Source organism: Mucilaginibacter metallidurans (assembly GCF_003286435.2).
In the GTDB taxonomy this organism is placed as follows: Bacteria; Bacteroidota; Bacteroidia; order Sphingobacteriales; family Sphingobacteriaceae; genus Mucilaginibacter; species Mucilaginibacter gossypii.
The window spans coordinates 6,391,280-6,448,950 of record NZ_CP043449.1 but is presented as its reverse complement, the minus strand read 5'-3'; the positions used below and the strand labels follow the sequence as shown (position 1 = coordinate 6,448,950).

Annotated in this window: 52 protein-coding genes and 1 tRNA gene (2 of these 53 running past the window's edge); 40 read left to right on the top strand and 13 right to left on the bottom strand. The window is 43.3% G+C overall.

The features are described 5' to 3' along the window. From DIU38_RS27685 to DIU38_RS27580, 23 genes are all read left to right on the top strand, one after another. Positions 1 to 620 carry the end of an IPT/TIG domain-containing protein gene (locus tag DIU38_RS27685; protein ID WP_112652577.1) on the top strand. 688 nt of this gene lie to the left of the window's left edge, so only the last 620 of its 1,308 coding nucleotides appear in the window; the start codon falls outside the window, past its left edge; the stop codon is at positions 618 to 620. 95 nt (positions 621 to 715) lie between these two features. Then, the gene (locus tag DIU38_RS27680; RefSeq protein WP_112652578.1) at positions 716 to 1,990 is read left to right on the top strand and encodes an alginate lyase family protein; all 1,275 of its coding nucleotides are present in this window, start codon (positions 716 to 718) and stop codon (positions 1,988 to 1,990) included. Positions 1,991 to 2,310: 320 nt separating this feature from the next. After that, positions 2,311 to 3,381 (top strand): glycoside hydrolase family 88 protein, encoded by a 1,071-nt coding sequence (locus DIU38_RS27675; RefSeq protein WP_243770632.1) that lies wholly within the window; start codon positions 2,311 to 2,313, stop codon positions 3,379 to 3,381. Next, complete coding sequence (locus DIU38_RS27670; RefSeq protein WP_244311243.1) at positions 3,371 to 4,942, top strand: glycoside hydrolase family 97 N-terminal domain-containing protein; 1,572 nt, start codon at positions 3,371 to 3,373, stop codon at positions 4,940 to 4,942. The genes DIU38_RS27675 and DIU38_RS27670 overlap by 11 nt, the downstream gene beginning before the upstream one ends. 102 nt (positions 4,943 to 5,044) lie before the next feature. Beyond that, entirely contained in the window at positions 5,045 to 5,308 is a 264-nt protein-coding gene (locus tag DIU38_RS34275; RefSeq protein ID WP_244311318.1) for a glycoside hydrolase family 97 C-terminal domain-containing protein, read from the top strand. Positions 5,309 to 5,340: 32 nt separating this feature from the next. After that, positions 5,341 to 6,285 (top strand): ROK family protein, encoded by a 945-nt coding sequence (locus DIU38_RS27665; protein WP_149354188.1) that lies wholly within the window; start codon positions 5,341 to 5,343, stop codon positions 6,283 to 6,285. Next, positions 6,275 to 7,564 (top strand): L-fucose:H+ symporter permease, encoded by a 1,290-nt coding sequence (fucP, locus tag DIU38_RS27660; RefSeq protein WP_112652581.1) that lies wholly within the window; start codon positions 6,275 to 6,277, stop codon positions 7,562 to 7,564. The genes DIU38_RS27665 and fucP overlap by 11 nt, the downstream gene beginning before the upstream one ends. A 150-nt stretch (positions 7,565 to 7,714) precedes the next feature. Then, positions 7,715 to 9,667: an alpha/beta fold hydrolase gene (locus DIU38_RS27655; protein WP_208057673.1), complete on the top strand. Its 1,953-nt coding sequence runs from the start codon at positions 7,715 to 7,717 to the stop codon at positions 9,665 to 9,667. Beyond that, a complete protein-coding gene (locus DIU38_RS27650; RefSeq protein WP_112652583.1) occupies positions 9,654 to 11,594 on the top strand; it encodes a glycoside hydrolase family 127 protein in 1,941 nt (646 codons plus the stop codon). The genes DIU38_RS27655 and DIU38_RS27650 overlap by 14 nt, the downstream gene beginning before the upstream one ends. A gap of 3 nt (positions 11,595 to 11,597) precedes the next feature. Beyond that, a complete protein-coding gene (locus DIU38_RS27645) occupies positions 11,598 to 13,253 on the top strand; it encodes a glycoside hydrolase family 43 protein (protein ID WP_208057674.1) in 1,656 nt (551 codons plus the stop codon). Positions 13,254 to 13,289: 36 nt separating this feature from the next. Beyond that, entirely contained in the window at positions 13,290 to 15,056 is a 1,767-nt protein-coding gene (locus DIU38_RS27640; RefSeq protein ID WP_149354187.1) for a hypothetical protein, read from the top strand. Beyond that, positions 15,053 to 16,147 (top strand): hypothetical protein, encoded by a 1,095-nt coding sequence (locus tag DIU38_RS27635; RefSeq protein ID WP_149354186.1) that lies wholly within the window; start codon positions 15,053 to 15,055, stop codon positions 16,145 to 16,147. Before DIU38_RS27640 ends, DIU38_RS27635 begins: the two co-directional genes overlap by 4 nt. A gap of 1 nt (position 16,148) precedes the next feature. Then, entirely contained in the window at positions 16,149 to 17,711 is a 1,563-nt protein-coding gene (locus tag DIU38_RS27630) for a hypothetical protein (RefSeq protein WP_208809202.1), read from the top strand. 302 nt (positions 17,712 to 18,013) lie between these two features. Beyond that, positions 18,014 to 18,691 carry a hypothetical protein gene (locus tag DIU38_RS27625; RefSeq protein ID WP_149354185.1) on the top strand — a complete coding sequence of 226 codons (678 nt, stop codon included), beginning with the start codon at positions 18,014 to 18,016 and terminating at the stop codon, positions 18,689 to 18,691. Beyond that, the gene (locus DIU38_RS27620) at positions 18,688 to 19,278 is read left to right on the top strand and encodes a hypothetical protein (protein ID WP_149354184.1); all 591 of its coding nucleotides are present in this window, start codon (positions 18,688 to 18,690) and stop codon (positions 19,276 to 19,278) included. Before DIU38_RS27625 ends, DIU38_RS27620 begins: the two co-directional genes overlap by 4 nt. A gap of 375 nt (positions 19,279 to 19,653) precedes the next feature. Next, entirely contained in the window at positions 19,654 to 20,244 is a 591-nt protein-coding gene (locus DIU38_RS27615) for a TetR/AcrR family transcriptional regulator (protein ID WP_112652586.1), read from the top strand. 64 nt (positions 20,245 to 20,308) lie between these two features. After that, the gene (locus tag DIU38_RS27610; protein WP_112652587.1) at positions 20,309 to 21,121 is read left to right on the top strand and encodes an SDR family oxidoreductase; all 813 of its coding nucleotides are present in this window, start codon (positions 20,309 to 20,311) and stop codon (positions 21,119 to 21,121) included. A gap of 42 nt (positions 21,122 to 21,163) precedes the next feature. Then, positions 21,164 to 21,913, top strand: coding sequence for an SDR family oxidoreductase (locus DIU38_RS27605; protein WP_112652588.1), 750 nt, complete (start codon positions 21,164 to 21,166; stop codon positions 21,911 to 21,913). Between the two features lie 17 nt (positions 21,914 to 21,930). After that, positions 21,931 to 22,866, top strand: coding sequence for an alpha/beta fold hydrolase (locus DIU38_RS27600; RefSeq protein ID WP_208057676.1), 936 nt, complete (start codon positions 21,931 to 21,933; stop codon positions 22,864 to 22,866). 58 nt (positions 22,867 to 22,924) lie between these two features. Then, positions 22,925 to 23,326 (top strand): YybH family protein, encoded by a 402-nt coding sequence (locus DIU38_RS27595; protein WP_112652589.1) that lies wholly within the window; start codon positions 22,925 to 22,927, stop codon positions 23,324 to 23,326. 89 nt (positions 23,327 to 23,415) lie between these two features. Next, positions 23,416 to 24,606: an NAD(P)-dependent alcohol dehydrogenase gene (locus DIU38_RS27590; protein ID WP_112652590.1), complete on the top strand. Its 1,191-nt coding sequence runs from the start codon at positions 23,416 to 23,418 to the stop codon at positions 24,604 to 24,606. A gap of 55 nt (positions 24,607 to 24,661) precedes the next feature. Then, positions 24,662 to 24,961, top strand: a complete 300-nt coding sequence (locus DIU38_RS27585) for a putative quinol monooxygenase (RefSeq protein WP_112652591.1) — start codon at positions 24,662 to 24,664, stop codon at positions 24,959 to 24,961. A 70-nt stretch (positions 24,962 to 25,031) separates the two neighbouring features. Then, positions 25,032 to 25,667 carry an NAD(P)H-dependent oxidoreductase gene (locus tag DIU38_RS27580; RefSeq protein WP_112652592.1) on the top strand — a complete coding sequence of 212 codons (636 nt, stop codon included), beginning with the start codon at positions 25,032 to 25,034 and terminating at the stop codon, positions 25,665 to 25,667. 443 nt (positions 25,668 to 26,110) lie between these two features. Here the strand turns inward: DIU38_RS27580 and DIU38_RS27575 are convergent, their stop codons facing one another. From DIU38_RS27575 to DIU38_RS34265, 3 genes are read right to left on the bottom strand one after another with little or no spacing between them, the layout of a single operon-like run. Beyond that, positions 26,111 to 27,682 (bottom strand): Na+/H+ antiporter, encoded by a 1,572-nt coding sequence (locus DIU38_RS27575; protein WP_112652593.1) that lies wholly within the window; start codon positions 27,680 to 27,682, stop codon positions 26,111 to 26,113. A gap of 52 nt (positions 27,683 to 27,734) precedes the next feature. Further along, the gene (locus tag DIU38_RS34270) at positions 27,735 to 28,475 is read right to left on the bottom strand and encodes a metallophosphoesterase (protein ID WP_244311242.1); all 741 of its coding nucleotides are present in this window, start codon (positions 28,473 to 28,475) and stop codon (positions 27,735 to 27,737) included. 31 nt (positions 28,476 to 28,506) lie between these two features. Beyond that, positions 28,507 to 28,926 carry a hypothetical protein gene (locus DIU38_RS34265; RefSeq protein WP_244311241.1) on the bottom strand — a complete coding sequence of 140 codons (420 nt, stop codon included), beginning with the start codon at positions 28,924 to 28,926 and terminating at the stop codon, positions 28,507 to 28,509. A gap of 342 nt (positions 28,927 to 29,268) precedes the next feature. Between DIU38_RS34265 and DIU38_RS27565 the strand changes: the two genes are divergently transcribed. The 9 genes from DIU38_RS27565 to DIU38_RS27525 all read left to right on the top strand — a co-directional run bounded on the left by DIU38_RS27565 (position 29,269) and on the right by DIU38_RS27525 (position 44,370). Next, positions 29,269 to 29,862 carry an RNA polymerase sigma factor gene (locus tag DIU38_RS27565; protein WP_112652595.1) on the top strand — a complete coding sequence of 198 codons (594 nt, stop codon included), beginning with the start codon at positions 29,269 to 29,271 and terminating at the stop codon, positions 29,860 to 29,862. Positions 29,863 to 29,978: 116 nt separating this feature from the next. Further along, complete coding sequence (locus DIU38_RS27560; protein ID WP_167516294.1) at positions 29,979 to 30,995, top strand: FecR family protein; 1,017 nt, start codon at positions 29,979 to 29,981, stop codon at positions 30,993 to 30,995. Positions 30,996 to 31,025: 30 nt separating this feature from the next. After that, entirely contained in the window at positions 31,026 to 34,595 is a 3,570-nt protein-coding gene (locus DIU38_RS27555) for a SusC/RagA family TonB-linked outer membrane protein (protein WP_112652597.1), read from the top strand. A gap of 12 nt (positions 34,596 to 34,607) precedes the next feature. Next, positions 34,608 to 35,981, top strand: coding sequence for a RagB/SusD family nutrient uptake outer membrane protein (locus DIU38_RS27550; protein ID WP_112652598.1), 1,374 nt, complete (start codon positions 34,608 to 34,610; stop codon positions 35,979 to 35,981). A 12-nt stretch (positions 35,982 to 35,993) separates the two neighbouring features. Next, the gene (locus tag DIU38_RS27545) at positions 35,994 to 38,015 is read left to right on the top strand and encodes a TlpA family protein disulfide reductase (RefSeq protein WP_112652599.1); all 2,022 of its coding nucleotides are present in this window, start codon (positions 35,994 to 35,996) and stop codon (positions 38,013 to 38,015) included. Next, positions 38,015 to 39,103: an alpha/beta hydrolase gene (locus tag DIU38_RS27540; RefSeq protein WP_112652600.1), complete on the top strand. Its 1,089-nt coding sequence runs from the start codon at positions 38,015 to 38,017 to the stop codon at positions 39,101 to 39,103. The genes DIU38_RS27545 and DIU38_RS27540 overlap by 1 nt, the downstream gene beginning before the upstream one ends. 20 nt (positions 39,104 to 39,123) lie before the next feature. Then, a complete protein-coding gene (locus DIU38_RS27535; protein ID WP_112652601.1) occupies positions 39,124 to 39,573 on the top strand; it encodes a protein-disulfide reductase DsbD domain-containing protein in 450 nt (149 codons plus the stop codon). A gap of 253 nt (positions 39,574 to 39,826) precedes the next feature. Further along, positions 39,827 to 42,658 (top strand): M16 family metallopeptidase, encoded by a 2,832-nt coding sequence (locus tag DIU38_RS27530; RefSeq protein WP_112652602.1) that lies wholly within the window; start codon positions 39,827 to 39,829, stop codon positions 42,656 to 42,658. Between the two features lie 65 nt (positions 42,659 to 42,723). Beyond that, entirely contained in the window at positions 42,724 to 44,370 is a 1,647-nt protein-coding gene (locus tag DIU38_RS27525; protein WP_112652603.1) for a protein-disulfide reductase DsbD family protein, read from the top strand. Positions 44,371 to 44,810: 440 nt separating this feature from the next. Here DIU38_RS27525 and DIU38_RS27520 read toward each other — a convergent pair whose 3' ends face one another. Beyond that, on the bottom strand, positions 44,811 to 45,560 hold the full coding sequence (locus tag DIU38_RS27520) for an SDR family oxidoreductase (RefSeq protein WP_112652605.1): 750 nt from the start codon (positions 45,558 to 45,560) through the stop codon (positions 44,811 to 44,813). Between the two features lie 87 nt (positions 45,561 to 45,647). Here DIU38_RS27520 and DIU38_RS27515 point away from each other — a divergent pair, with 87 nt between their 5' ends. Continuing rightward, positions 45,648 to 46,007 (top strand): winged helix-turn-helix transcriptional regulator, encoded by a 360-nt coding sequence (locus DIU38_RS27515; RefSeq protein ID WP_208057677.1) that lies wholly within the window; start codon positions 45,648 to 45,650, stop codon positions 46,005 to 46,007. Positions 46,008 to 46,251: 244 nt separating this feature from the next. Here the strand turns inward: DIU38_RS27515 and DIU38_RS27510 are convergent, their stop codons facing one another. The 3 genes from DIU38_RS27510 to DIU38_RS27500 form a co-directional block, all read right to left on the bottom strand. Further along, a complete protein-coding gene (locus DIU38_RS27510) occupies positions 46,252 to 47,235 on the bottom strand; it encodes an ISAon1 family transposase (RefSeq protein ID WP_243770634.1) in 984 nt (327 codons plus the stop codon). Further along, complete coding sequence (locus DIU38_RS27505; RefSeq protein WP_243770635.1) at positions 47,228 to 47,584, bottom strand: ISAon1 family transposase N-terminal region protein; 357 nt, start codon at positions 47,582 to 47,584, stop codon at positions 47,228 to 47,230. The genes DIU38_RS27510 and DIU38_RS27505 overlap by 8 nt, the downstream gene beginning before the upstream one ends. Before the next feature lie 146 nt (positions 47,585 to 47,730). After that, positions 47,731 to 47,804, bottom strand: a tRNA-Ala gene (locus DIU38_RS27500). A gap of 833 nt (positions 47,805 to 48,637) precedes the next feature. Here DIU38_RS27500 and DIU38_RS27495 point away from each other — a divergent pair. From DIU38_RS27495 to DIU38_RS33250, 5 genes are all read left to right on the top strand, one after another. Continuing rightward, on the top strand, positions 48,638 to 49,789 hold the full coding sequence (locus DIU38_RS27495) for an MFS transporter (RefSeq protein ID WP_112655698.1): 1,152 nt from the start codon (positions 48,638 to 48,640) through the stop codon (positions 49,787 to 49,789). Positions 49,790 to 49,989: 200 nt separating this feature from the next. Beyond that, on the top strand, positions 49,990 to 50,166 hold the full coding sequence (locus DIU38_RS33260; protein ID WP_167516293.1) for a hypothetical protein: 177 nt from the start codon (positions 49,990 to 49,992) through the stop codon (positions 50,164 to 50,166). A gap of 41 nt (positions 50,167 to 50,207) precedes the next feature. Next, on the top strand, positions 50,208 to 50,336 hold the full coding sequence (locus DIU38_RS34535) for a hypothetical protein (RefSeq protein ID WP_255485329.1): 129 nt from the start codon (positions 50,208 to 50,210) through the stop codon (positions 50,334 to 50,336). A 38-nt stretch (positions 50,337 to 50,374) separates the two neighbouring features. Beyond that, on the top strand, positions 50,375 to 50,539 hold the full coding sequence (locus DIU38_RS33255; protein WP_158604167.1) for a hypothetical protein: 165 nt from the start codon (positions 50,375 to 50,377) through the stop codon (positions 50,537 to 50,539). A 376-nt stretch (positions 50,540 to 50,915) separates the two neighbouring features. Beyond that, positions 50,916 to 51,083 (top strand): hypothetical protein, encoded by a 168-nt coding sequence (locus DIU38_RS33250; RefSeq protein ID WP_167516292.1) that lies wholly within the window; start codon positions 50,916 to 50,918, stop codon positions 51,081 to 51,083. Between the two features lie 95 nt (positions 51,084 to 51,178). On the opposite strand, the gene lpxB is transcribed toward DIU38_RS33250, so the two are convergent. From lpxB to DIU38_RS27475, 4 genes are read right to left on the bottom strand one after another with little or no spacing between them, the layout of a single operon-like run. Continuing rightward, on the bottom strand, positions 51,179 to 52,300 hold the full coding sequence (gene lpxB / locus DIU38_RS27490; protein WP_112655547.1) for a lipid-A-disaccharide synthase: 1,122 nt from the start codon (positions 52,298 to 52,300) through the stop codon (positions 51,179 to 51,181). Continuing rightward, positions 52,300 to 52,566, bottom strand: coding sequence for a hypothetical protein (locus DIU38_RS27485; protein ID WP_090532473.1), 267 nt, complete (start codon positions 52,564 to 52,566; stop codon positions 52,300 to 52,302). Before DIU38_RS27485 ends, lpxB begins: the two co-directional genes overlap by 1 nt. A gap of 2 nt (positions 52,567 to 52,568) precedes the next feature. Then, entirely contained in the window at positions 52,569 to 53,342 is a 774-nt protein-coding gene (surE, locus tag DIU38_RS27480) for a 5'/3'-nucleotidase SurE (protein WP_112655549.1), read from the bottom strand. A gap of 42 nt (positions 53,343 to 53,384) precedes the next feature. Beyond that, on the bottom strand, positions 53,385 to 54,737 hold the full coding sequence (locus DIU38_RS27475; RefSeq protein ID WP_112655551.1) for a hypothetical protein: 1,353 nt from the start codon (positions 54,735 to 54,737) through the stop codon (positions 53,385 to 53,387). Between the two features lie 131 nt (positions 54,738 to 54,868). Here DIU38_RS27475 and DIU38_RS27470 point away from each other — a divergent pair, with 131 nt between their 5' ends. Further along, positions 54,869 to 55,420: a Uma2 family endonuclease gene (locus DIU38_RS27470; protein WP_112655553.1), complete on the top strand. Its 552-nt coding sequence runs from the start codon at positions 54,869 to 54,871 to the stop codon at positions 55,418 to 55,420. A 30-nt stretch (positions 55,421 to 55,450) separates the two neighbouring features. Here the strand turns inward: DIU38_RS27470 and DIU38_RS27465 are convergent, their stop codons facing one another. Continuing rightward, the gene (locus DIU38_RS27465; protein WP_091169309.1) at positions 55,451 to 55,636 is read right to left on the bottom strand and encodes a CsbD family protein; all 186 of its coding nucleotides are present in this window, start codon (positions 55,634 to 55,636) and stop codon (positions 55,451 to 55,453) included. A gap of 112 nt (positions 55,637 to 55,748) precedes the next feature. Beyond that, the gene (locus DIU38_RS27460) at positions 55,749 to 56,762 is read right to left on the bottom strand and encodes a dipeptide epimerase (protein WP_112655555.1); all 1,014 of its coding nucleotides are present in this window, start codon (positions 56,760 to 56,762) and stop codon (positions 55,749 to 55,751) included. Between the two features lie 54 nt (positions 56,763 to 56,816). Between DIU38_RS27460 and DIU38_RS27455 the strand changes: the two genes are divergently transcribed. Beyond that, positions 56,817 to 57,671: the 5' portion of a hypothetical protein gene (locus tag DIU38_RS27455; RefSeq protein WP_112655557.1), read on the top strand. Its footprint extends 135 nt past the window's final position; only the first 855 of its 990 coding nucleotides appear in the window; its start codon is at positions 56,817 to 56,819; its stop codon lies off the right edge, out of view.

Sequence of the window (57,671 nt, the reverse complement as noted above, 5' to 3'; positions counted from 1 at the left end):
GCGGAATGCCACTCAGTTATGGTGCAGGTATTAGCGGTAAAGCTGTTTGGATGGCCGGTTACGATTCTCAGGCCTGGGGAGATAATGGTCAGGCTATTTCGCTGCCTCAAAATGTTGCTCAATACAATGAGCTTACTATTTCCTGCTGGGCACAATTTGATCCTTCTGACCCTCATGGTAATTGGGGAACTCCTGTAATAGGATTTGGGGCAACCAGGGGCAATAATATTTCTTTAAACTGTTCTCAGGGTTACCCTGATTTCATAAATAATGTTGCTGCAAGTGTGGTTTTTGAAAATGTACCAGGGTTTAGCGGCTATAATGTTTACTCGACAAAAACCAATAAATCAATTGCCGGAACAACATGGCACCACCTCTGTATAACGTTATCTCAGAAAAATCTTTCTGAGAATATTTACTTGGATGGGGTCCAAATCGGACAATTGACGTTGCCTGCGGCCTATGATTTGACGGCTTATACCCAATCCAGATGTTATATAGGCCAGGCTGCCTGGAGCAATACTGGCGAACCGGCGTTTAAAGGCGGCATTGATAAATTTCAGATTTTCAACACTGCATTGAATGCTAACCAGGTGTACACACTTTTTTATAAAAAATAATCACGTGCAATGTTATTATATCCGGGGTTTGTAATGAGCCCCGGATATTAGGTTCTCCTCTGGAATTTTTTTAATCTCACTTAAACTTAATAGACATGAAATATTTTATATGCTACCTTATTGTATCAGGCCTGGGTGGGTTGCTGTATATGTCCTGTTCAAAGAAAACGGAAACGGGCGGCATCGTCTCAAAGGTTGATACTACCAAACATATTAAACCAATAGATACGCTGGCCGATAACGTACCCATGAAGCATTCTGGCGGGTTAGTGACAAGTGCCGATTTTACCCGTATAAGAACCATGGTTGCTGCCGGTACTGAGCCATGGAAATCTGCCTGGACTAAACTGATCGTTAATTCGCATGCGCAGTCGGAGTATACCCCGCATCCCACAGTTAAGCTGATCAGGGGAGGTAATTCCCTGGAGGAACCAGATCCCGACAATTATCCAAATGCCATGAACGATGCCGCTGCGGCTTTCCAACTGGCAATAAGATGGAAGGTTTCAGGTGATACGCAATTTGCCGACAGGGCTGTTTTTATCCTGAATTCATGGGCTGCAACCTGTACCAAGGTTAGCGGTGATCCTAACGTAGATCTGACTGCTATTTATGGGGCTCAATTTGCTATAGCTGCAGAGATGATGAGGGATTACAGCGGATGGAAAGCTGCTGATTTTACAGCATATCAGCAATGGATGCTGAACGTCTTCTATTCTAGGGAGAATAATTTCCTGCTTCATAAAAACGGCTGCGCTCAGCTTTACTGGGCCAGTTGGGATCTGTGTAACCTGGAATCAATCATGGCTATAGGGATCTTAACCGACAAGCGTGTTATATATAATCAGGCTGTAAATTATCTTCAGCATGGTATCGGAAATGGTAATCTCAGCTTAGCTATCAATAATGTATTTACCGGCGCAAATGCCGGGTTAGCGCAAATGCAGGAAAGCGGGCGCGACCAGGGCCATTGTACGCTTGATATATCGCTGCTGGGGGGCATATGTCAATTGGCCTGGAACCAGGGTGATGACTTTTTTGGGTACAATGACAATTTATTCCTTAAAGCTTGTGAATATGAAGCCAAATATAACGTAGCCAAGCTGGATGTACCCTTCAATAGCTATAACTACGATAACTGTCAGACTACAGTGACCCATACAGTGGTTAGTCCCGATGCAAGGGGTACAGTCCGCCCGATGTGGGAGATCCCCTATAATCATTATGTAAAACTGAAAGGATTAACGGCTACTTACACGACAATGGGTGCCCAGACAACCAGGCCTGAAGGAGGGGGTGGTGATTATGGACCAAACAGCGGCGGTTTCGATCAATTAGGAGAAGGAACCCTGCTCTATTCTTTGCCGTAGCCCCATTTTATTGAATCCCAAACCGGGATAAAAAAGAGAAATCAATAGGTGCAGTTGAAGAAACAGGTACTTATCGGGATGGGAACTGGCTAAAATTTTAATTCCAATTTAAAATAGTATTTCATGCTGTTGCCTTTAATTAAAAATATATGATGAGTGGATCGTACTGCATTTACCCTTTTTTAAGAAGAGCAGGGCTTTGCTTCATTCTTTGTTCATTTGCTGCATTTGTATTTGCCCAGGATCTGTTATCAGCGGACAAAGAAATTAAATATTGTGCAGCACAGTCAGGCAGGACTTTGAAGCAGATCCCTGTTAATATGACCGATAATATACCCCGCACTATAAGTGCTAATTCCAATCAATGGAAACTTGTCGGTTATTCTGATTGGTGCAGCGGTTTCTGGCCTGGTTTATTATGGTATTTGTATGAAGGAACACATGATCGGCAATGGAAAATTGAAGCTGATCGATTCACCCGGGAACTAACGCCCCTGGTCAATCACAGCGGTTTTGATCACGATCTGGGCTTCCAGGTATTTAACAGCTTTGGCAACGGTTACAGGCTGACGCATGATTCAGGGTACAAAAAAACGATACTGCAGGCAGCCGACTCCCTGGCTTCGCTATTTAACCCCAGGGTTGGGACTATTTTATCGTGGCCGCCAATGGTGAAAAAAATGGGCTGGCCACACAATACCATTATTGACAATATGATCAACCTGGAACTGCTGTTCTGGGCATCAAAAAATGGCGGGAGTCACAAACTGTATGATGTAGCTGTTAGTCATGCCGAAACGACCATGCATAATCATTTCAGGCCGGACTACAGTGCCTACCATGTCGTGGTGTATGATACTGTAACCGGAAAAAAGATTAAAGGGATAACTCATCAGGGTTATGCGGATAATTCCATGTGGGCGCGCGGCCAGTCCTGGGCAATCTACGGCTTTACGATGTGTTACCGGGAAACCCGTCGGGCAGACTTTTTAGACTTCGCCCAAAAGGTAGCAGACCGGTACTTAAAAGATCTGCCTGCCGACCTGATTCCTTACTGGGATTTTGATGCGCCGGATATTCCGGATGCGCCGCGGGATGCTTCGGCGGCAGCAATAACCGCATCGGCTTTAATGGAACTTTCAACTTTTGTGAGGGACAAAATCAAAGCAAAATCATACAGGCAGAAGGCAGAGCAAATGCTGAAATCGCTTTCGTCTTCGGCTTACCAGAGCCGGAGTACCAATAGTGCCTTTCTCCTGCATTCCACCGGACATCAACCCAATAAGACAGAAGTCAATGCCTCAATCATTTATGCGGATTATTATTACCTGGAAGCATTAATCAGGCTTGAAAAATTAAAAAAAAGGAAAAGTTTATACCATGAACTATAAATATCAAATACGTCTCAGGAACATTTTCAGAGCGGTGTATCTCAGCATGGCCTATGTATTCTTTTTTTTCAGCGTGAACGGGCAAACTATCGTCCGGGGTTCACAAGCGAGGATAACATCGCCGGATAAACATCTGGTGCTCGAATTTTATCAAAAATCAGCACCCGGCAACAAAAAAACAATGTGTTATAGCGTAAGCTATAAAGACAAATCCGTAATACGGGAGTCCGTTTTAGACCTGCAACTGGACAACCATTTATCGGAAAGTGCGATGGCCCTGAAAATAGACCAGCATGAAAAATGGTGCGAAAATTTGGCGGTAACCGGCATCGACTCCACAGCAAAAGACACCAGCTGGAAACCTGTTTACGGTGAAAAAAGCATGATCAGGGATCATTACAACGCTTTAACCATAAAAATGGTTAAAGACGATCACCCCATTTATAAAATGAATGTGGAAATCAGGGCTTATAATGAAGGTATTGCTTTTCGTTTTTTCTTTCCGGAGAATGAAAAAGGAACCTATTACCGCATCGTGACAGAAAATACCACTTTCAGTCTCCCGCCAGATACCAAAGCCTGGGTAGCCAGATGGGCACAGGCACCTTATCAAAAACTCCCCCTAAGCAATTGGCAGGGTGAAAGCGAAAGGCCGTTAACACTGGAATTACCAAACGGGCTATATGCCTGCTTAGCAGAAGCGCAGATGGTTGATTATGCCCGGACCAAATTTAAATTAAGTAATACAGGGCCAAATACTATTGTTACTTCCATGGATGGCGCAGCTGATCTGATATCTCCGGTAGGCACCCCATGGCGTGTGATCATGGTTGCCGAAAAAGCAGGTGACCTGATTCAAAATAATAACCTGATCCTGAATCTGAATGAGCCTGGTAAAATCAAAGATACAAAATGGATAAAACCCGGCAAGATCATGCGGGTAATGTCCCAAACTACTGCCGATGCCAAAGCCAATATCGATTTTGCTGCACAACATAATTTACAATACATCCTGTTCGACTGGAAATGGTACGGCCCTGCATTCAGCTTTAGCTCCGATGCAACCAAAGTAGCCATACCTAATTTTGACCTTCCTGGTATAATCCGGTATGGCGAGGAAAAAGGTATTGGCGTGTGGTTGTACGTTAATCAACAGGCGCTAGTGGCCCAAAGCGACAGCTTATTTGCCGTATACCAAAAATGGGGTGTAAAAGGCGTGAAATTCGGATTTGTGCAGGTAGGCTCGCACCGCTGGACAACCTGGATAGAAAAAGCGATTCAGCAGGCAGCAGCAGCTCATATCATGGTAAATATTCATGACGACTGGCGACCGACAGGTGAACAACGTACCTGGCCAAATCTGATGTCGGCGGAAGGTATCCGTGGCAATGAAGAAATGCCGGATGCTACGCACAATACCGTATTGCCATTTACCCGCTACATAGCCGGGGCTGCCGATTATACCATCTGTTATTTTGACAAACGTATTAAAACTACACATGCCATCAACTGGCTCTGGCAGTTATTTATTATAGCCCCTGCAAACGCTTTATTGGTATGATAAACCATCAGCCGCGCATAATGAACCCGAACTTGAATTTTGGGATAAGATTCCGGCCACTTGGGATGAAACCCGCATTATCCAGGGAAGCCCGGTGAATATATCACTACAACGCGCAGAAGTGGAAAAGATTGGTTCGTTGGCACTATTACAAATAATGATCCCCGGAGCTTAAAACTAGCGCTTGACTTCTTACCTAAAGGAAGGAAATACCTTGCTACCCTGTGTGCAGACAATGCGAAAGTATCTACTGTAACTCATGTTGGTATGGAAAAGCTGAAGGTGGATTCACGAACGGTTCTGGATGTAAGCCTTGCAGCTTCCGGAGGGCAGGCGATTTATCTAACTCCTGAAATTAACCCATAATGAGTTTATTGCCATTATTAAGATAGTATATCATGAGCCAACACAGTAAAAATAATTACGTAATCAGTGCAGACATCGGTGGTACGCATATCACAGCCGCTGTCGTTGATTTGGAAAAAAAGATCATCATTGAAGATACCCGTACCCGGATAAGTGTGGATTCTCAGGGTGCGGCAACAGAAATATTGGAAAACTGGTCATCAGCATTGATACAAGCTTGCCAAAAATTTGGTTCGCCGGCTCATCAGGTTGCTTTGGCAATGCCAGGCCCGTTTGACTATAAAAATGGTATATCATTGATCAAAGACCTTCATAAATACGAAGCGATTTATGGTTTGAATATTAAGTCATACTTATCGGAGGTTTTAAAGATCGAAGCTGAAGATGTCCTGTTTCGGAATGATGCCGAAGCATTTTTACAGGGTGAGGTTTTAGCAGGAGCAGGCACCGGATTCCGGAAGGTGCTTGGAATCACGCTGGGTACAGGGTTTGGCTCTGCTTTGAGCTTTGATGGTATTACGAAGGACTTAAACCTGGGTAGCGAACCTTACCAGGATAGTATTGCGGATGATTATTTCTCTACAAGGTGGTTCTTAAGACAATATTATGAATTAACGGGTCTGTCCGTGTCGGGGGTGAGCGGACTAACATCAATGGTTAAGCACAATCCTGTAGTCACAGACATATTTGAGGAATTTACAGCGAATCTTTCATTGTTCCTGAAGCATATTATCCGGGCCGAAAAACCGGATGTGATCGTTATTGGCGGAAATATTGCAAAGGCATCCAACCTGTTTCTCAATGGGCTTATTGACCAGTTGGCGGGGTATGTCGAAAATGTAAAAATAAGAATGGCCTTGTTAGGAGAAGATGCCGCCTTAATGGGGCGGCTGCTGGTTTTGCAACCAAAGCCGGACGTGGTTTCTCATTTGCACCAGTTAAGGATACTAATTTCAATACCCAATCATGACCAATAAACCTGCATTTACCGAAAAAAAATTCATCGTAGCCTTCATTTTCGTAACCTCGTTATTTTTAATGTGGGGCTTACTGCATTCCATGAGCGATGTACTGAATAAGCATTTTCAGAATGTACTTAATCTCTCCAAATCTCAATCCGGCTTAATCCAGTTTTCTGTGTTCGGGGCATATTTTATTATGAGTATCCCTGCAGGTTATTTTTTAAAGAAGTTTGGTTATAAGCCAGGGATAATCTTGGGTTTATGTTTATTTGCATCGGGCCTGTTTTTATTTGTGCCAGCTGCCAACGCAGCCTCATTTACTTTTTTCAGGATAGCCTTATTTATTATGGGCTGCGGTATGGCTACCTTAGAAACGGTGGCACATCCTTTCGCTGCAGCATTGGGTGACCAGCGACGGAGCGACCAGCGGGTAAATTTCGCGCAAACCTTTAACGCGGTTGGTACGATGATCGGCCCCGCTATTGGATCTTATTTCCTGCTGAGTTCAGATACGGTGCGTTCAACCGACCTAACTTCAGTAAAAACACTATATGTTGCCATTGGCTGTGTGATCATACTCATAGCGGTTGCCTTTATGTTTTTAAAAATTCCGGCTATAACCGATCCGCATGTGGATGCTTCTGCAGCGGATGTGAATGCGGTTAATATCGATGTTGCGCCATCAAAGAAACTGCATCAGCATTCACATTTTGTATGGGCGGTTGCGGCCCAGTTTTTTAATGTTGCAGCGCAGGCAGGTACCTGGGCATATTTTATCAACTATGGTGTGGATATTATGCATTTCAGTAATGAAAAGGCAGGTTACTTCATGATCGTTTTTATGGGAATGATGGCGCTGGGGCGTATTGTGGGAACCTCGTTAATGACATATATAGCACCCAATAAACTATTAGCGGCATTTGCCTGCGGCAGTATCCTAATGTGCCTGGTAGTTGCACAAAGTTTAGGCTGGACATCATACATCGCCCTGCTGCTGATCAACTTCTTTTTCAGCATTATGTTCCCAACCATCTTCAGTTTAGGAATCAAAAACCTGGGTAGTCATATCCAACAAGCTTCGTCTTTTATAGCGATGGGTGTAGTAGGCGGCGCTGTATTCCCCATGTTGATGGGACTAATAGCTAACCATAGCGTAGCGCAGGCGTATTATTTGCCGGTTGTATGTTATGTGGTTATTTTCTTATTCGGAGCAAAATTCTATAAAGTAAAGCCTGATCACGGGCCGCGTGGAAAGCTGGTAGCAGAGTTTTCGGAAAATAAACACAAGTCCTAAAATTAAAGCATGGAGGCCAAATAAGACGAGTATGACGAAACGTGGAAATGGTATTGCAGGCTCTTAAAATATATACCTATGCAGCTGCCTGTATGAGCATAGTAATCGTAGCAGTGGCCATTAGAAATTGGCTTCATAATGACAAATAGCATGAATATAACTATTCGGATAATGCGTAATGATTTCAACTACATAAAACCAGTTATCCTGGTGCTGGCATTTTTGATGACAGGCAGCTCCACGTTTGCTCAAAAACAGACAAGGGCTATTGTTTACGATTTTTCCTACATGGACAGGAAGTTAGCAGGCTGGGTTGACAGCGGTTATTATAAAGGGGCATCTGTAATTATTGTTAAGGATGACAGGGTTATCCATCAAAAATATTTTGGCAATTATACCCCGAAAACTGTAGCCTATATAGCATCGGCAGGCAAATGGCTTGCTGCTGCTACTATAGCTTCCGTAGTTGATGAAGGGAAACTCTCATGGGACGACAAAGTAGATAAGTGGCTGCCGGAGTTTAAGGATACAAAGGGTGAAGCTACCCTGCGCCAGTTATTCTCGCACACAGCCGGTTATCCCGATTACCAACCTGCAGGCCGACGTCCCGATAATTATCAAACGCTCAAAGAGTCCGTTGCCCATATTACTGATCTTCCTGCCGATACCCTACCCGGTACCAAATTTAAATACGGCGGCCTGGCCATGCAGGTAGCCGGCCGAATGGCCGAACTGGCTACAGGCAAAGACTGGGAAACCATATTTCAGGAAAAGATTGCCACGCCCTTGGGGATGAAGCTCACCCATTTTACGCCTGTAAGCGATGTCGGTGGCCAAAGCCCAATGCTTGGCGGTGGTGCACGGACCGGGCTGGATGATTATGCCCGTTTTCTAAATATGATCATCCATAACGGGGTATATAAAGGCAAACGCGTCCTATCCGCAAAAGCCATACAGGAGATGCAGGCCGACCAGGTTGGAAATGCTGAAATGACCGACTCTTACGTTGAAAACACGCGGGCCAGCGAGCGAAAGGATATCTATGGCCTTGGCGAATGGCGGGAAGAGGTTGATGCCAAGGGCAACGCCACATTGATCAGCAGCCCGAGCTGGGCCGGGGCCTATCCCTGGATCGATAAAAAGAATAATGTTTACGGCTTCCTGCTTGCCCGCGTGGCTGAAATGAAAAACGGATTCAATTCTTTCATGGGCAGCCCGGTACTGCCTTTATTAGTACGAGATGTACTTACCCGGGCCGGAATGAAAAATACAAAACACGGCTATATCACAACGCCGGACGGAGCTCAATTGTATTACGAAGAAACAGGTAAGGGCGAACCGCTTATCCTGATCCACGGACACTCGTTTGACTGTACGGAGTGGGACCCTCAGTTTTTTGAACTGGCTAAAAGGTACCGGGTAATAAGGTATGATCTGCGAGGTTATGGGTGGTCGTCAATGCCCTCAGAAGACCAGAAAGCACTGCATGCCGATGACCTGAAAGCACTGATGGATCAACTTAAAATCAATAAGGCTCATATTGTCGGTCTGTCATTAGGTGGCTTTATTGTTACAGATTTTTTAGCCCTGTATTCCAACCGGATAATCTCCGCTACTGCTGCCAGTGGTGATTTTTTTAATGTTTCTGGGCCCGGTCATCCATGGACACCGGGAGAGGCTGCTATCCAACACGGAAAAATAAAAGCATTTCAGCAAAATGGAATAATGGCCAGCAAAAAGGAATGGTTTAATATGCTGACCAAACGGAACGGCAAAAATATTGAAAGCTTAAGAACACCCATCTGGAACATGATATACAAATGGGACGCCTGGCAACCGCAACATCTGGAGCCCCGCTTTTTGCTGGGTAACGAGGCAGAAGACAAATTAAGATCACAAAAAATAACCGTCCCGGTAATGATACTTACCGGCGACGTCGATGCCGCAATACCCAATAAATTACTGGAGGTGATTCCTGCAGCGAGGCAGGTACTGATACCCCATGCCGGTCATGTAAGCAATCTGGAAAACCCTGATGGGTTTACGGAGAAATTGCTAGCCTTTTTAAGCAACATTAAACCTTCAAAAAATGGAAAAAATTAGGGTATTCCTGCTGGTTTGTGCCCTGTGCGTTTCGTTTGATGCGTCCGCACAATATGTTGGTCAACATAGGTCTGCAATAAAAACGGATGTAAAGATTCCCGTTAAAGCTTACAGTTTTGATTTACAGGACGTGCAGCTGCTGAACAGCCGCTTTAAGGACAATATGGACCGGGAAGGCTCATGGATGCTATCCTTGCCGGTTGAACGTTTACTGCACAGTTTCCGGGTTAACGCAGGCATGCTTACAGATAAGAAAAGTAGTAAAACTAAAATGCCTGTACCGCTTGGCGGCTGGGAGGCATTGGATATGGAGCTGCGCGGCCATAGTATAGGCCACCTAATGTCGGGGCTTTCTTTCCAGTACGCGGCCACCCGCAATATGGCTTTTAAGAAAAAGATCGATAGCCTGGTTTCCGGCCTCGCCGAGGTACAGGCTACCCTGGATGAGGATGGATATTTAAGTGCTTTCCCGCAAAACTATATCGACAGGAATATTGAGGGTAAAAGTGTCTGGGCTCCCTGGTATACCCTGCATAAAATAACCGCCGGTTTAATTGATGCTTACTGGTATGCCGGTAATGCACAAGCACTTGATGTGGTAACCAAAATGGCTTCATGGGCCTATCATAAAATAATCCCGCTTAACGAGGTGCAGTTAGCCCTGATGCTCAGAAACGAGTTTGGCGGCATGAATGAGGCCTGGTATAATTTATATGCCATCACAGGTAACCCTGATCACAAAAAACTTGGGGACCTGTTTTATCACCATGCCGTGCTCGATCCCTTAGCCGCCGGACAGGATAAGCTCAACAGGATGCACGCCAATACTGTTATCCCCAAAATTACCGGCGAGGCCCGTGCCTATGAACTGACCGGTAATGCAACAGACAAGGCCATCGTAAGCAATTTCTGGGATAATGTGATCCATAATCAAACCTATGTCATTGGGAGCAACAGTGATAAGGAACACTTTATTGAGCCCGGCAAAATATCAAAGTACATCACCGGCTATACCGGTGAAACCTGCAATACCTATAACCTGCTCAAGGTAACGCGCCACCTGTTTACCTGGGATGCCGATGTAAGATATGCGGACTATTACGAACGAGCTTTATACAATCATATTTTGGGCCAGCAGGATCCTAAAACCGGTATGGTCTGTTATTTTACCCCGCTGAAAGCAGGTGCTTTCCGGCTATATAGCACCCGTGACAGCTCATTTTGGTGCTGCGTAGGCTCGGGGTTTGAAAGCCAGTCAAAGTACGGTGAAGCCATTTACTACCATAATGATCAGGGTGTTTATGTCAACCTGTTTATTCCTTCGGTATTAACCTGGAAAGCGAAAGGTTTGAAATTAAGACAGGAAACCGCCTATCCGGAAGAAGCAACCACACGCTTAACAGTCGATTCGGCAGGTAAAGAAAGTTTAGCCCTTTACATCCGTTACCCAAGTTGGGCAAGCAACGGTGCAAGAGTTAAAATAAATGGTAAAAACATCAAAATTGACCAGGTACCCGGGAGCTACATCTCTCTGAACCGCAAATGGAAAGCCGGTGACAAGGTAGAAATAACCTACCCGATGATATTGCACCTGGAGCCAACGCCCGACAATCCAAAAATTGTTGCCGTGATGTACGGGCCGGTAGTGCTGGCGGGCGAAATGGGTACCGAAGCGATGCCAGCACATGCGCCTTATCATGACCCGGCAGATCCCTATCAGTATTACGATTATGATTACAACATACCGGCAAACCTGGTTCATAGCCTCCATATTAACAATCAGAACATTTCCGATGCAATAAAGCCGGTTAAGGGAGAGCCTTTAACTTTTAAAACCATCAATACCACAAATGGAACGACGGTTACACTTGAACCCTATTATAACCTGCATCGCCAGCGCTATGTGGTTTACTGGAATTTAAATTAAACAATGATTGACAGATTAGCTATGTATAAAAGGGATTTCATAAAAAGGGTAATAATCGGTTTGCTCCTGATAGCAGGCACCCGGCAGGGCTTTGCCCAGGTGTCCAAAGTATGGATTGCCGATAAGGGCAATGGCACTTATCAAAACCCTGTTATCCAAGCCGATTATTCCGACCCGGACGCCATTCGGGTTGGTAGTGATTTTTACCTGGTCTCCTCGAGTTTTAATTGTATGCCGGGGCTGCCAATCCTTCACTCTAAAGATCTGGTAAACTGGCAACTCATCAATTATGCCTTAAAAAGGCAGGAACCGGCGGCGGTTTATGACCTGCCGCAACACGGTAAGGGCGTTTGGGCTCCCTGCATCCGCTATCATAACAACGAATTTTATATCTATTATCCCGACCCGGATTATGGCATCTATATGGTTAAAACCAAAAATCCGGCGGGTGATTGGGAAAAACCGGAGCTGGTATTGCCCGGTAAAGGCATAATTGACCCGGCCCCGCTTTGGGACGATGACGGCAAAGCTTACCTGGCGGTAGCCTGGGCGGGCAGCCGTGCTGGTATCAACAGTCTGATCACCATTTTTAAGATGAACGCTGGTGGTACTACAGTTACCGATGAAGGAACCCATGTTTATGATGGCCATGGTAAAAATCATACGATAGAAGGCCCTAAGTTTTATAAACGCAACGGCTTCTATTACATTCTTGCACCCGCGGGGGGAGTGGCTACAGGATGGCAGGTGGCCTTACGCTCCAAAAATATTTACGGCCCTTACGAGGATAAGGTTGTAATGGACCAGGGCCACACCACGGTGAACGGTCCGCATCAGGGTGCGCTGATAGAGACCCAAACAGGTGAGCCCTGGTTTATTCATTTCCAGGACAAAGGCGTGTACGGGCGGGTAGTTCATTTACAACCGGTAAAATGGCTGAACAACTGGCCGGTTATTGGCAATGATCCAGACGGAGATGGTAAGGGAGAACCGTTCATTACGTATAAAAAGCCAAATGTAGAGGCAACCTACCCTATTGAAACGCCGGCAGAAAGCGACGAATTTAACGGCGATAAACCGGGCTTGCAATGGCAGTGGCATGCCAATTCTAAAATTCAGTGGAGCGCTCAAATTAAAGGCTCAGGATATTTAAGGTTGTTTGCCTTCCCGCAGGATAGGAATGCGGTAAACCTTTGGACCACCCCCAACCTGCTGCTGCAAAAACTACCGGCACCCGATTTTACAGCAACTACCAAAGTGAAATACCAGGCAGAATGGGAAGTATGGCAAGGCAAAAAAGCCGGCTTGCTGATAATGGGTAATGACTACGCCTATCTGTCCATTTCAAAAGATGATACCGGGTATAAAGTAAGCACGGTGGTTTGCAAAAACGCTATAGATGGCACAATTGAAGAAGTAACTGATGAAAAAAGGGTTAACAGTGCGGAAGTATATCTGCGTGTAAAAATCATTGCCCCGGATGCCGGGTGCGTTTTTAGTTATAGTGAAGACGGCATAAGTTTTACAGCCATTGGTAAAGAGTTTTATGCGAAACAAGATAAGTGGACAGGTGCCAAAATTGGCCTGTTTTGTATCAGTACACCGGATGTTCGCATGGGTGGTTATGCTGATTTTGACTGGTTCAGGATAGATAAATAAACAAAGGTTTAATATAAAAATTGATAAGAGGAATAAATGGTGATAGCTAAAAAATACCTTCAGAGACAAAGCAGGATAATCAAATATGCTTTAGCGGGCCTCGGGCTATTGATATCTGCCTGTCCTTCAACGGAAGCGCAGCAGATCGATATCTCCGGCATACATGTAAAAGGTCACCCCCGTCTGCTTACTGATGAAAATACAGGCAGGGAAACACTCAATGCACTGATAAAAAAAGAAGATTGGGCCGGGAGAATTTTTAAACAGATCCAAACTGATGCGGATGCTTACGTTGCCCGGTACCAAACAGACAGTACCTGGATGGTGTCGCGTTTGCAGATGTACTGGAAACAGCACTATACCGATGTTTTTATTAAGAACGGCATTTATGCCTATGCCACCGGCCATGCCCCTGTCCCAACAGTAAGATTTACAGGTACACGCGATGTAGCCACGCAATATATGAGGCCAAAGCTGGAAGATATTAAACCCTATATGGATGAAGACGGTAAACTGTACCTCCAAAACGGTACGGTACCTGGAAAGCCATGGGAATGGGTGGAGCAGTCAAAAACCGGCCGGATCATCGAATCCATCAATATCGAAATCATAGAAAAGGCCCGGAACGCGGCCATGCTTTACTGGTTTACAGGCGATGAAAAGTATGCTGCCTTTGCCTATTCTGTAATGAATACTTATATCACGGGCATGGGTTACCGTGTTGAGCCGGTTGATCTTAATCACGGACACGATCAAACCCTGGTTGGCTTATCTGCCTTTGAGGTAATTCATGAAGACGTGCTGGAGCCTTTAACTGCTGGGTACGATTTCCTTTTCCCATATATCCAAAAACATCATCCCGAAAAGCTGCCGGTGTTTGCCGCTACTTTCAAAAGATGGGCAGATATCATCATCAAAAACGGTGTTCCATTTAACAACTGGGATTTAATTGAAGCCAAATTTGTAGCAGATATAGCTATCGTCCTGGAAAATGACAGCCAGTATGCCGATAAGCAAGGGTGCCAGTACTACCTGGACCAAATTCTGAATAAAACATATACCCGCCAGTGGAGTTTAACAACACTTTTAAAAGGTTATGATCCGGAAACTGCCATATGGGGCGAGTGCCCCGGGTATTCAGAAAATGTGATTGCCGATTTTACCGGGTTTGCAAATTTGTTTGACCGCACGTTGCATACCGACCTGGTTAAACAAATCCCGGTGTTGCCCAAAGCCGTTTTAGCTTACGCGCAATACCTGTACCCCAATGGTTATATTGTTGGTTTCGGCGATACCCATTATGGTAAGCTCCGTACCGATGCCATATCCGATTTGATACGCAATGCCCGCATGAACAACAAAGCCGGCCAGGAGGCCATTTATAGCCGGATGCTGAAAACTATTAACGCTTTGGGGCAAAAGGATGGCCCCGGTACAGCTACGCGCCAAGCCGGTTTCAACGCCTTGTTTGGCACCCCCCCGATTACCCTATCTGATACAGTTAAACAGGGGGCGACCGGAGATTATCTCACGGCAGCTTTCTGGTCTCCCAATGTAAGCTGGATGGTGCAGCGTAATGGGTTAGATATCAAAAAAGGGCTCATGATATCGCAGGCAGGCTCAAGCGGCAACCATATGCATGCCAATGGTATTGCCATGGAGCTTTATGGCAGGGTATTGTACTTGCCCCCGAAGGAGGGATTGGCGGAAGTTATTTCCAGACTGATTATGCCGAATACTATTCCCAGTTTCCGGCACATAATACTGTTGTGGTTGATGGTATTTCATCATATCCTGTCATGAAAAGTAATCACCCCTTAAAACTGAATGCCTGTTATCCGCTATCTGCTCAAAAGGCCGGTTATTTTAAAGGCGTCACTTTTTCTGACGTATACTTCCTGGAACCCGAAACCAATGCCGATCAAAACAGGCTGATGAGTATCATCCGCACCAGCGATTCAACCGGGTATTATGTAGATATATTCAGATCGAAACGTAAAGATGGTAAGGATAAGTCGCATGATTATATCTACCATAACCTTGGGCAGCAAGTGTCTATATCAGATAGTAACAATAAACTGCTTGATATCCGTCCTACCGAAAAGCTTACGTTCGCGAATACAGAATTGGTAGGCTATGATTATTTCTACGATAAAAAATCGATCAGGACTGAACATGATTTCAAAGCCCGTTTCTGTTTAAGTATCCCCGGCAACGAAGCCATATTCATGAATATGTGGATGAAAGGCTATCCCCGCCGAGAGATTTTCAGCGTAAAGGCCCCGCCGTCAAAGGCGTGGGGCAAAAACGAAATGATTCCCGATAGTATTGCCAATATGCCGCTGCCAACAGTCGTTGTGCGCCAGCAGGGCGAAGCCTGGAGCAAGCCCTTTGCAGCTATTTATGAGCCATCTGGAGCTGCAAATAATGGAACAGCTATTAAAAACATCCGGTCATTTGGATCTGAACCTGGCTTTACGGGATTGATAGTCAGCAATAAATCAGGCCGGAATGACTACCTGTTTGCAAACGCCGAAACTAAGAATATCACTTTTGAAGATATGCGGTTTAGCGGTTTGTACGGTGTCATCAGCATTAGCGGCAGTCAACTGGATTACCTGTTTTTAGGCCGTGGGTTAAGGATTGCTAAAAATGGCTACGGCTTAACTTCTTTGCACCCGGCATCAGCTGCATTGTGGTTTGAGCAGAGCAGGCTGCATTTCACTGCCGGCCATCCGGTTAAGCTGTATCTGCCGGAGGAAGTATTAGCCGTACGTCATACCATCAAGCTGAATAACAGAACGATAAAGGGCGAATTGGTAAATCAAAAAGGCAAACGGCAATGGTGCTTTGATATGCCTGCCAGTCCCGATGCTGAAATTATATTGAATTGAAATGATGAAGAAAAGTTATTGCTGCTATATTATTTTCTTAAGCGTTTTTATGCTGGCAGGTCTGCGGACAGCTAAGGCCGCTGTATGGCAATGGTCGGTTCCTGTTAAACCGATAGGAGTTAACAAAGATCCTTCAAGGGCTTTTTTATGGATAGGGTCCGGTTGTAAACAGGTGAAGGCCGTCATATTCGCACAAAACAATATGGAGGAGCAATCCATACTGGAGTACCCTGAATTCAGGATGGAAATGGATAAGCTGGGTATTGCCGAAATTTGGGTTAGCCCGGCCTTTAACCTGAAGTTTTTATTTAATGAGGGGGCGGGCGATCAGTTTAATGCATTGGTTAATGATCTGGCTGATATTTCCGGGTATAGTGAATTGAAGACAGTGCCGGTAATCCCCATGGGGCATTCTGCAGCGGCCAGTGCGCCTTACTATTTTGGGGCATGGAATCCGGCGCGTACGCTGGCCTGTATTTCGGTAAGCGGGCAATGGCCTTATGTAAGGAATGTTTTTGCCCCCGATATCTGGAGCAGGGATCAGAATATCAATTATATCCCCTGCCTGGAAACAATGGGAGAGTACGAAGCCGCGAATACCTGGAGCAACGAAGGGTTAAAGGAACGCCAGGAGCACCCATTATTGCCTTTAAGTATGTTATCCAATCCGGCGCAGGGGCATTTCGCGGCAACCCAGCAAAAGATCGCATACCTCGCCTTCTACATCAAAAAAGCCATGCAATACCGGTTGCCTAAGCAAACGCCGGCGGGCAAGGCCCCGGTATTAACCGATATCGACCCGACTAAGACCGGCTGGCTGGTTGATAAATGGCGTTATAATGAGTTGCCTACTGCAAGTCCTGCGCCTGTGGGCAGATATAAGGGCGATGCAGCAAACGCATTCTGGTATTTCGACGAAGAAACAGCTAAAGTAACCATCGCCTACCAGGCAAAGCACCGTAACCAGAAACCGCAGCTGATAGGCTATGTACAGAACGGCAAAATGGTTGAACAGCGTAATACGCACCAACAGGTCAACCTGAAGTTTGCACCTGAGGCTGATGGGATTACGTTTAAACTTCATGCTGCTTTTTATGATACGGTTGCAGGGGGCAGCCCTCGTTTACCCGTTTGGGCTGATATGCCGATTGGCTCTCACATAGGGCATACTGCTGGAATTGTCCCCATCAGTATCGACCGGATTACCGGCCCTGTGACCAAATTAAATGATTCCACGTTTAGGTTAAGTCCGCAGGCCGGCTACTGGGAAAACCCGCACAGTTATGAATTGTGGTTTGCTGCCACCCATCCTGGAGATGCTGATTATAAACCGGCCGTACAGCAGGCGCTGATGCCTGTGCCACCCGGAAATACAGATGGGAAAGAACAGCATATCACTTTTTTACCGATTCAAAATCAAAAAAAGAATGCTGGGGGAATAAAACTTAACGCGGCGTCAGACGCGCATGTACCCGTTGGATTTTACATTCTGGACGGACCGGCCGAGTTGTCCGGGAATACCTTAACTATTACGGCTATCCCCCTCGCAGTCGTTTTCCGGTAAAGGTTACTGTAGTTGCGTGGCAATATGGTAATAGCCACGAGCCAAAATTGCAAACGGCGATGCCGGTGCAACAGACTTTTTTGATTGAAGATAAACGATGAGTCATTGCGGAAGAGCAATCAACTAAATACCAATAATATATCAACTTAAATTTATTGCCTATGAGATAAAAGAAGGAGAATTGGTTCTGAATGATAGAAATAACCCGTTCAGGTGGGCTGACCGGTTGTGGTGTGCGGTATAAGCATCCCGTCATTATACCATGAGAACAAAAGACAAAATTAACGTTACCAATTAAAAAAATGAGAAAGATTTTATTTTATTCAAGTATGATACTTGTGGGACTTGCCGGTTGTGCCAAAGAAAAAAAGGCACAGGTAAGCACTGTTATTGCAGAGCCTAAGAACAACAATCTTAAAACTTCGGCGATAAATTTTGTACATCCCGGCACAGTGTTAACCAAGCCGCAAATGCAGTATGCCTATGCCCAGGCAATGGCTAATGTGGAACCCTACAAAACAACTTTTGCTAATTTTCAAAGCAATTATGCCACATTTTTGTCCAGTAGCTATGCGCCACACGCGCATACCCAAGTGGGTAGGTATTTGTATAAGAGCGATTATGAAAATGATGCCATGGCTATGTTCGTTAACGGTGTAATGTGGAATATGACCGGGCAAAGCAGTTATGCGGACAAGGTTATTCAGTTGCTTGATGCATGGTCGTCAACCTGCACATCCATTCAATATCCCGACAATGACTGGCAACTGTGTAATGGCTACGGATTGCATTTTATGATTTACGGAGCTGATATGGTTTACAATTACTCGGGCCTTACCTCAACAAAAAAGGCTAATTATAAAAACCTCTTCAAGATATTTTATAATTATTATGCGGCGTACGCAGCTTCGAACAACGTAAAGAGCCCTTTTGTTATATACGGCTGGCCATCCTGGGGTCCAGTGCTGGTAAATTTATGATGGCTTACGGCATATTCTGCGAAAGCCAGACGGCATATAGTCTGTCTCTGGAATACTTTAACAGAACTGCCGCTAATGGTGCTGACAACGGCACCAATGCGACGGCATTTTTGTCTACAGGTCAACCGGTTGAGGGGGGGCGCGATCAATACTACACCCAATTATGTTTAGCAAGCTTCCTGGAATGGGCCCAGATGGCCTCTAATCAGGGTGATAATTCACTCTATGATGCGCGTAGCGGTGTGATTGGTCAAGCAATGGAATATACGGCCAAGTATAATCTTGGAAATAGCGTGACCTGGACACCAGTAACCCCTGCGACGCCGATTTGGCAGGTAACTCCTCCTATTGCAACTATTTCAACATCTAACCGGGGTAATTATCGCCCTATTTGGTACATGGCATATAACTATTATCACCGCTACCGCGGGTTGAGCATGCCCTATACCGAGCAAGTTATGTCAAGTCACGTAAATGAAGGTTCAACTGCCACCATTACCGACGAAGTTGGTTGGGGTAGCTTATTTTATTGCAATACTTCACAAACTGTGACTGCTCCTTCATACACATGGTCAGGTATTTATTGATTTTTATTTTTCTTGGGCGCCGGGCATAAGTTTAGCCCGGCGTTATTTTTGTTTTAACACTATCGTAAGCCGGAGGGGCTCGGCTATCTGGTCCAGATGGTTATGCGTTCTGACAATAACAAAACCGGCTTTAAACCGTGTCATAAAGGATGAGTGGTTGAAAGAACATTTACTTGGTTCAACAATGTCAGAAAGTTATAAAGAAATTATGAGGCACTGCTTGACTGTTCTAAAAATAGGGTCAAACTCGCCGCTATAAAATTATTATTATACAAAATTTAAACAGGTCTTGAAATTATTTCGATTTTATTTTGTATCGAATGATACAAAATATATATTTGCATCGTTCAATTGATTCAACACGATCATAAAGGCATGGCAGGAAGGAGAAAAACATATAACGAAGAAGAAGCTTTAGATAAGGCAATCAGCGTTTTTTGGAAAAAAGGTTATGACAATGCCTCCTCAAGAGACTTACAGAAGGCAATGGGGATCGGTCAGGGAAGTTTTTATCTTGCCTATAAGGATGGTAAGAAAGAGTTGTTTGAAAAATCATTGAACCATTTCCTTGCAAAATATCCCAAAGTTTTTTTGGATATGCTAAAGACTCTTGATAATCCCATTGAAGCTCTAAGACAGTACTTCTATGTGCTTACGGAGCCGGACGGCTTGTTTGGTCAGTTGGGATGCTACTTTAGTCCTATTATTCTTCAGGTTAGTGACAAAGATTTAAAAACTATGGCTATTCAAAAGGTACTTGTAATCACAACAGGTATTTCTGATGCTCTACTGCGGGCTAAAAGGGCTGGAGTAATAAAGTCACAGCTACCGGAGGAACTATGGAATATTTATTTATTGAACATGTGGACCGGTCTCAATACAACAAAGTTTATTGAGAAAGATCCTGTCAAGCTCAGAGCACTGATTGATTTTAAATTGAAAGTCTTTGAGGATGAGTTTTTTTAGCCAAAATTGTATCATTTGATACATAATAAAAATATGGATTTATATAAACAACAATTTTAAGAAAATGAAAAAAACAATTTTAATTACAGGAGCATCGTCAGGTTTTGGATTGATGCTGGCCAAGGACCTTCAGGAGAAAGGTTTTAACGTGATCGGTACAAGCCGTGAGCCAGAAAAATATAAAGGAAAATTCTCTTTTAAACTTTTGCGTCTGGATATTTCTGACGATGCATCTGTAGAAGCCTTTGCCAAAGAGCTCTCTACTGAAATCCCAAAAATAGATGTGCTGGTGAACAACGCAGGTTATATGGTTACAGGTATTGCCGAAGAAACTCCTATTGAGGTAGGGAGACAGCAATTTGAAACAAACTTCTGGGGTACTGTTAAAGTAACAAACGCTCTGTTGCCTATTTTCAGAAAGCAAAAATCTGGTCAAATTATAACGGTAAGTTCAATTGTTGGCTTAATAGGCCCTCCAAATCTTTCTTATTATTCTGCTTCTAAACACGCTGTTGAAGGGTATTTCAAATCATTGCGTTTTGAACTCAATCAATTCAATATCAAAGTGAGCGTTGTGGAACCAATGTGGTTCAAAACCAACCTGGCCCACAATGCAGTAACTGTTAAAACAAACGGCATAGCTGACTACGATGCGTACCGGCCGAAGTTGAATGCTTTCACTCAAAAAGGGATTGATGAAGCGGGTTCTCCTGATGTAGTGGTAAAAACAATCACAAAACTAATTGATGCAAAAGGGCCAAAATTCAGCAACCCTGTAGGGAAAATGGCGGGTATGGTTTTGTTCCTGCAAAGCTATGCACACAAAATGTTCGAAGGTACCGTATTGAAAGACGTCGCATCCGCACTTAAAAAATAATTATAACTGAATATTTTCTACAATAATTATAACAATAAATAAATGAATATTACAAACAAAACAGTCTTGATCACTGGTGGTGGCTCAGGAATAGGTTTCGAAATTGCAAAATTGCTTACGGCACAAGGAAACAAAGTAATCCTGGTCGGAAGAACAGAAAGTAAATTGCAAGAAGCGGTAAAAAGTCTCGATAATGCCGTTGCGATTGTTGGCGACATCAATAGCGAAAGTGATATTAAAAAATTAATTGCACAGGTTACGGCAGAATATCCAGAACTAAGTGTTTTAATCAACAATGCAGGACGGGCGTTTGCATATACACACGCTGAAAATGCCAATGCATTTTCAAAAGCAACAGAAGAATTCGCTACAAATTATTTTTCCCTGATAAGACTTACCGAAGGTTTTCTTCCAATTCTTAAGGCTCAGGACGAAGCTGCTATTGTTAATGTAACCTCTGTAGTTGGCTACTTACCGGCTGCTGCTACACCATCTTATTCAGATAGCAAGGCTGCAGCTCACTCTTACACCTTGTCTTTGCGCCATACTTTGGCAAAGGATACCAATATCAAAGTTTTTGAACTGATGCCGCCGTTGGTAAACACCGAGTTTTCCAGGGAAATTGGTGGTGAAGAGTTTGGGATGTCTCCGGTAACCGTCGCAGAGGAGTTCCTGGAAGGCGTTCGTACTGATGATTATGAAATCAAGGTAGGGCAAACGGCTGGCCTGCGACAATTATACCTTTCTGATCCGCAGGCGGCTTTCAATGCTATAAACCAGGCCGCACATTAATTTTAATTAAAAACAAAATGAAAACTATTAAATATTTTATGCTCATGGCTATTGTCTCGTTAACGACAATAAGCAACATTCAAGCGCAGAAGGCAAGCAATAAAGATTCAAATCTTGCAGAAAAAGCGCAAACACAATACGCAACCATAGTTGATCACCAAGTAGCCTATCGCAAATTTGGTAAAGGAACACCTGTGATTATTGCGAATCGCTTTAGAGGTACGCTTGATACCTGGGATCCTTTGTTTCTTGATCAAGTGGCAAAAGAAAACACGGTAATCATTTATGATTATTCAGGAATTGGTGATTCTAAAGGCGAACTGCCTTTAACGATGAAAGATCAGGCTACAGAAATCACCAAACTTGCAGACTTTTTAAAGATTGATAAATTCAACGTGATGGGTTGGTCTTACGGTGGTTGGATAGCCCAATATACGATGTTCTACTATCCATCAAGAGTGCTGAAAACAGTGGTTATCGATGCTAATGCAATGGGCAAAAACGAAATCGCTATGCAGCCTGCCTTTGCTCAAAGCGGGATGAAGGCCAATAAAGACCTTGGTTTTGAAGATAACGTCATCTTGTTTTTCGAGCCAAAATCTGAAGTAAGTCGTGCCGCCGCCAGAAAGTCAGAAGACAGGATCGCCAAAAGGTTGGATATGAACAAAGTGCCAGAAAAAATGGAAACCTTACAGCGTTTTTTTGCGCCAAACGCTGCAATAGCAGAGGATAAAGAAAACTTCAGAGCTGCCTACGCGACACTTAAAACACCAGTACTTGTAATTTCAGGCGACAACGATATTTCTTTCGCAGTAGATAACTGGTATCCATTGATCAGAAAAGCCCCTTCTTTACAATTGATCGTTATGCCGGATGCCGGACATGGACCTCATCATCAGTACCCTGACCTAACAGCCGGCTACATCAATACTTTTCTTAATACAGTAAAATAAATCAATAAACAACCCAAGCGGGCTAACAATTTAATGCCATGCTTATAAAAACAAAAAAATGGAAAATTTTAAATTAGACAACGTAAGACAAATTATTGAGGAAAATCATATTGCTTACGGAGAAAACTTTGCAAAAGGCGACCCAACTCAATTTGCAAAACATTACGCCAGTGACGGCAGCATTTTCCCTACCAATTTTCCAAAATTAACTGGTAAAGAGGCGATAAATGCATTTTTCGATGGTGCTTACAAAATGGGAATTCGCTTTATAAAATTGACGGCAAACGAGGTATTAGGTGGACCTGAAGTGGTAGTTGAAACAGGCGTTTGTGAGCTGTTTATCGAAAATAATGTATCTGTTTTCGTAGGGAAGTTTATCATCGTCTGGAAACAGGAAAACGGAGAGTGGAAAATGTACAGGGATATCTGGAACGTGGATACGCCAGCAGCGGGTAATTAAATAATAGGGCAATAATAATTCTGCTTTAAAAGCACAATCCTTTTAAAGCAGAATCGTAACAGCCGTACAATAAGTCAATACATTCTACAGTGGAAAAAGAAAAAGAACAACCAACAAGCGACTTTCAGACGAGACGAAAGTTTATTCAGCACACTGCATTGGCAACAACGGGTTTGGCACTTGCACCTGCCTTGAATTTATTTGCTGCCAATTTTACGGAAAGTCCCAGTATAAAATCACGAGGGTTTGCGGCCACTGCCGCTGATGCAAAGCTATCAAAATGGAATTTTGAACGCCGTGCGGTTGGCGATAATGATGTCCTGATTGATATTAAATATTCAGGCATCTGTCACTCTGATATTCATCAGATGAGGGGACATTGGTTTCCGCAACAATATCCTGTTGTTCCTGGACACGAAATTGCGGGGATCGTATCAGCTGTCGGTAAAAATGTGTCGAAATTCAAGGTTGGCGACAAAGCTGGTGTTGGGTGTATGGTGGATAGTTGTATGGAATGTAAATCCTGCAAAGATGGTGAAGAACAGTATTGTGAAAACGGGAAAATGACTTTCACTTATGGTGCACCGGACAAAACATCGCCTTCGGGACTTACGCAGGGTGGCTATGCCGATAACATTGTGGTAAAAGAACATTTCGTAATAAAAATACCTGCCAATTTAGATCTTAAAGATGCAGCCCCGTTGCTTTGTGCCGGTGTAACAACGTATGCGCCGATGATGCGCGCCAATTTGAAAAAAGGAGATAAAGTAGGTATTGCGGGAATAGGTGGACTAGGACATTTAGCTATAAAAATAGCGGTGTCCCAGGGAGCTGAAGTATATGCATTTACCACTACTGAAGCAAAAAAAGCAGACGCTTTGGCTTATGGTGCAAAAGAAGTGATTGTAGTAAAAGGCGATCAGGATTTGGCACCGCATTTCGGAAAACTGGATTATATGATATCCACTATACCTTATGATTTCAATGTTGACGCTTATGCTTCATTAGTGAAACCTCATAGAAATTTTACGCAGGTGGGCATTCCTATTGGTGGAAAATTAAGCGTCACCGCTTTCATGATGGCTCGCAACAGGGTCAATATAAACGGTTCGCTTATCGGTGGTATTCCTGAAACACAGGCTATTGTAGATTACTGCGCAGAGCATAAGATATATCCGACAATTGAAGTGATAAAGGCAGATGAAATTAATGATGCCTGGGATAAAGTGGTCAACAAAGAAGCCAGATATCGCTATGTAATTGATGCCTCGACATTTTAAAAAACTGTCATAGTGCGCAAAGCTATCCTGATTGAATAATTAAAATTTACAAAAAATGAAAAATAATAAAATCGTTACCCATGCAGAGCTCACCATAGCTCCTGAACTTATTGAGGAAGTGCTTACTCAAGCTATTCTTACTAAAAATCTCATTCAGCAAGAGGAAGGGACTGAAGTATTTATTCTAAGCTCAAAAAAAGATGTCCCAAATGTGCTGGTAATATTTGGCGTTTACACGTCCGAAGCTACCTACAAATGGCATTTAGAACAAGATTATGTGAAGAATTTCTTTGCATTCTTAGGTGATAAATTGCTTGCCGCACCAAATGCATCGCAGCTTGAGGAGATTGTTTAAAATAAGATTGGCAAGAGAAAATCAGAATCCTAAAGCGTAAAGATTTTACGTAGTATAATAATAAATAAATATGTCATTAATTGAAGATCTAAAGTGGAGACATGCAGTAAAAGCATACATTCCGACAAAAAAAGTAAGTAAGGAAGTTATCGATAGTATTGTTGAAGCTGCTCGTTTAGCTCCAACCTCTTCCGGTTTACAACCATTTAAACTTCTTGTAGTTGAAAATCAGGATTTAAAAAATCGCCTGGCGGAAGGATCATTAAATCCGGACAGTATGCGTGATTGTTCACATGTACTCGTATTTGCAGCATGGGACAGATATTCTGCTGAACGAATAGATACAGTATACGATTTTACAACCGAGGAACGAGGATTGCCGAAAGGTCGTTTTAACGACTATACAGATTTCATCAAAGGTGTATATCTCAATGAAACGGCAGATGAAAATTTTGCACATACTGCAAGACAAACTTATATCGCATTAGGACTGGCAATTGCACAAGCGGCAGAATTAAGAGTTGACAGTACGCCTGCGGAAGGTTTCGATAATAAATTAGTTGACGAAGTTTTGAACTTAAAAGAATTAGGCTTAAAAAGTGTATTGCTGATGTATGTTGGATACAAAGATACAGACCGTGACTGGCTTTCTTCAGCGAAAAAGGTACGTGTACCGAAAGAAGACTTTGTGGTAGAATTCAACTAGTAAAGAGGTTTTACAACACCATTATTTGTGCTAATTTGAAATTAGTGAAAGTACAAATAATGGTGTTTTTTATGAAGAACCTTTTAATCTACTTCCAATTATATTTCTTGTGGTCATTTTGGCTGAAATTTCTTTGAATTTTTCGCCGTAGCGATTGGTAGTGTATTTTTGTTTTAGTGTCATCGAAAGCCGGAGCGCATCGTACCCACCCAAATAACCGGAAAGCGTTATTTTTTTGATCTACTGGTGCAAGAACCGAAATCATACTCATCACGAGCAGCGATAACGGTAACGATCCTGATATTATGTGCAAGGAGCGAATAAAATAAACGTAGCAGGTAATTGCCATACAATATTTCCCGAACACGCTTCGATAAAATGTCTGCTGATCGTTCAGCCGGGCATTTGATCGCTTCCAAATAAAAAAAAGATTATTCATAATCTTATATATACCCCAGCCGTTCTTCTTCAAGGTCAAGATACTGCAATTGTTTGCGGATGAGATCTTCATTTAAGCCGGCTTCGCTGCTGTTTTTTTCCAGCAGCCATTCCCGCTGACGGTTTAAAATTTCCTGGTATACCTGTTTGACTTCCACTGTCATCGCGTTGGTATGCTCCAGGTCTTCACCTTGCCGCCACTTAGCAGCGATCTGCCTCAATGCAGGCTGGGCCTTTAAACGTTCGGGACATTGCCCGTTGATGTATTCCAGTCCTAATTGGGCCATTTTTTTTCGTAAACCAGCTTCGATTTCCTCTTCGCTGGTATCCTGGTCAACATCAGGCAGATTGAATTTCCGGATCAGGTAGGGCAAGCTCAGGCCCTGTAGTAGCAACGTCAGTAAAATAACCACAAAAGTGACAAATAGAATAAGGTCACGATGAGGGAATGCTGCTCCACCAGGTAAATAAACCGGGATAGACAGTGCTGCGGCCAGTGAAACTACCCCCCGCATACCTGACCAGCCCAACACAAAGGGCACTTTAAGGCCGGGGTTTCTTGTATCGGCCACTTTAATGAAATTCCTGGCAATCAAGGTAACGATTAAAGCGCCGTAAGCGGCTATCAGTCTGCTGATGATTAACACCACCGTGATGAGTAAACCGTAAAGGGTAGCGTCTAAAATACTGACAGACCCCAGTCCCGCAATTATTTCCGGCAGGTCAAGTCCGATAAGCATAAACACGATCCCGTTAAGCAGAAAACTGAGACTTTCCCAAAAATTACTGCCGCGTAACCTGGAGCTACTGCTCAGAAAGGTATATCTTTTGTTGGAAAGGAACAACCCGCCGGCTACCACAGCAAGGACACCTGAGCTATGCAGTTCTTCTGCTGCGATATAAATGACGTAGGGCGTAATCAGCGTAAAAATAATATCGGTGTTGGCATCCGTTGGCAGATACTTATGGAGTTTCATAAATAACAATCCAATCAGCAGTCCGATACCGATTCCTCCTGCCAGCATCCAGCCAAAGTTGAGGGCGGCGTCCTGCCAGATAAATTGGCCGGTTGCAACCGCGATCAGGGCAAAGCGGAAAATGATGAGTGAAGACGCATCGTTCAGTAAACTTTCCCCTTCGAGGATACTGGACATTCTTTTGGGGATTTTAACAAATTTCAATATTGCTCCTGCACTTACTGCGTCGGGTGGAGATACGATTCCTCCCAGGAGAAATCCCAGCGCGAGTGAGAAACCGGGTATAAAATGATTGGAGATCACTGCAACAGTAAGGGCAGTGATGAACACCACAACAAATGCAAAGCTACTGATGATCCTCCTCCAGCGCCATAACTCCTTCCAGGAAATGGCCCACGCTGCTTCATATAATAAAGGTGGCAGAAAGATAATAAAGATCAGTTCCGGATCGATATGTAGCTGGGGAACAAAAGGAATAAAGCTGATGAAAAGTCCTGCAAGTACGAGCAATACCGGGTAAGCAATGCGGAGCTTCTTGGCCAGCATCATCAGTAATAAAATAACAAGTACCAGGCCGAGGTAAAAAGGAAAATATGCCATGAGATGAATATACGCAGTTTCAGATAAACAATCAGCGCAGCACGGATATCGGTTAAATCGCGGTGTTTGCAGTCTTGAGGGTAATGACCGTTATTTCAGGCCAGATCCCTACCCGGCCTCTAAGTCCTAAAAAGCCGAAACCCCGGTTTACATAAAGAAACTTGCCAAATTTTTCGTAAAGGCCTGCCCATTGCTTGTAAATATATTTAATCGGGCTCCATTTAAACCCAAATAGCTCCAGGCCAAACTGTGCACCGTGCGTGTGGCCGGCTAAGGTCAGGTGAATATGGTTTTGGTGAGCGAGGGTTACTGCCTCCCAATGAGAAGGATCATGTGACAATAATATTTTGAAGTCATCCGGTGCGACGGTTGAAGTGGCTTTGTCCAGGTCTCCATATTTATGAAAACCTCCCTTACCCCAATTTTCAACGCCTATAAGTGATATTTTTTGTCCGTCCTTATAAATCGGTACGGCTTCGTTAAGCAGCAAGCTGAATCCTATTTCTTTGTGGACTTCTTTCAGGCGCTCCAGGTTGATGTGCTTATCGGCTTCTGTATTCCATTTAATATAATCGCCATAGTCGTGATTGCCAAGGACGGAATATTTTCCATAAGCCGCCTTCAACTTTGCAAAATACGGTATCCAAGGGTCCATCTCCGAGGCCTGGTTATTAACGAGATCACCTGTAAAAACAACGAGATCACTTTTTTGCGCATTTACCATTTTGATCCCCTTTTCCACACCTTCCCGGCTCGAAAAGCTGCCGGAATGAATATCTGATAATTGTGTCAATTGAAAGCCGTGAAAAGACGGAGGCAAGTCGTTAAAATAGAGGGTTTCCCGGTGAACCGTATACCGGTGACGCCCCGGGTAAGTCCGTATATAAACCCAAAAAAAGGTACCGCTGCGATTGCAAGCGCAATTTGGCTCGGCCAAACGGCGCGGGGGGAAAGCCGATAAAGGCCCGGATGGCGTCTTCGATCAGAAGAACCGGGACGGCAAATGCCTTTGGCACCAGTATGATCAAAAAGAGCGCCATTGCACCTGACTTTAAAATTTTCGATATTCCTTCGGGGAAGGGTAATAAAAGAGCGATCAGTATCCAGGCGACCACAAAGATGTCGACAGCCCAGTAACCCTGTAGAATGTACGGGTTTGATGTAAGGGTTTTAACCGCCAGGTAAAAATATGGATCTGCTCCAAGCAAGATCACGAGTAATAGTGGAAATAGTAAAAATCTCATTTGTTATAAAGACGATTAGCAGTTAAGAACATTTTAACAATATCGGCACAAATATACAAATTGTATCATTCGATACAATTTGTATATTTGTATTTGTTTCATCTGTTTGTCAAATCAATATCGGTATTCATGGCCTGCTTCTTATAGCTTTTTCAGGATTACAAGTTTGGCAGGAATTCTGATTGGAGATTGGCAGACGATGATCGCCTGATTCCGGTTTAACGTGGCTACATCGGAATGACGGGATTTACCATATCCGGTTAAAAAAGCCAATTAGCACTTTAATTAAAAATATTTTAGTTTTACAATTTAGCCGCATTTCATAAGGCACCGTACTTCAAGATGGATGATCAAATAATCTGGAATTCTTTTTTACAAGGTAGCAAAGCTTCCTTCCAGATGATCTATTCCAAATATTATCAAAATCTGTATAGCTACGGAATGCGGAAATTAAATGCCCCCGATATGGTCAGGGATTGTATCCAGGATCTTTTCGTTAACCTTTGGTCAAGCAGGTCAAAACTGAGCACAACGGATAATGTCCGTTACTACCTGCTTGCATCGCTCAGAAACCAGATCGTCCGGGCAAGTGTGGAAAACGGAAAATGGCAGAAAACAGCGTTATCTTCGGCTGAAAATTTCGAAATCCAATTTAATCCTGAAACGGAACTTATTCAAAAGGAAAATCTAAGCCAGAAAGCGAAAATGCTGATAACGGCGCTTGATCAGCTCACACCGCGGCAAAAAGAAGTGCTATACCTGCGCTATTTTGAAGAATTGAGCTATGAACAGATCGCAGAATTACTCGATCTGACCGTTAAAGGCGTTTATAAATTAAATTATCGTGCGATTGATGCGTTAAAGTCGGTTCTTAATATCTCCAAATCGGACCTTCTCCTTCTTTTGTTAGTTTGTAAGTGCGAATTATTCCGATAAAATCATTGCTTTTAAATTAATGTTAAAATAATTTAAAGTTTTTTGATTTTTCATGGGGTAAAATTTGCCTTTTTCTTATTTGTATATAAAAAGACCCGCTCAAAGTGGTCATGCAAATGGAAAAATACGATTCTTATACCTTTTCTGACTTCGTTAATGACGACGATTTTATTCGCTTGGTTAAATATGCCAACCCTGAAGACGAGGGTTACTGGCAATCCTGGTTAAATACCCAACCTGGGAATGTATATGCCTATCAGGACGCCAAGGTTTATTTGTTGACCATTTTTAGCGCAAAACCCTTATTTGATCAGGAAGCAGAGAAAAACAGGTTGTGGGAAAATATCAATTCCGAAATCTACACAATTGATAATCGCTCAGTGAAAATAAGACGGATCAGGATATGGAGCGCCTCTGTAGCCGCTGCTTTATGCCTTTTTGTATTGGGCGAATGGTATTATCATTCCCGGATATCGGTGACAACCGGCTATGGTGAGCAAATGACAGTAACACTTCCCGATCAGAGCGTGATCAAGCTCAACTCCAACTCGCAAATTTCTTACTATCGCGCCTGGGCTTGGCATACGGACCGGGAGATTTGGTTAAACGGCGAGGCGCTGTTTGAAGTAAAACACCTGAACACGCATCCGGAGAAGATTAACAAAGGAGACCGTTTTATCGCCCATGCAGGTAAAATAGACGTACGGGTACTCGGAACCATTTTCAACATCAGGGACCGTCGAAACGAAGTACTCGTATCCCTGCTTAAAGGCAGCATCAGTGTAAATAGCATCAATTCCGGAAAATCGCCGCTGATCATGAAATCCGGCGATGCGGCCAGATTCGTTAATGCAAACGCATCGCTGATCCCGGTGAGCAGTCTCGACAATAAACCGGATGCATGGACCAGCCGTCAGATGGAACTGAGCGGAATGACGGTTGCAGGAATTATTGAAAATTACGAGGACACCTACGGTGGACGAATCGTGGTGGACAACCCCCGTCTGCTGAAAAAGCGGATCGAAGGAACCATTTCACTTCAGACGCCCGAAGAAACACTATACATGCTGGCTAATCTGTTGAATGCAACCGTAGAGCAACGGGATACTGTTTATTACCTGAAATCAAAATAACCCCTGATAATTAAAACTAAATCCACATTTATGCAAAAAAAACTTACCCTCTTACCGGTATGTTTACTATTCGTCCTTTTGTCCGGATTAATATCTACGGCAAAGGCACAGGATAAGAACAAGACCAGGCTCACGCTTAGTGAAGCATTACAGACTATTCAAAAACGATTCAAAACCAAGTTCGCTTATGAACAGGGATTGCTGGAGAATAAATTCACAACGGTTAACGCCCTGAAAGGCGAAGGCCTCGAAGAAGTGTTAAAAAACGTACTTTATCCAAATAACCTCATCTTTCTTTATGTAAGTGATAACAGTTATTCCATAGTTGCACGCAATGCTGCATTTTTTAATAGTCCCTCCAATACTCCGGCTGATACCCGGATGGGCATCGCCCAGCCCAATGCTGCTTACACGCTACGGGGTACCGTGCGAAATGAAAAGAACGAGGCTTTAGCAGACATTGATGTCTGGGTGAAAGGCAGCAACCAGGCGACAAGAACGAATGAAACCGGCGGATACCTTTTACCGGCTGTCAGTCCGGGTGACGTGATCCAGTTCAGCATGCTGGGTTTTAAAAAGCAGGAAATTACGGTAATTAACCAGGGGAAACTGGATGTCACGCTGGTTTCGGATGTCAGGGCTTTAAACGAAGTGACTGTGGTGTCGACCGGCTATCAGGTACTTCCTAAAGAGCGGGCAACAGGGTCTTTCAGTATTGTTACCAGTAAACAACTGGAGCAAACACCAACCGCTAATGTACTGCAACGCCTGGAAAACCAGGTTCCGGGCCTGCAATTGAATTTTCTTACAGGAGATAATACTTTTTCCTACACGAATCCGGGTGGATTGGTTAGCGATCCAAAGACGAAAAATTCGATATATACCTTATCAATACGCGGTGTAAGCACATTTAAAGCAGATACATACCCGCTGATCGTGGTAGACGGTTTTCCGGTAGAAACCGATATCCGTTCGCTTAACCCCAATGATATTGAACAGATCACGGTTTTGAAAGATGCGGCGGCAGCCTCCATCTGGGGCATCCGTGCCACTAACGGCGTCATCGTCATACAAACCAAAAAAGGACATAAGAATCAGAAGGCTTTGGTAAGCTTCAATGCCAACTTCGGCCTGGGATCAAAACCGGACCTGAACAAGCAAAACTTGATGACATCAGCGCAAATGATCGATTTCGAAAAAGAACTGGTTACCAAAAACCTGATCTTTGATAATACGACTGCAGATTTCGCCCGGGGGGCAAGTCAGGCGGTTAATCTGCTATTTGCGCAAAAAAGGGGAAATATTACGCAAACTCAACTCAATAACGACCTTGCCGCCCTTGGGGCTTCAACCAATTATAGTGAATACGGTAAATACTTTTTACAGGCCCCGGTTACACAGGATTACAATTTATCTGTAAACGGCGGCGGAGAGGCTTACACGTACTTTACTTCCGTTTCCTATGCCAAGGAGTTACCCATCAATAACGGGTCATCTACTGCCAGGTTTACACTGACCGATAACCAGACTTTTAAACTTTTCAAGGTTATCGATTTTAACGCGAACCTGAAATTAGCCAATTTCAAATCATTATATAACAGCATCGGACTGTCCCCCCTGGTAAACCGGATAAATCCCTTTATGCCGTATGATCATGTGGTTGACGCTAAGGGCAACGGTATCAGTTATTACCAGACGTTCAATAAAACTTTCAGCCAGAAGCTGGTCCGGGAAGGCTATCTGGATTACGGTTATAACTACCTGCAGGAACAGCAAAACATGGATAATACCTATAGCGAAACCAATGTCACCGGTAATTTCAGCTTATCAGCTCCATTGCCAGTGGTCAAAGGATTGACAGCAAACGTCCTGTACTCCATTGAAAAATCATTTGGAAGCAGCCGTAATTTCAGCAATAAATATACCTATGCCGCGCGCGACTTTACCAATTTTGCAACATCTTATGATCCTGCTACGGGCTTATCGGTGAATGTACCCTATGGCGGTATATTGAATACCCGTAATACCAACCGAAACAATTACAGTTTAAGGGGGCAGCTTTCTTATTCGAATAAGATCAGTGAGCGCCATGAACTGAATATGATTGCCGGTACAGAGATCAGGCAAACGTATGATATTGTCAACGGCAATAATTTATACGGATGGGATGACCAATTACAGATAGCACAGTATGTGCCTTCCAGCTATAACACGATTTATGGCTACGCTACTACCATGCCCACCCAAGGTGCTTATACTGACCAGAAGCGCAGGTTCCTGTCTTACTTTTCCAATGCGGCTTATACCTTTATGGAAAAATATACGCTGTCAGGCAGCATCCGGTATGATGATTACAACAATTTCGGGTTAGATGCTAAATACCGGGCTAAACCTTTCTGGTCTGCGGGCGGCAGCTGGAACCTGGCGAAAGAAAATTTCATATCATCCATATCCTGGATCAACGCATTGCAACTCAGGGCCACCTACGGGCTTAACGGCAACATAGACAGAACGCTTCATCCGGAGGCTTCCATTTCCCTGGCCGGCGCTGACGGCGTGACCGGTTTACCCATAGCTTATGTAACTTCTCCGGCTAATGCGGCCTTGAAATGGGAAACAACGAAAGTAACCAATGTGGGTGTTGACTTTGGTTTCTTTAACGGCAGGCTGAACGGGTCCTTTGAATATTATATCAAAAAAGGCAGTGACCTGTTCTCGGAATTTGACTATGACCCTACTTACGGTTTTACCAGGCTCAACAGGAACACAGCAACCTTATCCGGAAAAGGTTTTGAAGGGTCTTTGGGAGGCGACGTTATTCATTCCGATAAATTCAGCTGGAATGTTACCCTGAACTACGCTTTCAATACCAATAAAGTAACCGACAGCAGATTTGACAATACGGTAAATATTGTTAATTCGCCCACCGGAGCCGGATTGATCAAGGACTACCCGATCGGGTATCTGTTCAGTTACCGTTTTGCTGGGCTGGACAATAAAGGACAAACCCAGGTTTACGATCAGCACAATGCCATCGTCAATTCAACCAGTCCTTTGTCAGATATCAATGATCTTAAATATGCAGGCAATACGGCCCCAAAATACTTTGGCGCATTCAACCAGACCTTTCGTTATAAAAACTGGAACCTAACCGCCCAGATCTCCTATAAGTTCGACTATGTTTTTCTCCGGAACAGCATACCTTATTACGTTAACCGCGGAACGATTTCCTATAGCCCGAATGCTGATATTGATAAAAGATGGCGTCAGGCCGGCGATGAGCGCACGACCAATGTGCCCGGCCTTTCCAATTTCAATTATACCAGTTACCTGCGGTATACCTATGCGGATATCAACGTGCTGAGGGCCGATAACATTCGGTTACGTCAGGTATCCATTGGTTACACTTTCCCTCAGGTCCAATTAGAGGCTTTAAAGATCCGGAGCCTGAACATCCAGGGGACAGTCAGGAATCTGGGCCTGATATGGAAAAAGAACAAGGCAGGGATAGACCCGGATTTCCAGGTCGGCTCAAACGGCAGTTCCCTGACACTCAGGCCAACGTCGCTTTACAACCTATCCCTGAACGCCAACTTCTAATCGATCACCAACATGAAAAAGATATACTTACCGCTGACAATTATAGCCGTCATCCTGTTTAACGGATGCCGCAAATATGTAGATATCCGCACCAAGGGGCAATTGGTACCCAACGAAACAGAAAATTTCCGCGATATCATGAATACCACCAGTACCTTCAATATAGGGAATGGCTATCCTGATTTTGGGGATGATAATGTGGATTTTGCAGATGCCGCACAACAGGCTTCCCTGGCAACTTACAGCCCTTTCAATAATGTTTATACCTGGGCCGCACAATATTTTGACCCGGCATCCCATGATTATACGTGGGACGCCATGTACAACATTATCTTTAATTGCAATGTGGTTATTGATGGCGTACCCAACAGTACCCAGGGATCAACCGCTGATAAAAATCAGATCCTGGGTGAGGCATTGGTTAACCGTGCCGACGCTTACATGAGCCTTGTCCGCGCGTACGCAAAAGGTTATAACGCTGCTACTGCTGGCACTGACCCCGGGGTACCATTGCTGATAACACCCTCAACGGACCAGGCATTACCCCGGGTTCCGCTTCAGCAGATCTATGCCCAGATCATCAGTGACCTGAAAAAAGCCGCGCCCCTGATGGCTAATACCAGTAAATACAATACGCTGGCATCGAAACAGGCAGCCTTTGCTTTATTGGCCAGGGCATACCTGGACATGAGCGATTATAAAAATGCAGCTGTTTTTGCCGACAGCACACTGGCCATTAACAGCAATATCCTCGATTTAAACACGGTGAGCGGAAATTCGCCCAGGAACATAGATAACCCGGAATTGATTTTTTCAAAAAATGCCAATGTAAATACGGCCTATGCCCCAACAGTATTAAGGCTCAGCGACGAATTGCTCAATTTACTGGGCACCAGTGACCTCCGGTATGTAAATTTCACGACCGATGCCAGCAACGCCAGTTTTGACTATACCGGCAGAATATTCAGCGTTGACCTTTTCCTGCAATATCCAAATACGCACAATTGTGGCGTTACCGTTCCGGAGGTGATGCTGATCAAAGCCGAATGCCTGGCCAGGTCAAATGATGTCAGCGGCGCATTAGCATTAATTAATGCGATCAGGAGAAAACGCTTTGCGCCTGCAGACTACCAGCCGCTTAGCGCATCGGATGGTGCTACGGCGCTTAACAGGGTTTTGGATGAACGCAGAAGGGAGCTTTTCGCCCGCGGGATCAGGTGGTCCGACCTTAAGCGTCTTAACCAGGAAAGCCGCTTCGCAAAATCCATTACCCATGTATTCAATAAACAAACGGTCGTTTTACAGCCAAACAGTAACCGGTATGTATTCCCTATCGCTGCATATTATTTCAAATTCAACAAGAATTTAGTTCAAAACCCCAGATAATTTCTAAAAACCATGTTACTTAAAAAAGTAAAGCTTCTTTCACTATTTTTTATAATTGCAGGCATCTCGGTTGCCCGGGCACAGTATAAGCAGTTCAGATCCTCGCCGGCTGTCGTCGTGGCAGGCCAGTCCTTTGATATAGCCTACGATGCATCCGGCACCTCCCTTTCAGGTATGGGCAACGTGAAGGGAATTGCTTACTACTATGCGGATTTCGGATGGCACGGCATCGATCTGAAATTGTCTTCTACCGAAAAGAACAAGTGGTCTGCAACGGTCAACAGCCAAAAAAACTGGGCGATGGTCGCTTTTAAATTTATGGCCGGAGATTCTGTTGATAGCAATTCAGGACAAACAGGCGGATTTCTGACGCCCTATGCGCAATTATTACGGAATCCAGAGGATACTGCGCGGAATGCAAAGGGAGCCTTGGCCATATGGGGGCTTTTCCGCTCTTCGAAATATGGCTTCGAAATTCCGGACTACTTAAACCAGGGAAAATTCGTGACTGACACTGTCGTTTCCATGTATCTCCAGAAAGAATTGGAGCAAAACCATTTGCCGGAGTATAAATCAGCATTTGCTGTCGCATATGCAACCTCAATGTATGGCGCATACGGAGAAAGCAGCGCACCTAAGATCAGCGCCGTGGTAAATTATCTGACACGTAAAAATGCACCGCAAACAGACATGCTCAGTGCCTGGCAAATCTTGCATAACACACAGCAGCCGGTTAAGGCTGACTCGTTAGGAAAAGCGATAGAAAAAAAATATTCCGGTAGTTTTATTGCCAAACTTGAGGCATACAAAGCGTTTGCAGCTCAGAAGGACCAGGCTAAAATGAAGGAACAAGGTGAGGAATTCCTCAAAAAGTACCCTTATGACCCGGTCTACGCAGGACTTGATAGGGCATATCAGATAGATTACAACAGGGTTTACTTAACGGTGATTTTATTGCAGATCGGGAATAATGATTTCAGTGTTATCGACCGTTATATCGATCAGCTTCCTTATCTGAGTGTTATTAATGTTTATTATAAAACCGTCCAGATCGCTCATCACCGGCAGTCTATAGACGATAAATACCTTTATACGTACTCAGAGTTACTGCTTAAGCGCATGCAGGCGTTTAAAACCAATGTGCCTGAGGCATATCAATCTTACTCACCGGAGCAATGGCTTAGGTTCTATAACGATTATTATATCGCCGGTTTCTTTCCTATGGTACTGGAACACATTAGTGTCTGCCGTGGTGCCGGGAAATATGAGGAGGGACTGCAATATGCAAGAGAAGCAGAATCATTTCAACATTACAGTAAAGAATCGCTTAATGATGATTATGTCTTTCTTTTGAATAAAACTGGACATAGTGACGAAGTGAACGAGGTACTGATCAAAAGCATTTACGAAAATCAGGTTTCCGCGCCTATGCTGGATCTTTTAAAGCAAAACTACATCAGTAAATATAAGTCAGAAGCCGGGTTCGAAAAATATTTGCAGTCGTTAAAAAATGCTTCCGCCTCCAAGTTGAGTAAGGAAGATCTCACCATGATAAATAAGGCCATGGTGAACTGGACCATGACCGATCTGAAAGGTAAAAAAATAAGCCTGGTATCCTTAAGGGGAAAAACAGTGGTTATGGATTTCTGGGCAACCTGGTGCGTGCCCTGCAAGGCCTCTCTTCCGGGCATGAATCTCGCAGTGCAACGTTATAAAAATGATCCCAACGTGGTGTTTTATTTTGTTGATACAGAAGAAACCGAACCTGATTACAAGCAACAGATCAGGCAATATTTAAAAGACAACGGGTATACGTTTAATGTGCTGTTTGATAATCCTATGCTCAAAGGAAAAGGCACCGGTGAAGTTTTTGCACGGGTGTCAAAGGCCTTCCAGATTTCAGGAGTTCCGCTGAAACTGATCATTGACAAAAATGGTGTGGTGCGCTATATGACCTCCGGTTTTAAGGGAAGTGCAACAGCGCTTTCAGATGAAATAGCACAATTAATTGAACTTACAAAAAAACAAAACTAATGTTGAAAACGCTATTGATGGCAACTGCCTGCGCATGTATTACTAATATCGGAACTGCACAAATCAAAAAATCAAACTACAAAACAGAACAGGTAACTTTCAAAAATGCTGATCAATCCATCATATTCGGGGGCACACTGACCCTGCCTTCCGGGATAAAGCATTTCCCCACCGTGGTGATTGTCTCCGGCACAGGTAAGCAGAACAGAGACGGTGAGATGGCCGGACACAAAGAGTTTCTGACTATCTCTGATTCGCTTGTAAAAAACGGAATAGCTGTCTTAAGAACAGACGATCGCGGAACCGGACAAACAACCGGTATATATGAAACGGCAACCACAGGGGATTTTGGTGATGATGCCCTCGCGGCTATTAATTATCTGAGGACCCGTCCGGAAATAGATTCTGCAAAAATTGGCTTGATCGGCCATAGTGAGGGCGGAGCTGCAATGGCCATTGCGGCGGCTAAATCCAATAAAATTAAATTTTTAGTGAGTTTATCCGGGCTCGCCACAAGTGGATATGAGTCCCTGCTTAAACAGAATGAGGATATCGTCAATAGCGCACCTATTCCCGATTACGATAAGAAGCGTTACAATGACGTGAACACCCTGATGTTCGCCGTCGCGCACAAATACGCTGATTCAACGAACATGGAAGCTAAATTGAACGAGGCGTATGCTGTATGGAAAAAAAAAGACAGCATCTATTTCAGCACCCTGAATATTCAGTTCGACCATTTTCGTTTTCCGATCTATAGTTGGTCAAAATCAGCAGTTGGCCCCTGGTACCGTTATTTTTTGAAGTATGATGCGCAAAAGACGATGTCGAAAATACACGTACCCATCCTGGCATTAAACGGGGACAAAGATCTGATGGTTGCTTATAAAGAGAACCTGGATAATTGGAAAAAGTTCCCAACCGCGGGCGGAAATTCTGATGTAACAATTCACATAATGCAGGGACTGAATCACTTATTCCTGCCCTGTATTAAATGCACAACGGCGGAGTACGCCGAGATCAAGAGTGATTTCTCGCCGAAGGCGTTGCAGATTATTACTGACTGGATCAAAATGCGTTTTAAATAAAATCAGATCGAAATATAGCTATGAAAAAGTTAATGTTCCTGATCCTGCTTATCAGCAGCACAGGACTTGTAAGTGCCCAGATCTTAACCCCGGTTCGCTGGAGTTATGCTGCAAAACGCCTGAGCGATAAGGAGGCCGTCATATTCATAAAGGCAAGCATAGACCAGGGTTGGCATGTTTACTCGCAAAACGTCCAAAAGGGCGGCCCGGTAAAGACAACTATCACTTTCGTACCATCAAAAAGTTTCCTGTTGAATGGAAAACCCACAGAGCCGACGCCGGTGACCAAATTTGAGAAAGTGTTCAATATGGAAATCAGTTTTTTTGCGGATGAGGTTATCTTCCAGCAAAAAATAACGCTCAAAAGCAAGGGCCCGGTTAAGGTAAAAGGAAATATACATTACATGACCTGCAATGATGAAAAATGTTTACCCCCGGATGATGCAGGATTTACCGTCATTGTCAATTAGACGCCGGAAATGCATAGATCCGGTATTGCTGTAATGGCTCTGCAGCCATATACAGACGGATGTACAGGCAGGTTTCAGCTAAGCGGACGGCCATCTCCGGGACTGTTAGAATACCTAATAGTAGCTATTTTTTGCCCCGAAAATTTCAACTTTTAAAGGGGACACCTATTCGCCTTTACGTTCTTATTCATTCAGTTATAGTCAGTTTTAGTTAACCGGCAGCTTGTGAAGGCAGGCTGCCTTTATTTTCATTATGTATTTTAACCTAAAAAAAAGGTACCTGCCAATATACCTGGCAAGCCTTTTCCTAACGCAGAATTTATATAGCCAGCAAAACTTAAAGCAGAAACAACCGTCTGCAATACTGCCATTGGATCCGGCAGTAAGGAAAGGCAGAATGGCAAACGGATTTACCTATTTTATTCGCCGTAACACGACGCCTGAAAAGAGGGTTGTTTTTTACATCGTGAACAAAGTGGGGTCCGTGCTTGAAAACGAAGACCAGCGCGGTCTTGCTCATTTCCTGGAGCATATGAACTTTAACGGTACTACCCATTACCCGAAAAATGAGTTGATCAGCTATCTGGAAAAATCAGGGGTTACGTTTGGGGCAGACCTTAATGCCTATACAAATTTTGATGAAACAGTGTATCAGCTACCTTTACCGTCTGACGATCCTGAACTACTGAAGAACGGATTACAGATCATGCGGGACTGGGCGCACGGTGCTTTACTGGAACCTGTAGAAATCGATAAAGAGCGCGGTGTGATATTGGAAGAAAAAAGGATGCGTTCAGGGTTCGATCAGCGTTTAATGGAAAAAAGCCTGCCCATGTACCTGAATAATTCCATTTATAGCAGGCGGGTTCCAATTGGTTCAGAAGAAGTGCTGACAACTTTCAAACCGGCTCAGATCAAAAGTTTCTATAAAAAGTGGTATCGACCGGATCTTCAGGCCCTTATTGTTGTCGGTGACATTGATGCCATCCAAATGGAAAAGTCTGTCAGGCTAATATTTTCCGATCTTAAAAATCCTGTTCACGAGCCGTCAAGACCGAAAATAAGTATACCACTGACAGGAAAAAAGCAATTTTTGAAGTACACGGATGCAGAGGCCCCCGATACCCGGATAGTGATTTCCTACAAATACAGGTCGCCGGAATTAAGGACCGCTGCCGATTACCGGGCAAAAATGGTTACAAGCCTTATTGATCAGTTGCTGGCTTTCCGATTCAACGAGTTAAATCAAAGAGCGGATCTACCCTATAGCCAGGCAAACATAACCAGTGGTAATTACCTCGATGATCTGGATGTGTTCAATTTTAACGTAACCCTTAAACCCAACCAGGCAGCGTCAGGCTTTAAAAATGCCTATACTGAACTCGAACGGATTCGCCGTTATGGCTTTACGGCGGCCGAACTTGACCGCGTAAAAAAGGCTTATTTGGCCGGGTTAAAGGCGTTAGTATTGGAAAAAAACAAAAACAACTCTTCTAATTATGTTGAAGAATATGTGAATTACTTTCTGAGACAGGATGCTGCCCCCGGCATAGACACCGAATATAGGCTTGTAACTGAATTCTTGCCCGGCATATCACTTACCGAGGTGAACAGTAAAATCGCCTCTTTTCTCTCGCTACCTGATCAGGATATTATCGTGACAGGGCCCAAAACAACCAGGGAGGAATTACCGGATGAGGCAACCTTGGGCAACTGGCGGAACGCCGTTGTAAAATCCAACCTGAGCCTTTACGCAGAAAATAAGATAAGTGAAGGCTTAATGACTGAAGAAACACTGCCGGGTAAAACAACTGGCGAGTCCGCCGTTGCTGATATCAATACGACTATTTACAAACTTAGTAATGGCGTGCGGCTAGTGTTCAAGCAAACCGACTTTAAGAACGACGGAGTACTGTTTTACTCGTATAAATCCGGGGGAACTTCACTGGCTTCAGATCAAAATTACTATTCTGCCGTTAATGCTACTGCGCTCGTAAAAGCGGGCGGTGTAGCTGGCTTGACGGCAACACAATTAGGAAAGTTCCTGACCGGTAAAAAACTATCGGTATCGCCTTATATGAATGAGCTATATGAAGGCTTTAGCGGAAGCTTTGGCGCTGAAGATATAGAAACGGCATTGCAACTCATTCGTCAGTATCATATCAAACCAAGAAAAGACACGGTCATATTTAAGAATATCATAGCCAACGCGCAAATTGCAGTGGCCAACAGGCATAACGATCCGGAGGCTGTGTTTTCTGATACCATAAATGCCGTATTGGGCAACCATAGCATCAGGAGAATGGCACCTGATGCACATACTTTATCCCACATTGACCTGGATAAAGCACTGGCTTTTTATAAAGAGCGTTTTCATAATGTCAACGGAGAAACTTTTGTTTTTGTCGGCAATTTCAAATGGGAAAACCTGCTCAAGTATTGTGAAACCTATCTTGGCAGCCTGCCTTCGGACACAGGTTCAACAAGTAATTTCAAGGATTTGCATATCGTCATCCCTTCGGGAAAGGCGACACATATCATTGTTCATGGGAAAGAGCAAAAATCGGAGGTAAAAATGATATTCAGCGGCGATTACGACTATTCACTGGTTAATAACTTACAACTCCAGGCCTTAGGAGCCATTCTGGAATTCAGGCTGCTGGAAAGGCTGCGAGAATCTGAAGGCGGCGTCTATACTCCGGATGCCGGAGCAACTTTCGCTAAATACCCGTCAGCGAGATACAGCATCGCTATCAACTTTACCTGCGCACCTCAGAATGCAGATAAACTGATCAAAGCGGCGCTGGAGGAAATCGAAAACCTAAAAACAAATGGAATATTGCCACTCGACCTGGAAAAATTTAAGGCTGAGACCCTGCGCAAGAATGAGGTCAGGGTCAAAACGGATGGCTACTGGGTAAGTTACCTGGTACGCCAGCTGAGCAACAAAGAAGATCTGAGTGAAGCTAATCAGATTAAATCTGCGGTTAGTAGCCTTGACCGCGAAACCTTACAAAAAGCCGCTAAGAAATATATGAGCGGTGAAAACCTGCAACAATTCATATTAAATCCTGAAAGCCTTTAACCCTCATCCTTCTGATTCCTATTCCAATAATTTCCACGATCTAAAAATAATTTCAAAATAAAACCATGAAAACGCTGATCATTCTTATTATATCCGTTTTGTTCCTGATGGTCAATGTTACCTATGCCCAGGAAAAAGCAGATACCAGCGGCGTGACATTTACCGACATCCAATCCGCTGCTACAGCCACCGGGACAACAGCAACAAAAGGCAGCACTGGTAAAACTGTAAATAAAACGCCGCTAAAATCTAACAGGCCCAAGGATGGCCGCCAAACTTTATGGGCCATATTTTTAGCGGGCCTGGCCGGCGGTTTCGCTGCTCTTCTCATGCCTTGTATATTCCCTATGCTGCCGCTGACAGTCAGTTACTTCACTAAAAATTCAGGAGGTAAAGGATCTGCGGTACGCAGGGCATTGCTGTATGGCTTATCCATTATGGTAATCTATGTTTTTCTCGGGCTGATCGTAACAATCATTTTCGGCGCGGACGCATTGAACAGTCTTTCGACCAACGGGATATTTAATTTTGCGTTCTTTCTGCTCATTGTGGCCTTCGCAGCGTCCTTTCTCGGTGCATTTGAAATCACCTTACCTAATTCCTGGGTAAATAAAATGGATGAAAAATCAGCATCCAGCGGTGTGATCGGGCTGTTCTTTATGGCCGCGACCCTCGCCCTCGTTTCCTTTTCCTGCACGGGGCCGATCATCGGTTACCTACTGGTACAAACCGCTACCAGCGGCGCCCTACTTGGCCCGGCTGTAGGTATGCTTGGTTTTTCACTTGCCCTGGCAATACCTTTCGCTTTATTTGCAATGTTCCCGGAATGGTTAAACTCATTACCCAAATCCGGTGGCTGGTTAAACAGCGTAAAGGTAACCCTGGGATTTCTGGAACTGGCCTTGTCACTAAAGTTCTTATCCAATGTTGATCTTGCTTACCACTGGCATTGGTTTGACCGGGAACTTTTTTTAGCCCTCTGGATCGTGATATTTGCTTTAATGGGCTTATATCTGCTGGGTAAATTAACATTTAACCATGACTCAGTTTTACAATACATTACAGTTCCAAGGCTTTTCCTGGCGATCCTTGTATTGTCTTTTACGATGTACATGGTGCCAGGCCTCTGGGGAGCACCATTAAAATCTATCAGCGCCTTTTTACCGCCCATGGCTACACAGGATTTTGATCTGTCCGGTGTTTCGCCCGGCAATACTGCTGCACCAACGTCAAGTGGCCCTCATAAATTCGGAAACCTTTTCGATAAGCCCAAAGGATTTGACCCGTTTTTTGATTATGATGAAGGCATAGCTTATGCGAAAAAAGTAAACAAGCCAGTTATGATTGATTTTACCGGCCATGCATGTGTCAACTGTCGCAAAATGGAAGCTAATATATGGCCGGATAAAGAGGTGTCACAGCGGATAAACCACGAATATGTGCTCATACAATTATACGTTGATGATAAAACCGACCTGGATCCCAAAGAGCAAACAGTCTCCAAATCCAGCCGCCAGATCATAACAATAGGTAACAAGTGGAGCGACCTGCAGATAACGCGGTTTCAGGCCAATTCCCAGCCCTTCTACGTGTTACTTGATCCCAAATCGGAGACCACCCTGGTTAATCCGCGGGGTGCGGATTTTGATGCGCCAGAATACCTTAAATTTCTTGACAGCGGGTTAAATGCTTTTAAAGCTATTACTCACTAACGTGGAGATGGTAGCAAATACAGTCGATCAAATGAACACTTACCTAAGTGTAGGAAATGCATGGCAGAATATGATCAGTTAAATTTAAAAGGCGATTCCACAGATATTTTTTAAAAGTTGCTCAATATGTAATGGTATCCGACGATCCCACAAAGAGGATTGATCTGAAAATTTTTCATTGCGTAATACAAAATGATCACGAAGCTATTGCGACAGAAGAAAAGAAGTACCGGAATATACCGTCGGTGAACACCATCAGTCAAAACGAAATACTCGCGAATTATCAGCGGATCAAAGAAGATATCAAAACTTTGTTGCAAGATATTATTGATCAATAATGCCGGGTACAATCCGGCATAACTGCGTGGATCTGTACCCGGCAAACCGGACAAAATTTCTTAAGGAAGAACCATATTAGCGGAACTAAGGTATCCAAAGCTTTACAGTGTTTTTACACCACCATCCATAACCAGTTCTGAACCGAACATATACCTTGACGCGTCGGAAGCCAGGTAAAGGAAGCCTTCAGCTATCTCATCACCTGTGCCCAGACGTTTGGCGGGGATGATAGTAGCCATGTAATCTTTGGTGCCGCTGATTTCTTCCGCTGAACTCCCGCCACGACCCCATATCGGCGTGTCGATGGCTCCCGGCGATAAAACATTGACGCGGATATTCCGCTCCATCAGATCTGTAGAAAATCCTCTTGCCAATGAGCGCACGGCGGCTTTGGTAGCCGCATAAGCGGCGTATCCGGGAAATCCCTTCTCGTTCGTCGCGCTTGATGTCAGAATAACAGATGCGCCTTCGTTCAGGTAAGGCAGCGCCAGTTTAACAGAGAAAAAGACACCTTTGAAATTTGTATCGCTGATCTGGTCGAATAATTTTTCGGTGACATCTGCTAAGGGTGCGCCGATTGCAATGCCTGCATTAACTACCAGCACATCGATTTTTCCAAACTTGTCACCTATCTGCTGATAAGCGCTTGCGATACTTACCAGGTCGGTCACATCGCTCACAATCCCTTCGGCATCGTGGCCAATGGTTTCCGCAGCACTTTTCAGGGTTTGCTCATTTCGTCCGGTGATCACCACTTTAGCCCCTTGTTCAGCGAATAAAAGCGCTGTTGACAATCCGATACCGCTATTCCCGCCGGTGATAACGGCGACTTTGTTTTCTAATTTTTTCATTGCTATCTTTTGTTTCGCAAAGTAACCATCATTAGTTTACATTTGTAACCGGAAAGGACGAGTAGTGGTAACCTGTAAGTAACCAGAATGAGAAACAACGTATTTTTATACAGCGACTGCCCGATGCATCGCTCCATGGCCATCCTGGGCACTAAGTGGAAACCGATTTTGATCTGGGCGCTAAGGGACAGAAAGGCGAGGTTTGGCCAGATTGCAGCTGCTGTCGGTTTGATATCCAGGAAAGTGCTGACAACAACCTTAAAAGAACTGGAAGAGGACGGTGTAGTTATGCGGGAAGAATTTAAGGAACTTCCTCCACGCGTGGAATATTCCCTGACAGAAAAAGGGCTTGCACTTATACCGGTAATGCTGCAACTGGTTGACTGGGACAGGAAGTATTTTGCAACGCATAGTGGCCCCAAACTAGGATCGAACCAATTATTTTAGATCAAATAAATTTGTATCTAAACTGAGATATTAAATAGATTCGATTCTGCTATCGTTTATCATCCGAAATTAAAATAAAATAGTTCATTAGTGATGTTAAACGCTTTCACAAAAAATTTCGATTTTTATTTCAAAACGATATTTTAAACCGATTAACGTCTTTCAAAATCATATTTAAAAGAACTTTAAAATCGTTTTGCGTTGTTTTAAACGGATCAGTCGGAAAAGTTGGGGGGATAAATATTTAGGCATAGATATTAGTAAGTCTGAATAAGAAAAAAGTAGTATCTCTTACACCTCTTGAAGTAGCCCTGAAAGCTTTTATTTTGGCATTAAAGGATTCTGCAGATGCATTCGTGCTTCTGTTGTCAAAGAAGTTTAGGATAGATTCATAATGTTGATGAACAGACCTTGCCACGGTTTTGAAAGCGTCAATACCAGATTCCTCGACATGATTATACCAAAGGGCGAGCCTTTTAAAGGCAATCTCCCTACTTTTGCATATCGTAAAGATATTACCAAGCCCGATAGCCAGTTTGTAAGCTTTTAATAGTTCGGGGTACTGCGGGAAAAGTAACCCGGCTCTTTCTTTTTGAGAAGCGGTCCATTTAGATTCATGCTTGAACAACAGGTAGCGGCTTCGGGCCAACAGTTGTTTTAAAGTGTCACCATTGCTGAATACCCCGGGCAGATAGGGTTGCTTGCCTTTGCGGGCCTCTTCAATCGCTTTGCTTTCTGTATCCAGTGCTTCCCAGCGATATTTTATCCTGAGTTCCTGGACAGCGTCATAGGCCAGTTTCTGTACATGAAAGCGGTCGATCACCCGACTGGCATTACTGAAACATCTGCGAATGGCTTTGATCATATTAGCAGCCATATCCATGGTTACTTCCTTTACCTTGTTCCTTTTACGTAGTGGTATACGTCCCAGCACCGCCATGATCTGGTCGGCCTGGGTACCTTTGATCATGGCCACGATAGCCTTCTTACCGCCCTTAGCTTCTTTATTGCTAACAATAGTATAGAGTTCACCATTGCTTAATGCGGTTTCATCTATACTCAACAACGGACCGATATTAGCTTCAAATAATAGCCATTCATCCGCATGTTCTTTTTGATCCCAGCTATGAAAATCGCTCAGGAAGTCTTTGTATTGCTGCTGGAGTTGCTTTCCATCCACTGTATAAAGCCGCCCGAGCAGGTGGCAACTGATCGGGTTATTATCCAAATATACCTTTTAAAAAAGTGCCGAATTCCGTTGTCATTCGTGCCCCTTTTCTAACTAAGTCCCAGTCTCTTGTGATGATCTCTCCGCTTTGTTTAACTTCCCACCTGCGTCGTTTGATACACAGCGCCACCTTATGACCCCGGATAGGGAAATCCTGGATAGCTGTTTCCGGTAAAAAACCTTTAGATTCCAATTGTGCTTTTTCATAACCCGCCGGTGGCAGGTTCTTTTCTTCGAGATAAATATTTAATTGACCGTTCTCGGATGAGCGGACATCCATAAGTTCAAAATATTCTAAAAGACCTTCCGGTAAAATTAAACGGACGAGGGTTTCGTAGGCTGCTGACAAGGGTATTCGTATTAGTTATTCAATACAAAACAAATACTTTTTTTATTCCCCCTCAATTATTCTGCTTGATCCTTTTAAACTTCATCTAAACTTTATCTAAATAAAAAAAGGCCTTACGAATTTTCGTAAAGCCTTGATTATCAGAGTGGAGAATATCGGAGTCGAACCGATGACCTCTTGCATGCCATGCAAGCGCTCTAGCCAGCTGAGCTAATCCCCCGTGGTGGGCTGCAAATATAGAATTTTGTGAATTAAAATGAAATTCTATTGTTATTTATTTTATCCGATCCTGTCCCAGCGCCTTTACCGTCGGCTTGTTTAATTTAAACTTAAAATATACATGCACCTGGCCTGCCCTAAATTGCTTCACGGGCGGGAACAAAAGCTTATAAAAAAGTAAAGCCCCTGATGGGCAGGGGCCTTTACTAACCAATTATAAACCTAAATTATGAGAAGACTATTTTATGTATTGCGTTATTTTTAACACGGTGTAAAAGTAACACTAAGTTTTGATATTCGGAAAATATATTTTGTAATTGTTTTGTAAGTTTTATCAATTACACTACCATCCGGTATCTTATTGTCAAAAATAAGAATAAAACATTATTAATTTACTAATTTTTTCAAATTATTTGATAATAATTATCACATCGTTCATTTTCAGTCAAAAATGATATGGTTTTGTTTATAAAGTTTACAAAAATTTAATTTTAAATGATTTTTAAAGTAAAATTAGAATTCAAACCCGGCTTAAAATTAAATTTCAAAGCATCTTTTGTTTTTAAAGCAAAATAATCGCTAATTTTTCTTAAAAAAACTCCAAAATACCACATTTTTTTTGCCTTAATACTGCTTTTAGCTCTTTAAAGAACGATTGTTTGCTAAAACAATTTATGTTCTAAACGCACTTGCATAATAAAAATTACTTTACAAAGGCTTTTTTTTAAAGATGCTTTAACACTTTTGCAGCAAAAACATACTGCCTTTTAAAATATGTCATCAACACATACCGCAAAACAACATCCGCATCTTACGCCATTAACTTTATGGATTATGACCATAGCAACTGGTTTGGTGGTAGCAAACATATATTATAACCAACCATTACTGGCCGATATGGCGAATACTTTTGGCGTAAGCGATAAAAAAGCGCAGCAAATATCGCTTTTTACGCAAATTGGCTACGCTACAGGTTTATTATTTATAGTGCCATTGGCGGATATGCTTAAGCGTAAGCGTCTTATTTTAATTGATTTTGTGCTCATGATCATATCGTTAATAGCCTGCGCCATGGCGCCTTCGGTAACTATACTTATGATAGCGGGTTTTTTGGTGGGCGTATCATCGATTATTCCGCAATTGCTGATCCCAATGGCGGCCCACTTAGCCAAGCCACATGAGCGGGGAAAAAAGATTGGCTTTGTAATGAGCGGCTTATTAATCGGCATTTTGCTGTCACGCACATTAAGCGGTTTTATAGGCGAGCATTTCGGCTGGCGAAGCATGTTTTATATAGCCGCCGGGTTAATGTTACTCATCTGGGTTATGATATTTTTGTTTTTGCCCGAAATTGAACCCGATTATAAAGGCAATTACGGTAAATTGATGAAATCATTGATCCATTTAGTAAAAACCCAGCCTAAATTAAGGTTGGCAGCATTCAGAGGGGCTTTATGTTTTGCCGGTTTCAGCGCATTTTGGACAACGCTGGTATTCCTGTTAAAACAGCCGCAATTCAATGAGGGCAGCGCCGCTGCGGGCATGTTTGGCCTTGTTGGCGCCTTCGGCGCAGTAGCCGTTGGCTTTATGGGCCGCCTGAGTGATAAAATGGACGCATGCAAATTATCAATTTATACCCTTTCGCTTATCCTGATCTCTTTTATTGTATTCTATTTTTCGAGCCATAGTATAATAGGACTAATCATCGGGGTTATTCTGCTTGATATGGGTGTGCAGGCTACTCATATCTCTAACCAGTCTATTATTTTTGCATTGATCCCGGAAGCCCGCAATCGTATCAATACAGTGTACATGGTGTCTTATTTTATAGGCGGGGCTTTAGGCACGCTCTTCGCCAGCCTGGTTTGGAAAAACTACGAGTGGAAAGGGGTATGTGCTATTGGAGTTGTCCTATCGGTAATAGTAATAGCGGTGCATTTGTTATACTACAGGAAATCGTCCGCTACTGCTACTGATGTTCGGTAACGCATACCTGTTTATCTGATCCGAATGGCTATCCCGGGTAGAGTTGGCCAAAAAATTAAAATTTTTCTCCTAAAAAAAATCACTGTATTACAGCCATTTACACCAAATTGTAAAATAAATCTGAATTTTTAATGACTTTTTTTGCTCTCGGATAAAAGTTTGGCATTGATTTAGATTGGTACTTATCAAACGCAGTTGTTATGAAGGCAAAAGACAAAGCGGTTAAACCTGAAGAAGAGAAAGAGTGGGAAAACCCAGTGGAACCGACAAAAACTTCAGACCCACGCGATGAGGAACAAATATTAAGGCAGTATAAAGAAGCAAAACGCCGCCACGATAACCTCACCGAAAACGGGAACGAAAAAAAGAAAGACTAAAACGAAGACATTAAAATATTAAAACATTCAAAACCTACAACATGAAAACGCAAAAACAAACATCAACCACCAAACTAATAGCAAGCTTTGATAATGCACTTAAAAACATCATCATGAGCGACTTAAAAGCTATCAAAACTAAAACGCCCTATTTAACGCCCGCAGCTTAAACTAAATATAAAAAACATCACCTACACTACATCTACCTATGAAAGCATATAAACCAACCCCCGCAATAACTAAACTACTTGCACGCTTTGATGCCGAATTATTGGAGCTGTTGAGGGAAGATCTGAAAAACTACAGGGCTAAAACCCAATTCATGAGCAACAACAAGCAGGTAGCAGCACAGCAAACGCTGTCTGCCGCTTGATCAACATATATATATCTACCTATCGAGTACTAACATCACCTATGAAAACGTGGAGCCCTGCAAAAACAGGGCTCTATTTTTTTAGTAAAGCCGGGCAAGCTTAATGCTATCTTTGTTTAATATTAAATAACAATATATTAACACTTTGGTCACCTAAAGTAAATGCCTGAAACGGTTATTTGGGTAAAGCGGAGGGCGAATGCCTATGCGGTTAAACATCATATTGCACCATCTATTTACGCGTGGTACCGTTAACCAGGTGATGAACAAATCGGTTACGGTCAATTGATCCTGAACGAGCAGGAGCTAAAGACCGATTGTCTGTGTGGTGTATTGTTATCTGTGAAATTACATACTCTACATAAATACATACATTATGGACCAGGTTAATTATCCCATAGTAACAATTGTAGTTATTGCTGTTATTATTTTGCTGGTTTGGATCATCAGGCGAAACCAGAAAGATGAAAAAAAGTTGGAACAGGATATCATCCAATCCGAACTAAAACCAGAAGAAAATAATGATAAGGAAATAGAATCCTGAGCTTGTTGTTAAAAGCAACCTGGCGAAATAGCATATCCCAGCGTCATTGCGTACAGCAATAATGGTCTTTTACTTTAAGGAAGTCGCTGAATTTACTATGATTTCCTATCTGCTTCAGTATATTTAACAATTAACCTGGCTGTTTTGGCTGATGCCCCCGGTTGCCCCATGCGCACATCAAGCTCGTCATAATTATTGAGCATGTTTTGGCGATAGGTTACATCATTGACAATCAGTTTTAACTCTTCACTTATCTTGTTAGCCGTACACTCTTCCTGGATCAACTCCTTCACTACCGCCTTATCCATGATCAGATTAACCAGCGATATAAATTTAAGTTTAACCAGCATGCGCGCTATGGCGATAGTTAATTTCCCGCCTTTATAAACCACTACCTGCGGCACATTAAACAGCGCGGTTTCAAGTGTTGCGGTGCCGGAGGCTACAATAGCTGCGTGGGCATGATTCAGCAGATCATAAGTGCAGTTAAATACAACGGGGATCTCTTCGCCGTTTAAGTAAGGCGCATAATAATCAGCCTGAAAAGCCGGTGCACCGGCAATTACAAACTGGTATTCAGGAAAGCTGGCCGATGCCCGGATCATATCGGGCAGCAGTCTGCTGATCTCCTGTTTGCGGCTGCCGGGTAACAGTGCTATAATTTTTTTTACGCCAAGTTTATTTTTTTGCAGGAAATGAGGGTCAGGATTAAATGCCGAAACCGCATCAAGCAAAGGGTTACCTACGTAATCAACATCCATTCCCCACTCTTTGTAAAATGCCACTTCAAAAGGCAATATGCAAAATAGGTGGTCAACAATGCGTTTGATTTTTAACACCCGCTTCTGGTTCCAGGCCCAAACTTTAGGCGAAATATAGTAGTTAACCGGTATGCCGTTAGCTTTGGCGTATTCTGCTATTTTGAGGTTAAAGCCGGGAAAATCTATCAGGATCAATACGTCGGGGTGGTAAGCAGAGATATCCCGCTTGCACGATCTCATGTTTTTAAGAATGGTTTGCAGGTTGGCAACCACTTCAACAAAGCCCATAAAAGCCATATCGGCATAATGTTTTACCAGTGTGCCGCCCTCGGCCTGCATCAGGTCGCCGCCAAAAAAACGGAAATCAGCATCCGGGTCAAGCGATTTGAGTGCTTTCATCAAATTAGCCCCGTGCAAATCGCCCGAAGCTTCGCCGGCTACCAGGTAATATTTCATTATAGAGATTGCAATTTAAAAATGAATATGGCCAGCATAAACAAAAGCGAGATCATAGCGATACCGTTTCCCGTTTTATCGGCTCCTTTTCCATAAAAATAACGGATGATAAACAAATTGATGGCAAAAGCGACAAAGTAGGGAATGCCCGGCTTATGCATGAAAACCAGTTGATTTTTAAGCAGAAATCCAAAAACAAACAGACTAACGCCTGGCAGTATAGCGCCGATGAGCAGGCCTAAGGATACGTCATTTTTGTTTAGCATAATTACAGGTTGAATTTCCAGTTGTTTAAGTAGGGGATAACGTGGTGTGCAGTCATATCAAACTGCACCGGCACAACCGAAGCATAACCCTGTTCCAAAGCCCACACATCGGTATCCTCGCCGCCATCATTCAATTGAAAAACACCGGTAAGCCAGTAATATGGCCTTTTATGCGGATCCATGCGTTCATCAAATTCTTCGGCCCATTTGGCAGCCGCCTGCCTGCATATTTTAATGCCTTTAATGTGTTTGGTACCAGGAAAGTTTACATTTAACAAACTGGCTTGTGGTAAACCATGGGCTAAAACCTGTAAAGCAAGTTCTTTTACAAACCTGATGCAAGGCTCAAAATCGGCTTGTAAAGTATAATCATCTAACGAAAAACCTATCGACGGGATACCCTCAATGGCTCCCTCAACCGCCGCCGACATCGTGCCCGAATACAGCACATTGATAGAGTTATTAAGGCCATGGTTAATGCCCGAAACACAAAGATCAGGCTTTTTACCTTTAAAGATCTTGTTAACAGCCAGCTTTACGCAATCAACCGGAGTGCCCGAGCAGCGGTACATTTCAATGCCCTCGTAAATGTCAACCTGGTCGAGCCGTAAAGGTTTGCCGATGGTAATGGCATGCCCCATACCCGATTGCGGGCTATCCGGGGCAACAACTACAACACGGCCAATTTCGGCCATAGCATCCATCAGGGCTTTGATGCCCGGAGCGGTAATGCCATCGTCATTTACAACAAGTATGGTGGGTTTGGTAACTTTCATTGGGCAAAGTTAACAATCCTCAACAATGTAACCCGGCCAAGCTTATTCTACTTTTAATTTAACCGAGTTTACCCAAATGGCATCCCTGTCAAAACTGGCTTTGAAATTCCGAAGCATAAAGTTTTTGTCCGCTTGTATTTTGCCTCTGAAAACCTGTTTGCCGTTTATGTTTACAACAACCGGTTGCTCCAGGTTTACCATTAGTGGGCTAATCATTATCTCTGTTTCTTTTACACCCGATGTTTCAAGGTTGAATATATTATTGAAAAATGTCCCTTTAACGGCGGCGCTTTTGTTCAGGCCCTGATACTGCCGGTACCTGGTATCAATTTCTTTTTTGATCTTATCATAATTAGGAAAAGTAAGTGACTGATGCCAGGCAGCACGATTAAGCCCGGTATCGATACCCGTTAGTTTTATCCATGCGTACGAATTATAAATTTTATCGCTATAGCATTCCCAATAGATTTTGTTTTTGAATAAGTTACGGCTCACACTATTTATAAATACGGGTGTATAAGGAAGGTCGGTGCTTAAATGCTTATCGTAATGTTGGTAGCCGATGTATTCTTTGTAAATCAGATGATCATGCCTATCTTTTAACCAATCCATAATAATGCGGGTTTGTTGGATGGGGCGCAGATCATCGAGGTCGGAATGTACCACGTATAGCGGGCTGTTTATAATGTTTCTGATATAAAAGTCGCGGGCAAAGATATTGTCGAACATTGAATTATACGCCATAAAGCCGGCGAATTGATTTGGCATGTAAAGACCCAAACCAATGGCGCCGTCCGAGCCATCTGAATGCCCTAAAGCAAACACCTTGCTGTCGTTGATGTTAACTTGCTTTTTTACCGAAATTAATATATTGGCCAGCGTTTGATAGGTAAAATTTGGCACATCGCGATCGCGAAAAGCTTTTTTATTTAATACCCAGTTGAAGAACTTTTTAGGGTCACCAATCGGCCTGATAATGATGTTGTCCTGCTTTTTAAGGATGGCAAAAATGATATCATCGTCAAATTTTTGAATGCTGTCTGCATCGGCGAAACTACTTTGGCCAACGGCACCATGAAGTAATAGTATACAAGTGGATTTACGTGTGTTATTATAAGAAACAGGCACAAACACCCTGAATGGTACTTTACCGAAAAGTGAATCAGTGTAATAAAAGAGATAGTCTTTGCCGCCTTTTATATCCGGGTAATCATGCCAGTTGCTAAGCAATTTAAAGGTTGAATCGGCGTCGATCTTATTGTTAACCCGGATCTGGCTGATCCTTTTGTCGGCGTTGGATGCGGCTTTTTCTAAAGCGTTTTCCTGTGCAGATAATGTAGATGAGAATGTAAAAAATAAAATAAATAAGATTAGATGGTTGAGGTTTAGTTTCATGTTTTGTAGTTATAAGTACTTATATGACACGCCTGCATCGGAATAGTTGCATATATAATATTTAATAATATTGGATTTATTTACATGGCGGCTATATTGGTAACAAAATGAATTTTAGTTATATTTGATTTATGCTGACGGCTGATAAGAAAAAATACACCATTGATGATTATTTGATGCTTGAGGAAGGTGCTCCTTTTCAGTTGATTAACTATGATTTAATTATGTCGCCTTCACCCCTTCCCATTCATCAACAGATCTTATATGCATTGTCTGAAATTATTGTTCTTTACAATATTCAACATGGCCGAAAAGGGCAATGGCTTTACTCTCCTATGGATGTGAAGTTTGATGAGGGTAATATAGTACAGCCCGATATTCTTTACATAGCAGAAGATAGAAAGAAAGAACTAATAAAGGATCGCATTGAAGGTGCACCCGACTTAATCGTAGAGATACTCTCACCCTCAAATGCGTATTATGATCTAAGGCAGAAAAAGGACATCTACGAAAAATACGGTGTAAAGGAATACATTATCATAGATCCTATTCAGCAAAATGCCGATTTATATATTCTAAAAGAAAGAGCTTATGTCCTCGAACAAAAAGCTCAATTAACAGAGGTTCTTAAATCAGTGCTGCTACCAGGTTTTGATATTGAAGTATCCAAACTATTCCAATAAAAAAGCTCCGTCCCCGGAGCTTCTCAAATTTTATAAACTGTTTATCCACTTCACCAGCTCATCGCGGGTTTTGCCCGTTTTTTTCTGAAGCTTGCCAAGTGTTTCATCGTCTTTACCTTCCTGCCAGGCAAGGTCATCGTCGGTAAGGTCGCCGTAGGCTTGTTTGATTTTTCCTTTCAGCTCATTCCATCCGCCTTTTATTTCTAACTTGTCCATAATGTTTTTATTTAGATGTATCAGAATAACGGACGAGGCCAAGGATGGTTTGAAAAAAAGCCAAAAGCAGAATGCCGAAAGCTGAAAGCTCTGGAATGGTTATCAAAGCTACTTAACTCAATCTCAACCCTAAGCCCGGATCGTGGTTTAGTATGTATTTTCCGTCACTAAATTCCGGCATTACATAAGGGTTATTACTTACTAAAAAGGGGCCGTCAAGGTCAACCCAATCTGCCTGCGGGGCTATGGACAATCCTGCAAGTGCCGCGCAGCTCGTTTCGGTCATACAGCCTATCATTATTTTCAAATCAAGTTCGCGTGCTTTGTCGATCATTCTTTTCGCTTCATGTAAACCGGCCGATTTCATGAGCTTAATGTTGATCCCGGTATAAATACCTTTCGCTTTTTCCACATCTTCAAAACGCTGAACGGCTTCATCACCTATAATGGGGATGGGGCTTCGTTCGGTGAGCCAGGCATTGCTGTCGGGATCAGTTTTGAGCATGGGTTGTTCTATCAATTGTACGCCTTGCCCGTGCAGCCAGTGGGTCATATCCAAACTCTGCTGCAGGTCTGTCCAACCCTGATTGGCATCTACATAAAGCGGCACATGAGTTACCGAACGGATAGTATTAATTAATTCTTTATCGCTGTCCCTGCCCAACTTAACTTTGATCACTTTAAACCCTTCTGCCTCTTTTACCTTTTTGATGATCATTTCGGGCGTATCAATGCCTATCGTAAAACTGGTAACTGGCATCAGCGCAGGGTTGCTGCCGAGTAGTTGCCAGCAGGGCTGGTTTCTCAATTTGCCGTCCAGGTCATGCAACGCAATATCAAGAGCTGCTTTAATGGCCGGATTACCAGGAGCAATGCTATCGAGGTAATTGATGATCGCTCCAAAATCAAAAGGGTAACTAAACCGGCTAATATCAACCTTGCTTAAAAATTCAGTAGCGCTTTGATGACTTTCGCCCATATAAGGCACCATTGAGGCTTCGCCGTAACCGGTTTTACCTTCATGGCTAATCTGCACCAGCATAACCGGGGTAGAGGTACGCGAAAATTTAGCTATCGTAAAAGCATGCTTCAGCTGAAGCTCGTAGGGTTGATATGTCAGTTCCATGTTAAAAACCAAAGCTAAAATTTTAGTACGAAAATCGTGCTTATCTTTGCCGCCATGCCGGCACAAATTTATTCACCGTTCACCAGTTTCAATTTCAGCAACAATAAATGTTTCCTTACCGGGCAAAACCTTAATTCGCCCGAGGAGCAGATCCAGGTATTTCCGCAATGGCTCATGAGCCGTTATGAGCTGGAAGATAAGCCTTTTAAGTTGCTCGACGAAAGCATGGCGACTTATAAAGACCTGAAACTGCCCTGCACAGCCGAAGTTAACGAACGCTGTCTTGAACCGCTCGAAAACGAAATTGCTGCTGCTTTTGATACCGGTTATGAAGCTGTAAAGGCGCTCGATGAGGATAAACTGTTTCTGTGGGCGGGCAAATTGCTGTACGGAATTATTTTTAACGAGATTCAGGCCGGCATCAAACTCCAGCACTCGCAGGGCGAAGAGTTTAATATTTCGCAATCTATCATCCACAAGTTCAATAACCTGCACATGATGCTGCAAAGCCTCAATCTGCCGGTTGAGTTTGATGGTTTTAAGCCGTACAGCCTGGTATTGTTTAAGGTTGATAATGCAGAGAACGTTTTTGGCTACCGCGATGAGATCAATACGCTTACCTTTTCATTGAGGATAAAAGATTTTGGCCTGATCCTATGCCTGCAGGATAACGGCGCCAACGCCCGTTACCATAAAGAGGCTTTGGATAAAATTGGAGATCATGTCCTGCACCCTATCCAGTTTGAAGAATTAAACGCCCGGTTCTTTTACTCGGCTTATTTGTTTAACCGCCTGCCTGAGTATGATATTTTCCATATTGGTGACACCATATCATTAGAAGCCCTGCCCCTGCGTGGTACCAGCAGCAAACCACTGTTTGACGAATGGATGAACAAAACCTACGGACAG

Coding starts and splice junctions, on each gene's coding strand:
- DIU38_RS27680 (WP_112652578.1), top strand. CDS start 716: ATGAAATATTTTATATGCTACCTTATTGTATCAGGCCTGGGTGGGTTG.
- DIU38_RS27675 (WP_243770632.1), top strand. CDS start 2,311: ATGACCGATAATATACCCCGCACTATAAGTGCTAATTCCAATCAATGG.
- DIU38_RS27670 (WP_244311243.1), top strand. CDS start 3,371: ATGAACTATAAATATCAAATACGTCTCAGGAACATTTTCAGAGCGGTG.
- DIU38_RS27665 (WP_149354188.1), top strand. CDS start 5,341: ATGAGCCAACACAGTAAAAATAATTACGTAATCAGTGCAGACATCGGT.
- fucP (WP_112652581.1), top strand. CDS start 6,275: ATGACCAATAAACCTGCATTTACCGAAAAAAAATTCATCGTAGCCTTC.
- DIU38_RS27655 (WP_208057673.1), top strand. CDS start 7,715: ATGAATATAACTATTCGGATAATGCGTAATGATTTCAACTACATAAAA.
- DIU38_RS27650 (WP_112652583.1), top strand. CDS start 9,654: ATGGAAAAAATTAGGGTATTCCTGCTGGTTTGTGCCCTGTGCGTTTCG.
- DIU38_RS27645 (WP_208057674.1), top strand. CDS start 11,598: ATGATTGACAGATTAGCTATGTATAAAAGGGATTTCATAAAAAGGGTA.
- DIU38_RS27640 (WP_149354187.1), top strand. CDS start 13,290: ATGGTGATAGCTAAAAAATACCTTCAGAGACAAAGCAGGATAATCAAA.
- DIU38_RS27635 (WP_149354186.1), top strand. CDS start 15,053: ATGAAAAGTAATCACCCCTTAAAACTGAATGCCTGTTATCCGCTATCT.
- DIU38_RS27630 (WP_208809202.1), top strand. CDS start 16,149: ATGATGAAGAAAAGTTATTGCTGCTATATTATTTTCTTAAGCGTTTTT.
- DIU38_RS27625 (WP_149354185.1), top strand. CDS start 18,014: ATGAGAAAGATTTTATTTTATTCAAGTATGATACTTGTGGGACTTGCC.
- DIU38_RS27620 (WP_149354184.1), top strand. CDS start 18,688: ATGATGGCTTACGGCATATTCTGCGAAAGCCAGACGGCATATAGTCTG.
- DIU38_RS27615 (WP_112652586.1), top strand. CDS start 19,654: ATGGCAGGAAGGAGAAAAACATATAACGAAGAAGAAGCTTTAGATAAG.
- DIU38_RS27610 (WP_112652587.1), top strand. CDS start 20,309: ATGAAAAAAACAATTTTAATTACAGGAGCATCGTCAGGTTTTGGATTG.
- DIU38_RS27605 (WP_112652588.1), top strand. CDS start 21,164: ATGAATATTACAAACAAAACAGTCTTGATCACTGGTGGTGGCTCAGGA.
- DIU38_RS27600 (WP_208057676.1), top strand. CDS start 21,931: ATGAAAACTATTAAATATTTTATGCTCATGGCTATTGTCTCGTTAACG.
- DIU38_RS27595 (WP_112652589.1), top strand. CDS start 22,925: ATGGAAAATTTTAAATTAGACAACGTAAGACAAATTATTGAGGAAAAT.
- DIU38_RS27585 (WP_112652591.1), top strand. CDS start 24,662: ATGAAAAATAATAAAATCGTTACCCATGCAGAGCTCACCATAGCTCCT.
- DIU38_RS27580 (WP_112652592.1), top strand. CDS start 25,032: ATGTCATTAATTGAAGATCTAAAGTGGAGACATGCAGTAAAAGCATAC.
- DIU38_RS27575 (WP_112652593.1), bottom strand. CDS start 27,682: ATGGCATATTTTCCTTTTTACCTCGGCCTGGTACTTGTTATTTTATTA.
- DIU38_RS34265 (WP_244311241.1), bottom strand. CDS start 28,926: ATGAGATTTTTACTATTTCCACTATTACTCGTGATCTTGCTTGGAGCA.
- DIU38_RS27565 (WP_112652595.1), top strand. CDS start 29,269: ATGGATGATCAAATAATCTGGAATTCTTTTTTACAAGGTAGCAAAGCT.
- DIU38_RS27560 (WP_167516294.1), top strand. CDS start 29,979: ATGGAAAAATACGATTCTTATACCTTTTCTGACTTCGTTAATGACGAC.
- DIU38_RS27555 (WP_112652597.1), top strand. CDS start 31,026: ATGCAAAAAAAACTTACCCTCTTACCGGTATGTTTACTATTCGTCCTT.
- DIU38_RS27550 (WP_112652598.1), top strand. CDS start 34,608: ATGAAAAAGATATACTTACCGCTGACAATTATAGCCGTCATCCTGTTT.
- DIU38_RS27545 (WP_112652599.1), top strand. CDS start 35,994: ATGTTACTTAAAAAAGTAAAGCTTCTTTCACTATTTTTTATAATTGCA.
- DIU38_RS27540 (WP_112652600.1), top strand. CDS start 38,015: ATGTTGAAAACGCTATTGATGGCAACTGCCTGCGCATGTATTACTAAT.
- DIU38_RS27535 (WP_112652601.1), top strand. CDS start 39,124: ATGAAAAAGTTAATGTTCCTGATCCTGCTTATCAGCAGCACAGGACTT.
- DIU38_RS27530 (WP_112652602.1), top strand. CDS start 39,827: ATGTATTTTAACCTAAAAAAAAGGTACCTGCCAATATACCTGGCAAGC.
- DIU38_RS27525 (WP_112652603.1), top strand. CDS start 42,724: ATGAAAACGCTGATCATTCTTATTATATCCGTTTTGTTCCTGATGGTC.
- DIU38_RS27520 (WP_112652605.1), bottom strand. CDS start 45,560: ATGAAAAAATTAGAAAACAAAGTCGCCGTTATCACCGGCGGGAATAGC.
- DIU38_RS27515 (WP_208057677.1), top strand. CDS start 45,648: ATGAGAAACAACGTATTTTTATACAGCGACTGCCCGATGCATCGCTCC.
- DIU38_RS27495 (WP_112655698.1), top strand. CDS start 48,638: ATGACCATAGCAACTGGTTTGGTGGTAGCAAACATATATTATAACCAA.
- DIU38_RS33260 (WP_167516293.1), top strand. CDS start 49,990: ATGAAGGCAAAAGACAAAGCGGTTAAACCTGAAGAAGAGAAAGAGTGG.
- DIU38_RS34535 (WP_255485329.1), top strand. CDS start 50,208: ATGAAAACGCAAAAACAAACATCAACCACCAAACTAATAGCAAGCTTT.
- DIU38_RS33255 (WP_158604167.1), top strand. CDS start 50,375: ATGAAAGCATATAAACCAACCCCCGCAATAACTAAACTACTTGCACGC.
- DIU38_RS33250 (WP_167516292.1), top strand. CDS start 50,916: ATGGACCAGGTTAATTATCCCATAGTAACAATTGTAGTTATTGCTGTT.
- lpxB (WP_112655547.1), bottom strand. CDS start 52,300: ATGAAATATTACCTGGTAGCCGGCGAAGCTTCGGGCGATTTGCACGGG.
- DIU38_RS27485 (WP_090532473.1), bottom strand. CDS start 52,566: ATGCTAAACAAAAATGACGTATCCTTAGGCCTGCTCATCGGCGCTATA.
- surE (WP_112655549.1), bottom strand. CDS start 53,342: ATGAAAGTTACCAAACCCACCATACTTGTTGTAAATGACGATGGCATT.
- DIU38_RS27475 (WP_112655551.1), bottom strand. CDS start 54,737: ATGAAACTAAACCTCAACCATCTAATCTTATTTATTTTATTTTTTACA.
- DIU38_RS27470 (WP_112655553.1), top strand. CDS start 54,869: ATGCTGACGGCTGATAAGAAAAAATACACCATTGATGATTATTTGATG.
- DIU38_RS27465 (WP_091169309.1), bottom strand. CDS start 55,636: ATGGACAAGTTAGAAATAAAAGGCGGATGGAATGAGCTGAAAGGAAAA.
- DIU38_RS27460 (WP_112655555.1), bottom strand. CDS start 56,762: ATGGAACTGACATATCAACCCTACGAGCTTCAGCTGAAGCATGCTTTT.